The sequence below is a fragment of the Actinoplanes sp. NPDC026670 genome, from assembly GCF_040638175.1.
Lineage (GTDB): Bacteria > Actinomycetota > Actinomycetes > Mycobacteriales > Micromonosporaceae > Actinoplanes.
This window is the reverse complement of sequence record NZ_JBEZXU010000023.1, coordinates 57,114-114,784: the sequence shown is the minus strand read 5'-3', so window position 1 is coordinate 114,784 and position 57,671 is coordinate 57,114. Positions and strand designations below refer to the sequence as shown.

Annotated in this window: 44 protein-coding genes (2 of these 44 cut by a window edge); 21 read left to right on the top strand and 23 right to left on the bottom strand. The window is 70.6% G+C overall.

Features of this window, described 5'->3' with window-relative positions:
- Nucleotides 1-1,020, bottom strand: partial view of a glycosyltransferase family 1 protein gene (locus AB0E94_RS23310; RefSeq protein WP_360329341.1) — the 5' portion only. The gene continues 126 nt to the left of window position 1, outside the view; the window shows 1,020 of its 1,146 coding nt (coding positions 1-1,020); the start codon lies at nt 1,018-1,020; its stop codon lies off the left edge, out of view.
- A 183-nt stretch (nt 1,021-1,203) separates the two neighbouring features.
- Between AB0E94_RS23310 and AB0E94_RS23305 the strand changes: the two genes are divergently transcribed.
- Entirely contained in the window at nt 1,204-1,929 is a 726-nt protein-coding gene (locus AB0E94_RS23305) for a TIGR03089 family protein (RefSeq protein ID WP_360329339.1), read from the top strand.
- Here AB0E94_RS23305 and AB0E94_RS23300 read toward each other — a convergent pair.
- Together AB0E94_RS23300 and AB0E94_RS23295 are read right to left on the bottom strand one after the other, a co-directional pair.
- Nucleotides 1,910-3,868, bottom strand: a complete 1,959-nt coding sequence (locus AB0E94_RS23300; RefSeq protein ID WP_360329337.1) for an acetoacetate--CoA ligase — start codon at nt 3,866-3,868, stop codon at nt 1,910-1,912. The two genes, AB0E94_RS23305 and AB0E94_RS23300, sit on opposite strands and share 20 nt — an antisense overlap.
- 20 nt (nt 3,869-3,888) lie before the next feature.
- Nucleotides 3,889-4,413: an acyl-CoA thioesterase gene (locus AB0E94_RS23295; RefSeq protein WP_360329336.1), complete on the bottom strand. Its 525-nt coding sequence runs from the start codon at nt 4,411-4,413 to the stop codon at nt 3,889-3,891.
- 45 nt (nt 4,414-4,458) lie between these two features.
- On the opposite strand from AB0E94_RS23295, the gene AB0E94_RS23290 reads away from it, so the two are divergent.
- The gene (locus AB0E94_RS23290; RefSeq protein WP_360329334.1) at nt 4,459-6,132 is read left to right on the top strand and encodes a hypothetical protein; all 1,674 of its coding nucleotides are present in this window, start codon (nt 4,459-4,461) and stop codon (nt 6,130-6,132) included.
- A gap of 74 nt (nt 6,133-6,206) precedes the next feature.
- Here the strand turns inward: AB0E94_RS23290 and AB0E94_RS23285 are convergent, their stop codons facing one another.
- Together AB0E94_RS23285 and AB0E94_RS23280 are read right to left on the bottom strand one after the other, a co-directional pair.
- Complete coding sequence (locus AB0E94_RS23285; RefSeq protein ID WP_360329332.1) at nt 6,207-7,586, bottom strand: MFS transporter; 1,380 nt, start codon at nt 7,584-7,586, stop codon at nt 6,207-6,209.
- Entirely contained in the window at nt 7,583-8,782 is a 1,200-nt protein-coding gene (locus AB0E94_RS23280) for a M20 family metallopeptidase (RefSeq protein ID WP_360329330.1), read from the bottom strand. The genes AB0E94_RS23285 and AB0E94_RS23280 overlap by 4 nt, the downstream gene beginning before the upstream one ends.
- 55 nt (nt 8,783-8,837) lie before the next feature.
- Here AB0E94_RS23280 and AB0E94_RS23275 point away from each other — a divergent pair, with 55 nt between their 5' ends.
- Nucleotides 8,838-9,920: an Lrp/AsnC family transcriptional regulator gene (locus tag AB0E94_RS23275; RefSeq protein WP_360329328.1), complete on the top strand. Its 1,083-nt coding sequence runs from the start codon at nt 8,838-8,840 to the stop codon at nt 9,918-9,920.
- Between the two features lie 18 nt (nt 9,921-9,938).
- On the opposite strand, the gene AB0E94_RS23270 is transcribed toward AB0E94_RS23275, so the two are convergent.
- From AB0E94_RS23270 to AB0E94_RS23255, 4 genes are all read right to left on the bottom strand, one after another.
- Nucleotides 9,939-11,780 (bottom strand): RICIN domain-containing protein, encoded by a 1,842-nt coding sequence (locus tag AB0E94_RS23270; protein WP_360329326.1) that lies wholly within the window; start codon nt 11,778-11,780, stop codon nt 9,939-9,941.
- Between the two features lie 61 nt (nt 11,781-11,841).
- Nucleotides 11,842-12,909: a LacI family DNA-binding transcriptional regulator gene (locus AB0E94_RS23265; protein WP_360329324.1), complete on the bottom strand. Its 1,068-nt coding sequence runs from the start codon at nt 12,907-12,909 to the stop codon at nt 11,842-11,844.
- On the bottom strand, nt 12,906-13,154 hold the full coding sequence (locus AB0E94_RS23260; protein ID WP_360329322.1) for a hypothetical protein: 249 nt from the start codon (nt 13,152-13,154) through the stop codon (nt 12,906-12,908). The genes AB0E94_RS23265 and AB0E94_RS23260 overlap by 4 nt, the downstream gene beginning before the upstream one ends.
- Nucleotides 13,155-13,223: 69 nt before the next feature.
- Nucleotides 13,224-13,448, bottom strand: a complete 225-nt coding sequence (locus tag AB0E94_RS23255; protein WP_360329320.1) for a hypothetical protein — start codon at nt 13,446-13,448, stop codon at nt 13,224-13,226.
- Between the two features lie 250 nt (nt 13,449-13,698).
- Between AB0E94_RS23255 and AB0E94_RS23250 the strand changes: the two genes are divergently transcribed.
- Complete coding sequence (locus tag AB0E94_RS23250; protein WP_360329318.1) at nt 13,699-13,914, top strand: hypothetical protein; 216 nt, start codon at nt 13,699-13,701, stop codon at nt 13,912-13,914.
- Between the two features lie 613 nt (nt 13,915-14,527).
- Nucleotides 14,528-14,815, top strand: a complete 288-nt coding sequence (locus AB0E94_RS23245; protein ID WP_317788468.1) for a hypothetical protein — start codon at nt 14,528-14,530, stop codon at nt 14,813-14,815.
- Nucleotides 14,816-14,846: 31 nt separating this feature from the next.
- Here AB0E94_RS23245 and AB0E94_RS23240 read toward each other — a convergent pair whose 3' ends face one another.
- Entirely contained in the window at nt 14,847-15,377 is a 531-nt protein-coding gene (locus AB0E94_RS23240) for a hypothetical protein (RefSeq protein ID WP_360329316.1), read from the bottom strand.
- 583 nt (nt 15,378-15,960) lie between these two features.
- Between AB0E94_RS23240 and AB0E94_RS23235 the strand changes: the two genes are divergently transcribed.
- Nucleotides 15,961-16,269, top strand: a complete 309-nt coding sequence (locus AB0E94_RS23235; protein ID WP_360329314.1) for a hypothetical protein — start codon at nt 15,961-15,963, stop codon at nt 16,267-16,269.
- A 6-nt stretch (nt 16,270-16,275) separates the two neighbouring features.
- Here AB0E94_RS23235 and AB0E94_RS23230 read toward each other — a convergent pair whose 3' ends face one another.
- The gene (locus AB0E94_RS23230) at nt 16,276-17,187 is read right to left on the bottom strand and encodes a polysaccharide deacetylase family protein (protein WP_360329312.1); all 912 of its coding nucleotides are present in this window, start codon (nt 17,185-17,187) and stop codon (nt 16,276-16,278) included.
- 139 nt (nt 17,188-17,326) lie between these two features.
- Here AB0E94_RS23230 and AB0E94_RS23225 point away from each other — a divergent pair, with 139 nt between their 5' ends.
- On the top strand, nt 17,327-17,716 hold the full coding sequence (locus AB0E94_RS23225; protein WP_360329310.1) for a DUF2809 domain-containing protein: 390 nt from the start codon (nt 17,327-17,329) through the stop codon (nt 17,714-17,716).
- An 83-nt stretch (nt 17,717-17,799) separates the two neighbouring features.
- Here the strand turns inward: AB0E94_RS23225 and AB0E94_RS23220 are convergent, their stop codons facing one another.
- The gene (locus AB0E94_RS23220; RefSeq protein WP_360329309.1) at nt 17,800-19,371 is read right to left on the bottom strand and encodes an MFS transporter; all 1,572 of its coding nucleotides are present in this window, start codon (nt 19,369-19,371) and stop codon (nt 17,800-17,802) included.
- Nucleotides 19,372-19,616: 245 nt separating this feature from the next.
- On the opposite strand from AB0E94_RS23220, the gene AB0E94_RS23215 reads away from it, so the two are divergent.
- The 5 genes from AB0E94_RS23215 to AB0E94_RS23195 are packed head-to-tail and all read left to right on the top strand — an operon-like array spanning nt 19,617 to nt 24,231.
- On the top strand, nt 19,617-21,185 hold the full coding sequence (locus tag AB0E94_RS23215) for an FAD-dependent monooxygenase (RefSeq protein WP_360329307.1): 1,569 nt from the start codon (nt 19,617-19,619) through the stop codon (nt 21,183-21,185).
- Nucleotides 21,182-22,135: an aldo/keto reductase gene (locus tag AB0E94_RS23210; protein ID WP_360329305.1), complete on the top strand. Its 954-nt coding sequence runs from the start codon at nt 21,182-21,184 to the stop codon at nt 22,133-22,135. The genes AB0E94_RS23215 and AB0E94_RS23210 overlap by 4 nt, the downstream gene beginning before the upstream one ends.
- 11 nt (nt 22,136-22,146) lie before the next feature.
- The gene (locus tag AB0E94_RS23205; protein ID WP_360329303.1) at nt 22,147-22,671 is read left to right on the top strand and encodes an isochorismatase family cysteine hydrolase; all 525 of its coding nucleotides are present in this window, start codon (nt 22,147-22,149) and stop codon (nt 22,669-22,671) included.
- A 45-nt stretch (nt 22,672-22,716) separates the two neighbouring features.
- Nucleotides 22,717-23,166, top strand: a complete 450-nt coding sequence (locus AB0E94_RS23200) for a MarR family transcriptional regulator (RefSeq protein WP_360329302.1) — start codon at nt 22,717-22,719, stop codon at nt 23,164-23,166.
- A 42-nt stretch (nt 23,167-23,208) separates the two neighbouring features.
- The gene (locus AB0E94_RS23195) at nt 23,209-24,231 is read left to right on the top strand and encodes a hypothetical protein (RefSeq protein ID WP_360329300.1); all 1,023 of its coding nucleotides are present in this window, start codon (nt 23,209-23,211) and stop codon (nt 24,229-24,231) included.
- A gap of 150 nt (nt 24,232-24,381) precedes the next feature.
- Here the strand turns inward: AB0E94_RS23195 and AB0E94_RS23190 are convergent, their stop codons facing one another.
- Nucleotides 24,382-25,131: an AfsA-related hotdog domain-containing protein gene (locus AB0E94_RS23190; protein ID WP_360329298.1), complete on the bottom strand. Its 750-nt coding sequence runs from the start codon at nt 25,129-25,131 to the stop codon at nt 24,382-24,384.
- 419 nt (nt 25,132-25,550) lie between these two features.
- On the opposite strand from AB0E94_RS23190, the gene AB0E94_RS23185 reads away from it, so the two are divergent.
- Together AB0E94_RS23185 and AB0E94_RS23180 are read left to right on the top strand one after the other, a co-directional pair.
- A complete protein-coding gene (locus AB0E94_RS23185) occupies nt 25,551-26,564 on the top strand; it encodes a ketoacyl-ACP synthase III (protein ID WP_360329296.1) in 1,014 nt (337 codons plus the stop codon).
- Nucleotides 26,558-27,238: an HAD-IB family hydrolase gene (locus tag AB0E94_RS23180; protein WP_360329294.1), complete on the top strand. Its 681-nt coding sequence runs from the start codon at nt 26,558-26,560 to the stop codon at nt 27,236-27,238. The genes AB0E94_RS23185 and AB0E94_RS23180 overlap by 7 nt, the downstream gene beginning before the upstream one ends.
- A 98-nt stretch (nt 27,239-27,336) precedes the next feature.
- Here the strand turns inward: AB0E94_RS23180 and AB0E94_RS23175 are convergent, their stop codons facing one another.
- A complete protein-coding gene (locus AB0E94_RS23175; protein WP_360329292.1) occupies nt 27,337-30,699 on the bottom strand; it encodes a CARDB domain-containing protein in 3,363 nt (1,120 codons plus the stop codon).
- Nucleotides 30,700-30,944: 245 nt separating this feature from the next.
- On the opposite strand from AB0E94_RS23175, the gene AB0E94_RS23170 reads away from it, so the two are divergent.
- Nucleotides 30,945-31,667, top strand: coding sequence for a hypothetical protein (locus tag AB0E94_RS23170; RefSeq protein ID WP_360329290.1), 723 nt, complete (start codon nt 30,945-30,947; stop codon nt 31,665-31,667).
- A 12-nt stretch (nt 31,668-31,679) separates the two neighbouring features.
- Here the strand turns inward: AB0E94_RS23170 and AB0E94_RS23165 are convergent, their stop codons facing one another.
- Genes AB0E94_RS23165 through AB0E94_RS23155 form a run of 3 tightly spaced genes read right to left on the bottom strand, consistent with a single transcriptional unit; the run spans nt 31,680 to nt 34,729 of the window.
- The gene (locus AB0E94_RS23165; protein ID WP_360329288.1) at nt 31,680-32,909 is read right to left on the bottom strand and encodes a BREX system ATP-binding domain-containing protein; all 1,230 of its coding nucleotides are present in this window, start codon (nt 32,907-32,909) and stop codon (nt 31,680-31,682) included.
- Entirely contained in the window at nt 32,909-33,886 is a 978-nt protein-coding gene (locus AB0E94_RS23160) for a BREX system ATP-binding domain-containing protein (RefSeq protein WP_360329286.1), read from the bottom strand. The genes AB0E94_RS23165 and AB0E94_RS23160 overlap by 1 nt, the downstream gene beginning before the upstream one ends.
- Nucleotides 33,887-33,892: 6 nt before the next feature.
- Nucleotides 33,893-34,729, bottom strand: coding sequence for a hypothetical protein (locus tag AB0E94_RS23155; RefSeq protein WP_360329284.1), 837 nt, complete (start codon nt 34,727-34,729; stop codon nt 33,893-33,895).
- A gap of 43 nt (nt 34,730-34,772) precedes the next feature.
- Between AB0E94_RS23155 and AB0E94_RS23150 the strand changes: the two genes are divergently transcribed.
- The 3 genes from AB0E94_RS23150 to AB0E94_RS23140 are packed head-to-tail and all read left to right on the top strand — an operon-like array spanning nt 34,773 to nt 40,380.
- The gene (locus tag AB0E94_RS23150) at nt 34,773-36,899 is read left to right on the top strand and encodes a TerB N-terminal domain-containing protein (protein ID WP_360329282.1); all 2,127 of its coding nucleotides are present in this window, start codon (nt 34,773-34,775) and stop codon (nt 36,897-36,899) included.
- Nucleotides 36,896-38,191 carry an ATP-binding protein gene (locus AB0E94_RS23145; protein ID WP_360329280.1) on the top strand — a complete coding sequence of 432 codons (1,296 nt, stop codon included), beginning with the start codon at nt 36,896-36,898 and terminating at the stop codon, nt 38,189-38,191. Before AB0E94_RS23150 ends, AB0E94_RS23145 begins: the two co-directional genes overlap by 4 nt.
- Entirely contained in the window at nt 38,188-40,380 is a 2,193-nt protein-coding gene (locus tag AB0E94_RS23140) for a DEAD/DEAH box helicase (RefSeq protein WP_360329278.1), read from the top strand. The genes AB0E94_RS23145 and AB0E94_RS23140 overlap by 4 nt, the downstream gene beginning before the upstream one ends.
- Here the strand turns inward: AB0E94_RS23140 and AB0E94_RS23135 are convergent.
- Nucleotides 40,367-41,509: a hypothetical protein gene (locus AB0E94_RS23135; protein WP_360329277.1), complete on the bottom strand. Its 1,143-nt coding sequence runs from the start codon at nt 41,507-41,509 to the stop codon at nt 40,367-40,369. The genes AB0E94_RS23140 and AB0E94_RS23135 overlap by 14 nt on opposite strands.
- 389 nt (nt 41,510-41,898) lie before the next feature.
- On the opposite strand from AB0E94_RS23135, the gene AB0E94_RS23130 reads away from it, so the two are divergent.
- The gene (locus AB0E94_RS23130) at nt 41,899-43,383 is read left to right on the top strand and encodes an ATP-binding protein (RefSeq protein ID WP_360329275.1); all 1,485 of its coding nucleotides are present in this window, start codon (nt 41,899-41,901) and stop codon (nt 43,381-43,383) included.
- Nucleotides 43,384-43,458: 75 nt separating this feature from the next.
- On the opposite strand, the gene AB0E94_RS23125 is transcribed toward AB0E94_RS23130, so the two are convergent.
- A complete protein-coding gene (locus AB0E94_RS23125) occupies nt 43,459-44,613 on the bottom strand; it encodes an acyl-CoA dehydrogenase family protein (RefSeq protein WP_360329274.1) in 1,155 nt (384 codons plus the stop codon).
- 228 nt (nt 44,614-44,841) lie between these two features.
- On the opposite strand from AB0E94_RS23125, the gene AB0E94_RS23120 reads away from it, so the two are divergent.
- Entirely contained in the window at nt 44,842-49,959 is a 5,118-nt protein-coding gene (locus AB0E94_RS23120) for a hypothetical protein (protein ID WP_360329272.1), read from the top strand.
- Between the two features lies 1 nt (nt 49,960).
- Here AB0E94_RS23120 and purE read toward each other — a convergent pair whose 3' ends face one another.
- The 3 genes from purE to AB0E94_RS23105 form a co-directional block, all read right to left on the bottom strand.
- Entirely contained in the window at nt 49,961-50,458 is a 498-nt protein-coding gene (gene purE, locus AB0E94_RS23115) for a 5-(carboxyamino)imidazole ribonucleotide mutase (protein ID WP_317788487.1), read from the bottom strand.
- A complete protein-coding gene (locus AB0E94_RS23110) occupies nt 50,459-51,601 on the bottom strand; it encodes a 5-(carboxyamino)imidazole ribonucleotide synthase (RefSeq protein WP_360329270.1) in 1,143 nt (380 codons plus the stop codon).
- A gap of 234 nt (nt 51,602-51,835) precedes the next feature.
- Entirely contained in the window at nt 51,836-53,812 is a 1,977-nt protein-coding gene (locus tag AB0E94_RS23105; protein WP_360329268.1) for a thioredoxin domain-containing protein, read from the bottom strand.
- Between the two features lie 205 nt (nt 53,813-54,017).
- On the opposite strand from AB0E94_RS23105, the gene AB0E94_RS23100 reads away from it, so the two are divergent.
- A complete protein-coding gene (locus AB0E94_RS23100) occupies nt 54,018-55,298 on the top strand; it encodes an ATP-binding protein (RefSeq protein WP_360329266.1) in 1,281 nt (426 codons plus the stop codon).
- A gap of 28 nt (nt 55,299-55,326) precedes the next feature.
- On the opposite strand, the gene AB0E94_RS23095 is transcribed toward AB0E94_RS23100, so the two are convergent.
- Nucleotides 55,327-57,671 carry the 3' portion of a bifunctional diguanylate cyclase/phosphodiesterase gene (locus AB0E94_RS23095; protein WP_360329264.1) on the bottom strand. Its footprint extends 172 nt past the window's final position, so the window shows 2,345 of its 2,517 coding nt (coding positions 173-2,517); its start codon lies off the right edge, out of view; it ends in the stop codon at nt 55,327-55,329.

The following is a 57,671-nucleotide window of genomic DNA, read 5'->3' as shown; positions in this document are numbered from 1 at the left end:
AGCGAGGTCCTCGGCGATCCGCTCGGGGGTCTCGGTCGTGTATGCGACAGCGTCGCCGCCGACCTCGGGCAGGGACAGCCGCGGCGTGGTGAGCACGGGAGTGCCGCAGGCCATCGCCTCCAGGATTGGCAGGCCGAAACCCTCACCGAAGGACGGGTAGCAGGCGACCAGGGCGCCGCCGAGGAAGCCGGGCAGGTCCGCATACCGCAGATAGCCTGGTCGCAGCAGCCGCAGGTGGGGTGGGACCTCGGCCACCGCACGGTCGATGTCGTCGTCGTGACCCTGGCCGCCGGCGATCACCAGGGCCGGCGGGTGCGGCCAGTCGGCGACCGCACGGGCCCAGCCGCGGATCAGGTTGGGCACGTTCTTGCGGGGCTCCTTGGCGCCGAGGAACGCCACATAGCCGGAGTCGCCCAGGCCGAGCCGGGCCCGGACCCGTGCCTTCTCGTCCTCGGCGGGGGCGTGGAAGGCCGAGTGGTCGACGCCGTGGTACGCCACGTCGATCTTGGTCGGGTCGGCGTCGAGGAGCCGGATCAGCTCGTCGCGGGTCGCCTTGCTGGGCACGATCACCCGGGCCGCCCGGCGCAGCGACGTCTTGATGGCGCTGCGGAAGAAGGTCCGCTTCGTGTTGTCGTAGTGCTCCGGCTCGGTGAAGAAGGTCGCGTCGTGCACGGTGACTGTGACCGGGCATCCCACCCGAAGCGGGCAGGTGTAGAACGGCGAGTGCAGCACATCCGCCCCGACCTGCTGGGCGAGCAGCGGCAACCCGGTCTGCTCCCAGGCCAGCCGGGCCGGCCGGTGCACGATCGCCGCCGGGCCGGGGATCACCTCGGCACTGGGAAGCATGCGGCGGTAACGCTCCGCATCCGACCGTTGGGACACGACGGCTAGCTCGACGCGGCCGGGGCTCTCCTGCCCCAGGGCTCCGAGAAGCCCGTCGACGTATCTGCCGACACCACCTCGGTCAGCGGGGACGCTTGTGGCGTCGACGAGCACTCGCGGGGGGCGACCGGGGGTCACGAGGCATCTCCTTGGCAGCTCTGACGTACCGATGCGGTGGTTCTGCCATACCTGTACGGCAGTGGGACCACCGACGGTTCGAGGGTACGCCGGGAAGGCTTCGCGGAGGTGTCCCCGACACTGCCGATCGTTGCGGTCCTTCCAAGGCCATTACTGTCCGTGATCCGCCTACGCTGTGAAGCGATGAACACGACGATCCCGCAGGTTTTCGCGAAGGCGGTCGGCCGCGACCCCGCCGCCCCGCTGCTGACCTGGTATGACGATGCCACAGGTGACCGGACCGAGCTGTCCGGGACAACCCTGGACAACTGGGTGGCGAAAACCGCGAACCTGCTGGTCGACGGGGTCGGCCTGGGGCACGGCGACACCGTGGCCCTGGTGCTGCCGCCGCACTGGCAGACCGCGGCGCTGCTGCTCGGGGTGTCGGCCGCCGGGCTGGCCGCCGATCTGGGCGGCGACCCGCAGCCGGTGGAGGCGCTCTTCACCACACCTGAGCTGGTGGAGAAGGCGGCCGGCTGGGCCACCCTGGACCGGTATGCGACCGGGCTGCTCCCGCTGGCCATGCCGCTGCGCACCCCGCCCGAGGGCTATGCCGACTACGTCACCGAGGTCCGCAACTACGGCGACCACTTCCGCGGCGAGCCGGTCGGGGCCGCCGACCGGGCGCTGTCCGGTTATGTCGAGCTGAGCCACCAGGACGTCGTCGAGGCGGCCGCCGAGCGCGCCGCCGAGCTGGGCATCAGGGCCGGCGCCCGGGTGCTGATCGACACTGCCTTCTACCCGGACGCGAACGACTGGCTGCTGGCCCCGCTCGTGGCCGGCGCCTCGGTCGTGCTCTGCGCCAACCTGGACACGTCGAAGACCGAGGCACGGGCGGCCACCGAGAAGGTCACGCTGACGCTGATCTGACCCGCTCCTGGTAAAGGAGAGCGAACGCGTTGAGGGATTCCGGGTTGGCCAGGGCGCCCTTGGCCGCCGCCGACTCGACGGGAGTGCCGGTGAGGATCCGCTTCACCGGCACCTCCAGTTTCTTGCCGGACAGGGTGCGCGGCACTGCCCGTACCGGATAGGCGGCGTCGGGCACGTGGCGGGGCGAGAGCGACCCGCGAAGCTCTCTGGCGATGCGCGCGCGCAGCGCGTCGTCGAGTTCGGCGCCCTCGGTGAGAACCACGAAGAGCAACAGCTCGCCGTTGGGATCGTCCGGTTTGTCGAGATGTACGACGAGCGAGTCGGCGACCTCGGGCAGCCCCTCGACCACCGAGTAGAACTCGGCCGTGCCGAGCCGCACACCGCCCCGGTTGAGGGTGGCGTCCGAGCGGCCGGTGATCACGCAACTGCCGTCATGACCGATCGTGATCCAGTCGCCGTGCCGCCAGACGCCGGGGAAGACGTCGAAGTAGGCCTCCCGGTAACGGGCGCCGTCGTGGTCGTTCCAGAAGCCGACCGGCATGCTCGGCATCGGCGCGGTGATCACGAGTTCGCCCAGTTCACCGACGACCGGCTGACCGACCGGGTCGTACGCCTCGACTCGCGCACCCAGGACCCGGCAGGTGATCACCCCGGCCCGGACCGGCAGCAGCGGCACTCCCCCGACGAACCCGGTGCACACGTCGGTGCCGCCGGACAGCGAGACCAGCTGCACGTCGGGGCTGACCGCGTCGTACACCCAGGCCCAGCCCTCGGGCGGCAGCGGCGCGCCGGTCGAGCCGAGGCCGCGGAGGGGTTTGCCGGGTTTGAGGCCGGCCTTGCGGCAGGCCAGCAGGAACGGCGCCGACGTGCCGAAATAGGTGATGCCCGCGGTGTCGACGAGATCCCACAGCGTGTCCAGCGACGGCCAGCCCGGGTTGCCGTCGAAGAGCACGATCGCCGCGCCCACGGCCGGCCCGCTGACCAGGTAGTTCCACATCATCCAGCCGGTGGTGGTGAACCAGAAGAACCTGTCGCCGGGCCCCAGGTCGTGGTGCAGCGCCAGGATCTTCAGGTGCTCCAGCAGGATGCCGCCGTGACCGTGAACGATCGGTTTCGGCAGGCCCGTGGTGCCGGAGCTGTAGAGCACGTAGAGCGGTTGGTCGAACGGCACCGGCTCGAACTCGAGCGGATCGTCGCCGGCCAGGGAATCCCAGTCGCCACCCTCGTTGAGGTAACCGATGGTGATCACGTGCTCGATCGACGGGATCGCCTCCCGGATCGCCGCGATCTCGGCGCGCCGGTCGATGTCCTTGTCGCCGTACCGGTAACCGTCGGTGGCGACCAGCACCTTCGGCTCGATCTGGATCCACCTGTCGATCACGCTGCGTGCGCCGAACTCGGGCGCGCACGACGAGAAGACCGCGCCGAGGCTCGCCGAGGCGAGCATCAGCACGTAGGTTTCCGGGATGTTCGGCGCATAGGCGGCAATCCGGTCACCCTTGCCGACCCCGCGGGCTTTCAGCCCGGCACGGACCCGCCGGACCTCTTCCCGAAGGCTGCGGGCGGTCAGAACGACAGGTTCACGACTTTGGCTGTACGCGTGAACGACCGTCTCGTCGTCCGCGATGCCCGGCATCCGCAACACGTTCTCGGCGTAGTTGAGCGTGGCGCCGGGGAACCAGCGCGCCCCCGGCATGCCCGCCTGCTCCAGCACGGCGGTCGGCAGCGTGTGCGACACCACCCCCGACCAGTCCCAGATGGACTGCCAGAAGGCCGGCAGATCGGTGACCGACCACTGCCACAGGGCCGCGTAGTCGGCGAAGATCAGGCCCCGCTCCGACTCCAGCCAGGCGAGATAGTGCCCGATCCGGGAGGTCTGCCGGATGTCCGCCGGCGGCTCCCAGAGGACTGTGCCCGGCGTCACCACACCTGTCGTCATCACCACACCTTAACGGTGGGTCAGCCGGCCGCCGTGTGATGTTCCGCTCGGGCCTTCTGGATCGCGGCGCGCCTGGACAACCGGTGGTCACGGCGGATCATCGCCTCGGTGAACCGGCGCTTGTCCTCGTCCCCGTCGGGCAGCACCGGGGGCACCCGGCGCGGGTTGCCGGCCGCGTCCACGGCCACGAACACCAGGTACGCGGTGGCCACCGGCAGCGGCTCCGGGCCGACCTCGTCCCAGCGCTCGGCGGCCAGCTTCACACCCACCTCCATCGAGGTGCTGCCGGTCCAGTTGATCTGCGCGTACGCGTGCACCAGGTCGCCCACCCGGACCGGCTCCAGGAAGACGATCTCGTCGATCGCCGCGGTGACCGCGGTGCCGCCACTGTGCCGGGCCGCGGCGGCGCCGGCCACGTCGTCCACGAATTTCATCAGCACACCGCCGTGCACGGTGCCGTAGAGGTTCACGTCGACCGCGGTCATGATCCGGCTCAGAGTGACCCGGGACAGGGCGGTCGGCCGGCCGGGATGCTGTTCTTCCATAGCCGGTACGGTAGTTCTTGCCGGTGCCGGGTACCGTGCCGGATCATGCGTCACCTCAGGTCGATCTTCTACGCACTCGTGCTGGCCCCGTGCATCTGGGTGCTGCTAGCCGTCGGCTTCACCGACGACCTGAGCAGTCGCGGCCGGGACTTCTTCGCCGCCGAGTCGGTCAGCGGGCTCCTCCTGCTGATCTTCGCCGGCATCCTCTTCTCGATCCTCGCCGCCGGCCCGGTGTCCCCCGCCGGCCCGGTTCTCGCCGGCGTGCTCTACCTGGGCGTGACCATCTGGGCGTTCAATTCCCCGGAGGCGTACGCGGCGCTGTGGTCCCCGGACGTCTCCAAGGAGGGCTTCGACCTGAGCCGCCCCGGCAACGGCCTGGCCGCGGTGCTGTCGATCCCGCTGATCCTGACCGCATTGAGCGCCCGCCGCTGGGCCCGCTACGAACCGCCGGTGCTCCCGATCATCGGTGAGATCGGCCGGTTCCGGGGCGCGGCGAAGGTGATCGGCACCCCGGTCGCCGCCGAGCAGACGACCGTCATCCGCACCGGCGTCCCGGCCGACCCGACGGTCGCGATCAACCGCCCGCCGGCGGACCAGACCGTCGCGTTCAACGGCGTGCCACGTGCCGACCGCACCGAGGTGGTCGCCAACAACGACCGCACGGTCTTCGTGACCCAGCCGCAGTCCCCGGCCGCCCCGCCCGTCCCGCCCGCCCCTCGGCCCGCCGAGCCGGAGCCGACCACGGTCCTGCCGGTCGGCTCCAACGAGCCGACAGTGGTCCGCGGCGCCGCCCTCACCCCGGCCGACGAGCCGACCGTCGTCAGCGGCCTGGGCCTGGCCGCCACTCCGGCAACCGCCTCGGCCGCCGCCGCCGTCAAGCCCGCCGCAGCCACGGCCGCAGTGAAGCCCGCCGCCACCGCGTCGGCCGCCGTACCCAGCGCCTCCGCCACAGTCAAGCCTGCCGCCACCGCCTCGGCCACAGTCAAGCCCGCCGCCCCGGCCGCGCCAGCCGCCGCAGGCACCACAAGCGCCACGGCCGCTGCCAAGCCCGCGACGGCTTCCGCCTCGGTCGTGCCCGCGCAGCCCAAGCCCGCCGCCACACCGGCCTCGGCCTCGGCGTCGGTCCCGGCCGCGCCCACCAGCGGGTCGCCCTCGGTTGCCGCCAAGCCCGTGAGCGGATCGGCGTCCGTCGCGGCCACACCCGCAAGCGGTTCAGCCTCGGTTGCCACGACACCGGCAAGCGGTTCAGCCTCGGTTGCCACGACGCCGGCGAGCGGGTCGGCCTCGGTAGCCAAGCCCACCAGCGGGTCGGCGTCCGTTGCCAAGCCCGCGCCGGCCTCGGCCGCCGCCAAACCCGCCGCCGCTTCAGCAGCCGTCGCCCCCGCCAAGCCCGCCTCAGCAGCCGTCGCCGCGAGCAAGCCCGCCACGCCGGCGAAGCCCGCCACCGCTGCTGTACCGGTCACCGCGACGGCCACAACCACGCCGGCCGAACCCTCAGCGACGCCGGACGAGAAGACCGTCACGATCGGCGGGCCTGCTGACGACCGCACCCAGGCGCTGGCGCCCGACCAGGACAAGACCGCCCCGATGTCACTCCCGGCCGAGGAGGCGACCGCACTGGTCACGCCACCGAGCGACGAGACCGAGCCGCTGAAGCTTCCGACCGACCCGACCGCGGTCATCCCGGCGCAACGCCGCCCACCGGCAATCGAATCCTGACCAGGCGTGGTGACCTACGGCGCATATCGCGCCACAGGTCACCACGCTCCCAGCCGAACCCGGTGTCTCGGGCGTCAGGCCGCTTCGGTTCGGTGGGCGAATCGGGCCGCCAAGGCCGCCGCCAGGCACAACCCGCCGCACATCAACCAGACCACCACGTAGGCGCTCTCGGTGGGCGTGTCACCGCCGGCTCGGACCAGTGCGGCCAGGATCGCCGCGACCACCGCGCCGGCCACCGCGCCGCCGAGGGTCTTGACGTTGTTGTAGAGGGCGGTGGTGATGCCGGTCCGCGACGGTTCGGCGGTTTCCGCGATCACCGTCGGCATCGCACCGAGCGCCACCCCGGCGGCCAGCCCGACCGGCACCTTGAAGAGCAGCAACTGCCACACCTCGTCGTGCAGGAACGCCATGGCCACGAACGTCACCGCGATGGTCAGGAACGCCGCGATCAGGGTGCGCCGGTACCCGAACCGCCCCGCGATCACCGCGGTGAGGCTGGATCCGACGACCGCACCGACGGCGGCCGGCAGTGCCACCAGCGAGATCTGGAGAGCGGTGAACCCGAACCCGTATCCGGCGACGGCCCGGTCGGCGGCGAGAAACGTGGAGTCCGGCGCCTGACTTCCGAAGTAGACGACACCGAAGACGAAGGAACAGAAGAAGAACGGCGATACGGTACGCCCGGCGAGCGCCCGAAGATCGACGAGCGGCTCCGGGGTACGCAGCTCGAGGATCACCCAGCCGCCGAGCCCGACGGCCCCACAGATGAGCAGCCCGATCCCCACCGACGTGCCGATCAGCGAGATCCCGCCGAGCAGCGCGACCATCGACACACTGAGCACGAGAACCCCGGGAAGGTCCAGCTTCCCGGTGGCCAGCGTTTCGCTCTCCGGTACGGCCACGAACGACACCGGCACACAGAGCAGGGCGAGCACCGCCGGCACCAGGAGCGTGAGCCGCGCGTCGCCGATGATCTGGTGCAGCCCGGCGGTGAGCACCGCCCCGAGCAGGGTGCCGAGGGCGAGCGCGCCGACGAGCCGGGCGATGGCCCGGCGGGCGAGGTCGGCCGGAAGCCGGTCCCGGACGAGTGCGATCTCCAGTGGCAGCAGCGCGGCGAGCGGCCCGAGCAGCACCCGCCCGAGCAGCAGGACCGCGAGGTTGGGGGCGACGACGACGAGCAGGCTCCCGGCCGCGACGCAGACGAGCGCGATCCGCAGCATCCGCCGATGGCCGTGGAGGTCGCCGAGCCGCCCGAACGCCGGCACCGAGACCGCGGCGGCCAGCAGTTGCACCGAGATGACCCAGTTGAGGTCCGCATCCGAGATGTTCATCTCGGCGCCCAGGTCGGGCAGCAGCGGTGCGACTCCACCTTGGATGAATCCGCTGGTGATCTCGAAGAGCACGAGCAGCCCGACGACCGCGGACACCCGGCTCCGGTCGAGGACGGCGGTCATCGGGCGACTTCCCGGAGCCGGGCTGCGGCCAGGGAGGCGAGCAGGACCGCTGTTTCTCCCACCGCCCGGTCGTCGAAGACGGCTTGCGGGGAATGGTTCATGGGCGCGGTTCCCGGGTCGGTTCCGGGTGGGACGGCGCCGAGCATCAGGTAGGCCCCGGGCACCTCGTCGAGCACGAAGGAGAAGTCCTCGGAGCCGGCCATCGGCCGGGGTGCCACGAACACCCGCTGTTCCCCGAAGGATTCCCGCGCGACCCGCAGCGCGAAGTCGGCTTCCACCGAATCGTTGGCGGTGACCGGGTAGTTCTCCTGGTAGTCGATGTCGACCCGGACCCCGTGGGCGTCGGCGATCCCGCGCAGGGCGCGTTCGATCCCGGCCCGGACGGCCCGATGGGTGGCGGTGGAGAAACTACGAACCGTCACCTGGAGGGTGCCGCTCTCCGGAATCACGTTGGCCGCCGAGCCGGCGTGGATCGATCCGACAGTGACGACGGCCGGGTCAAAGGCGTCGATGGTACGGGTGACGACGCTCTGCAGAGTGGTGACCATCTCGGCGAGCGCCGGAACCGGGTCGGCCGCCAGGTGCGGGGACGATCCGTGGCCGCCGCGGCCGGTGACGGTCACGGTGACCGTGTCGGAGGCGGCGAGCACGGTGCCGGGCCGGGTGGCGACCAGGCCGAGCGGCAGTGCGGTGGCGGCGACGTGGACGGCGTACGCGGCGACGACCCGTTCCCCGGCGGCGTCCAGCACCCCTTCGTCGATCATCAGCTTGGCGCCGCCCTGTCCTTCCTCGCCGGGCTGGAACATGAACACGACGTCCCCGGCGAGTTCGGCCCGGCGGGCGGCCAGCAGGTGCGCGGCGCCGACGAGTCCGGCCGTGTGGATGTCGTGTCCACAGGCGTGCATCCGGCCGGCGATCTCGGAGGCGTACCCGATCCCGCTCTCCTCCTGCACCGGCAGCGCGTCCATGTCGCCGCGCAGCAGCACCGCCGGGCCGGGCCGTCCGCCGCGCAGCACCGCGGTGACCGAGGTCAGGGACGTCCCGATGCCGACCTCCAGCGGCAGCCCGTCCAGCGCGGCCAGCACCTTGGCCTGGGTGCGGGGCAGGTCCAGGCCGAGCTCGGGTTCGCGGTGCAGCGCGTGGCGCAGACTGATCAGTCGTTCGGCCAGCGGAAGGGCGTCCAGCGAGGAGAACATGGCGGTATGGTCGCCAGAATGATCTCGATCGGGGCCGGATTGCAGGGATCCGCCGATGACCGCCGTTGACGCGCCGGAATCGGTCACGCTCGACGAGCTGGACTATCAGCTGGTGACCGCGTTGCAGCTGGCGCCGCGGGCCGATTGGCAGCGGATCGGCGCTGCTCTCGGAGTAGACGGGTCGACCGTGGCCAGGCGCTGGAACCGGCTGTACCGTTCCGGTCACGCCTGGATCAGCTGCCTGCCGGCCCAGTTGGCCATTCCGTCGGTGGTGATGGCGATCATCGAGGTGGACTGTGTGGCCGGGCGGTTGCCGGAGGTCGCCGCCGATCTGGCCGACGACGTCAACATCGTGACCCTGGAACACGTGACGGGCGCGCGTGACCTGCTGGTCCAGGCCGCGTTCACGGATCACGTACAACTCGGCCGTTATCTCAGCCTGCGGCTGGGGAGGCTGCCCGGGGTGGCGTCGTCGCGGACCCAGATCGCGGTGACCGTGCACACCGAGGGCAGCCGGTGGCGGCTGGACCGGCTGAGTGATCCGGCCCGGCAGGCGCTCACCGGCGACCGGGCGCAGACCTGGTCCGGGCGGGTGTTCACGGACGAGGACATCAGGTTGTTCCAGGCGCTCAGCGAGGATCCACGGCAGCCCGCGGTGCAGCTCGCCGAGAAGACCGCGCTGAGCCCCACGACGGTCCGGCGACGGCTGGACCGACTGGACGCGGAGCGGAGTATCACGTACCGCTGCGAGGTGGCCCGTTATGTCTCCGGCTATCCGATCTCGGTGTCGTTGTGGTGCACGCTGCCGCCCGCCGAGACACAGCGGACGGTCAGCAGGTTGAGTGGAATGCGCGAGACCCGGTTCTGTGCCACCCTGTCCGGCTCGGCGAACCTGCTGGTCGTGGTCTGGTTGCGCGCGGTGCAGGACATCGCGGCGTTCGAGACGCGACTGGCCGTGCAGGTTCCGGAGCTGACCATCACCGACCGAGCGGTGGCGCTGTGGGTGCTGAAACTGGGCGGCCACCTGCTCGATCCGCACGGACGTAACCTCAGGTCCGTACCGCTGGGATTCTGGTCGGACCCCGCGTCCGACGCGGCCGAAGGCGAACTGCTCGCCCGCCTCCGGAAGCGTCGTTGATCTTCAGTTTGTGGGTCTTTAGTTGAGGGTCCACTTCTGGTTGGCGCCGGTGGTGCAGGTCCAGATCTGCAGGCGGGCGCCGTCGGCGGAACTGTTGCCGGTCACGTCGAGGCACTTGCCGGAGTACGTGTTGACCAGGCGCTGCGAGCTGTCCAGCGTCCACTTCTGGGAGGTGCCGGTGTGGCAGTCCCAGAGGTGCGCGACGGTGCCGTCGGCGTTGCTCGGGCCGCTGATGTCGAGGCACTTGCCGAGCGAGCGCAGCGTGCCGTCGCCGGGGCGGCTCCACTGCTGGGCGGTGGTGCCGTTGCAGCCGTACAACTGGATGGCCGTTCCGTTGGCGCTGTTGGCGCCGGCGACGTCGACGCATTTGCCGCCGAGGCCGGTGATGGTCCCGCCAGGTGTCGGGCTTCCGGTTCCGGACCAGGTGAAGGTCGCGGTGGTACGGGCCGGCAGCGTGTAGACGAACGACTGCGAACCCCAGTTGACCCGCACCGACTGGCTGCCGGTGCCGCCGTTGTGGGCGATCAGGGCCTTGCTGCCGTCCGGGTTGCGCCAGGCGACGTTCTGCACCGCGGTGTTGTTGGAGGCGATCCGCACCGCGCCCGGCTTGACGAACTTGGTGAGGTGGCCGGTCGTGTAGTACTCGATGGTGTAGTCGACCTGGCCGGCCCGCGAGCCGCCCTCCTGCACGGTGATCAGGCCGGTGCAGGTGCCGCAGCCGCCGTTGTGCGGGCCCATGCTCTGGTTGAGAGCGAGGCTCCACTTGACGACACTGCTGCTCCAGTTCCGGGTGTAGTTGACGATGTCGGCCATGTCCTCGTTGTGCTGGTTCGAGATCCAGGTGCCGCCGGAGTGCTCGGTGCTGAACTGCTTCACCGCCGGGAACGCGTCGTGGACCTGCGAGCCGACGACCGGGTCACCGAAGTAGCCGTGCCAGGCGATGCCACCGAACAGCGGGTCGTTGCGCACGCCGGCGTCGGCGAGGATGGCCGCCCCGAAGTTGGCGTAGTCGCCGTAGTTCCAGTCGTGGATCAGCACCTTGGTGTTGATGCCGGCCGCGCGGAACGCTGGGTAGACGAAGTTCTTGGTGAACTCGACGAGCCCGGCCGGGTTCCAGCTCATGCCGGGGTAGTTCATCGCGGTCGGGTTCGAGGCCTGGCAGCAGTTCGGCTCGTTCTGCACCGAGATGTAGTTGATCGGCACGCCCGCGGCCTGGTAGCTCTGGATGTACTTGACCAGGTACTGGGCGTAGGTGGGGTAGTGCTCCCACTTGAGCCAGCCCATCTGGTCCATCCGGCCGTTGTCCTTCATCCAGCCGGGCGCGCTCCACGGCACCCCCTTCAGCCGCAGCGCCGGGTTGAGCTGCCGGGCCTGCTGGGTGAGCAGGCGGACGTTGGTGTCGTACCCATTGGTGTTGAAGTCGTTGAGGTCGCAGCAGGTGTCGTCGAGCGAGACGTTGCCGGGCCGCGAGAGGTCGGAGGCGCCGATCGGGTTGCGGACGAACGACAGGCCGATGCCGTCGGTCGGGCTGAACAGCTTCGACATCACCTGGTCGCGGGTCGCGGCGCTGATCGGGCCGCCGCGCAGCAGGTAGGCGGTGGTGTCGGTGATCGACGCGCCGGCGCCCTCGAAGACCTGGTAGGTGGTGCCCTCGTCGACGGTGATGGTCTGGTTGGCGCTGCCGCCGGCCGGGCCGAAGGCGATCGATGCCTGCTGTTGCAGGCCCCGGGTCACGGTCCGGCCGCCACTGTCCGATGTGGTGGTGAGGTAGACGCTGACGGTCTCTCCGGCGGCGTAGGCCGGTGCGCTCAGCGAGGCGGCGCCTATCACGGCCGCCGCGAGCAACGCGGTCTTTCTCATGAGGACTCCTGCTACACGGGGGACAGGTAACAGGAAGGAAACCTTTAATAATTTGTACGGGTCAATGCATCCGAGTTGCGGAATGACGTGTGCCGGTTCCGGAACCATGAAACACGTCAGGAACCGGTCCGGTGGACTCCCGAACCACCAGCTCGGTCGCCAGCTCCACGTGCAGCGCGTCGAGGCGGTGCCCGCCCAGCATCCGCAACAGCAGGTGCACCGCCATCCGCCCCATCTCCTCCAGCGGCTGGCGGACCGTGGTGAGCCGTGGCCGGCACGCCTGGCCCAGCTCGATGTCGTCGAATCCGGCCACCGACAGGTCCGCCGGCACCCGCAGCCCCCGCTCGGCGGCCGCGTGCAGCGCCCCGATCGCCATCTTGTCGTTGAACGCGACCAGCGCGGTCGGCCGGTCGGGCAGGTCGAGCAGCTCGGCGGCGGCCCGGTGGCCCAGCTCGACGGTGGGCTCGGCGACGAACCGGATCAGCTCCGGCGCCGGCAGCACCCCGGCGTCGGCCAGCGGCGCGAGATAGCCGGCGAACCGGTTCTCGCCGGCCAGCCAGTCGCGCGGCCCGCCGGCGATACCGATCCGGCGATGACCGAGTTCGATCAGATGGGCGGTGAGCTGCCGGGCGCCGGAGAAGTGCGCCGCGGACACCGCGGCCAGATTCCGGGGCGGCGGGGTACGCGGATCGAGCACCACGAACGGAAAGCCCCGGTCCCGCAGCCGGGCCAGCTCGGCCCCCGGCTCCGGGGGCAGGATCAGGATCGCCCCGGCCACGTCACGGCGGCCGGTCAGGGCGGTCAGCACGTGGTCGCGCTGGGCGGCCACCCCGGCGTTCAGGATCACCTGGAGCCCGTGCGGCTCCAGGGCCTCGGTGACCGCCGAGACGATCAGTCCGAAGTAGTCGGTGAGCAGGTAGGGGCAGCGCAGGTAGATCCCGGTGGCTCGTTCGCCACGTCGGCGCGGCGCTTTCTGGCCCAGCTCGCCCATCGCGGCGAGCACCCGCTCCCGGGTGTCCGGCGCGACGTTGGCCCGCCCGTTGAGCACCCGGGAGACGGTCGCGATGGACAGGCCGGTCCGGGCAGCCACGTCCCGCACGGTGGCCCTTGTTTCATCGCTCTGTTTCATCGATCGGACGATACGGGCTCTCGCTTGCGACCGTTACGCCAGCGGACCACCGAACCGTAGAGGAACATCGCGGCCAGCACGCCCGGCCCGCAGTGAACCGCCAGCACGCCGGCCAGGCTCGGGCCACCCCAGTCGTTCGCATAGGTGGACGCATCGGTCACGTCGATCACGAACGGTTCGGCCACCGCCCGCGCGACGAAGAACAGCGCAACGACGACGCTGAACACTCTGAGCAGCAGGTTCATGTCTTCGACGTTAGGAACCATGACTCCGGGCCGCATCGGGTGGATCCCCCATGCGGCCCGTAATCAGGTTCAGTTAGTGGCGTCGGCCAGGCTCGTGATCGAGACTGCGGCCTTGATGTAGGGGTTACGACCCAGGTCGCCGATGGTCTTCACGTTGAACGCCTTGGCCAGCGCCTCGGCATCGGCCTTGCTCACCCCGGCGAGCGCGTCGACGGGCGCGTTCGGCAGGGCGTGCAGGTCCAGGTCCTCGAACTTCTTGTCGAGGAGCTTGTCGAGATTCGCGGTGACGGTCATGCGGATATCCCCTTCGTCGCATCGTTGCGTCGTGTGGGGCCCGGCCCTGACCCGGCCGGGCCTTCTGACGTCACCTTCGGCCGTCCCGCCGCCGGCCTGAGCCGGTTTCCCGTTCCGGCATGTGCGCGCACGTCAGGACGCAGGTCCCCGGAATTACTCGGATGATCGGCGGAACGGTTTGCACGAAAAGCCATGCCGGCTGGCACGGACGGCATTTCGCCACGGCGTATCCAATAACTAAGGTAGTCGAATGCCGACCGACACCAGCACTTTTCAGATCATCGGTTGCATCGTGATCTCGGCCTTGGCCTCCTACGCCGGAGGCCGTTTCCATCAGTGGTACAAACTAGGCCTGGACCGTGACCGATCTTTCCGGGAAGGCTACCGACACGGCTATCAGACGCTGTTTCCACTCGTTTCCCGGACCAGCCCCGAGGATCTCTCCCCGGAAAGCGCCCGCGACTGATCCGAAATTGCGTGACGGCAGGGCCGGGGAGGATTCCTGCCCTGCCGTGTTCACACACACCGCAGGATCACGCGAAACAAGCCGTCGAGAATTCCCCCCTCTCCAGTGCCGAGCACCCGCCCCGCCCACGTCCGATCCTGGCGATCCGACCACTCAAGATCTCCGGGAGCCGACGGGGTCTTCGTGATGAAGAACCTGATTTCCGCCACGCCGGTCGTCGATCGGGCGGATATCGCCGGACGCCTGACCGACCGCCCGCCGATGACCGTTCAGTGGACCCCGGGAAGGGGCGCTGAATCCGAGAAACGCTCACGGCCGCCAGCGGATATCGCAGCCAGTGACCCCCTGGTCACCTCAATGGCTTAGTGCGGCCGGGCGGTACCTGTGGCCCCATTGCCGAACCCGTCTCATCCGTCCGGGCACCCGGCAGCGCCCGAAATCCCGACGCGCAATTGACGCAAGTCGGCTGACCGGGGTCGACAATCCCTCGAAATAGTTCGCACAAGGGTATTTCGGCACCTTGCACAACGGCGGGTCCATCTGGTAGCCGGGCACCACACGCCGAAAATAGACGATCCTGATGCAGGCCGACATTTCTGGCAAGTTATTCCTTGTGGAACAGATGGACACCAACCTGCCGACCCGCTGGCGGGCGGCCTACAAGGCGGCGCTCGCGCTGCTGGAGAGCGACCAGCCGTACAGCGACCCCTCCGACCCCGTGGCGCGTGCCCGGGTGCAGCGAGCCCGGACCGACACCCGCAGATGGATCCGCATGCAGAAGCTGCTCGCGGCGACCGGCGGGCTCTCCCCGGTGCAGCGCTTCTTCGTCGCCCAGATCCCGGACAACTGGCGCGAGATCGACCTCCAGCGTCAGCGACGGGTGCGTACCCGCCGCGAATGACCGCGGCCCGGTGACGCCGCCCGGGGCGTGCTCACCCCGGCGCCTCGACCGGTCCGCCCGGCCCCGGTGGCACGGCGTCCAGCACGTCGGCGGCCTGCGGGTGTTCAGCCCAGAGCGCCCGCAACTGGCCCTGCAGGAACAGGGTGATCCGGTGCCGGTAGTCGTGGTCGAAGGCGGCCAGGTTCTCGACCTGGCGCTGCAACGCCTCCCGCTGGATCGACAGTCCACCGACGGCGTCCTCGTAACGCTGCTGAGCCTGCACCCTCAACTGCTCGGCGTAGGCGCCTCCGGCGGACACGATGTGTTCGGCCTCGGCCCGCGCGTCGGACAGCAGCCGGTCCGCCTCGACCCGGATCCCGTCGGCGTACGAACGCGCCTCGGCGACGATCCGTTCGGCGTGCGCCCGCGCTTCGGCGACGTGGTCGTCGGCCGTGCGCTGGGCCAGGGCCAGGATCGCGATCGCCCGGTCCGGCGGGGCCGGCTGTGGGGGCGGCGGCGGCTGGTGGACCGGCATGCCGTCGACGTCGCGCTGGAGGGGCATCACCCCGGCGTCCGTGATCACGACCGGCACCCACCGCACAGGTGGCCGCCGTGGTGCGCCGGGCCGCAGCCGGCCGGGTCGGTGTGCAGAGACATCCGCGGGAACCTTTCTCGGATCAGGAGGCCGTGGACGGTGTCCTGACGGCCGCGACCGGGTGATTCCCTTTAAATCGTTCGGAAACGGTCAAAGGAAGCAAATCCCCAGCCTCCCGTTCGCATGAAAAAGGGCCGATTCTCACTCGTTCGGTCTCCACCGCACGGGCCGTTGCCGCGATTTGATCTCGCTCACCCGGCCGAACGGGATGATCCAATCAGCACGATCACCAGGAAAGGCGAAAGAGATCATCGGGACACCGCGGGATCACGACACCACGGGGCGACTGGTCCGATCGGGCACTCACCGGCGTGCCTTCTGACGGCAACGGTGCACCCACGGCTGACGTCCACCGTCGTCGAACGTCAGTTTCCAGTCCTGACGAGACGAATTTCCCGAAGCTGTCGCGGCGATCTCCGGGAAAGCGCCGACGGCGCATTCCGACGTCGAGAATCCGCTATCCGGAAAACGTTCCGCCAAGGACGGAAGGCATGAAAGAAGGTAATGCGGCATGACAGCACCCGGCAACTACCTCCTGTACTTCCTCCTCACGCTCGCCATCGTCATGTCCACCGGCTATGCGGTCGGCCGGATCCACCAATGGCACCGGCACGGGGTGGAGCGGGACAAGGCGTACCGCACCGGATACGACGAGGCCTCGCGGTCGATCATGCGGTTGATGGGTGATCCGAAACAGACCGGCCGACCGCTGAGCGCCGCGACCGCCCGGCTCGCCGCCGGCCCGTACCACCATCCCGAGGCGGACGGCCCACGGAATCCGCTCAATCAGCGCCGGGTCTATCCGGCCCACCGGAGCTGAGACCGGTCAGCGCAGGGCGATCAGCCGGTACCGCGCCTTCAGCCAGGGGATGAGCTGCTCGTAGGCGGTGATCGTGTCCGGCTGCTGGTAGTCGTGGGACAGCACGATCGCGCCCTTGCTCACCTGCTGCCGTACCGTATCGACGATCTTTGCGACGTGCTGCTCGCCGGTCTCCCCGGCCGGGTGGTCCCAGTCCCGCGGGTCGACCTGCCAGTAGATCGAGGTCATGCCGAGCTCGGCCGCCACCGAGACGAACGGCTTGGTGAAGTTGCCGCCGGGCGCCCGCATGTACTTGATCTCCGCCCCCGGAACCGCCTGCCGGATCGCGTCGTTGGTGCGCTCCAGGTCGGCCCGGATCACCTCGGGACGCTCCTTGCCGAGCGTCAGGCTGTGCCGCCAGGTGTGGTTGCACAGCGTGTGGCCCTCGTCGACGATCCGCCGGACCAGGTCCGGGTGCGCCGCCACGTTCTCCCCGACCACACAGAACGTGGCCTTGACGTGCTGTTCGGCGAGCAGGTCGAGCAGCCGGGGCGTCTGCACCGGGTCCGGGCCGTCGTCGAAGGTCAGCGCGACCCCGGCCTTCCCGGTCTTCCGCAGGCTCTCCGCCGGACCGTCGCCGCGGCGGCCGGGACGCACGGACGGCGCCGGCGTGGCCGGTGTGGGCCGCACCGACTCGGACGGCGTGACGTCGGGCGTCTCCGTCGGCCCCGCGGACGGCTCCTCGGAGGGTTCCTCGGACGGCTCTGCGGAGGGCTCGGTGGGTTCCTCGGACGGCTCGGCCGACGGTGACGGCTCGATCGACGGCGACTCGCTGGCCGGAACCCGGGCTCCCGACGAGATCTCCCCAGCCGTGGCCGTGCCACAACCGGCCAGGCCGGCCACGAACAGGCCGACCAGAAACACCTTGGGGGTACGCATCCGGAAACTCCGTCCGAGGGGTGTGAACGAGGACGGGAGAAATATCGCGGAGTTCCGGTCGCCGATGATCGCTCTCGATCGAGCGTGGCACTGACCCGGGAGAACCGGGTGGGTGCGGCCGCCGCCTACGATCGCCGCCATGCCGATCAGCCACGGGCGACTACGCCTCGCCATGCTCGGGGCCGCGTTCGTCTTCCTGGCCACGGCGCTGACGATCCGAGCGGTGGCGCCCCTCGGCAGCTGGCCGGAGCAGTCCTCCGGCACCGCCCTCTACGCCTCGATGACCTGGGCCGGCGTGCGTTTCCTGGGCCCCCGCCTGAGCCCGCTCGCGGCCGGTGGGATCGCGCTGGCCTGGTGCTGGGGCGCCGAGCTGTGCCAGCTCACCGGGATCCCCGCGGCGCTGTCCGCGGACAGCCTGGTTGCGCGCCTCGTGCTCGGCGCCTCCTTCGACCCGATCGACCTGATCTGGTACCCGCTCGGCATCGTCCCGCTGGTGATCTGGCACCACCGGCGCACCGCCCGCCGCTGAGACGACCGCGCCGCCCGCCACCGGGACAACGGTGCCCGGGCGCCCCTGAGGAGCACCCGGGCACCGCCACGGGGTGAGGAACGTCAGGCGACCGGGTCGAGCCGGCGGCTGGGCTGCTCGGCCGGCCGGGCCGCGGGCTTGCGGTCACGCAGCAGGATGCCGATCACCGGAGCGGCCAGCACGGTGGCGATCGCCAGCACCCAGAGCGCGGTGTGGAAGCCGTCCGAGTAGGCGCCCGCCGCGAAGTCGACGAACGCCGCCCGGGACGGCTCGGCCACCTGCCCGGCCACCGCCGCGAGGTCACCGGAGACGATCTGACCGGCCGCCTCGGACGCCGGCGGCGCGCCCGCCGGCTGGTAGGCGCCGATGCCCTCGGCCAGCCGGGACGTGGTGAGCCCGGCGAGCACCGAACCCATCGTGGCGATCGCGACGACCTCGCCGGACAGCCGCATGGTGTTGAACATGCCGGCCGCCATCCCGGCCCGCTCCGGCTCGACGCTGCCGACCGCGGTGGCGTCCAGGATCGCCAGCGAGATGCCCATGCCGGCGCCGATGGTGAGCAGCGGGCCGGCGATGGCCAGCACGCCCACCCCGCGGTCGATCACGGTGAGCCAGGCCGCGCCGCCGCCGACCAGCAGCAGCGTCACCACCAGCAGCACCCGGGCCGAGACCCAGCGGGACAGGTATCCGGCGACCGACGGCATCACCAGGGTCGGCGCGGTCAGCAGGAGCAGGGTGATGCCGGCCCGCTGGGCGCTCACCCCGTCCACCGAGATCAGGTAGGACGGGAGCAGCACGAGCAGGGTCACGAAGCCGAAGGCCAGGGCGACCGGGACCAGGCAGGCCGCCACGTACTTGGACTGACGGAACAGCGACAGGTCGAACATCGGGGCCGGCTGACGGCGCTCGGCCACCACGAACGCCACCATGAGCAGCGCGCACACTCCGAAGAGGACCAGCGTGACCGGGTCGGTCCAGCCGATCTGCGGGGCCTGCACGACGGCGAGCACGAAGGCGAGCAGGCTGCCGGAGAAGGTGATCGTGCCGAGCCAGTCGACCCGGGACGCGACCGCCGACCGGGACTCCGGCAGCAGTCGGCTGACCAGCAGGACCAGCACCGAGACACCGGCGTGGACGGCGAACACGGCCCGCCAGCCGCCGACCGAGACCAGCAGGCCGGACAGGAACGGCCCGAAGGCCAGACCGAACCCGAACGACGTGCCGAGCGCGCCGAACGCCTTGCCCAGGGCCGGGCCCTGGAAGGTCTGCGCCAGGATCGCGCTGCCGCTGGTCAGGACGGCCGCGGCGCCGACGCCGGCGAGAGCGCGGGCGATGTCGATCACGATGATCTGGCCGGCCGCCGCGCTGACCGCCGAGGCAGTGGCGAACAACACTGAGCCGATCACGAACATCCGGCGGCGGCCGAGCCGGTCGGCGAGCGACCCGGCGGCCAGCATCAGGCTCGCGAACAGCAGGTTGTAGGCGTTGACCACCCACTGGAGGGCGGCCAGCGAGGGCTCCAGATCGGCGTTAATGCCGGGCAGCGCCATCGACGACCCGGTGAGGGAGAGCGGCAGCAGACCACCTGCCACGCAGACCGTGATCAGGGTGAGGGTGGGGCGCGATGCGGACGCGCCGGATCCCTTGTCAGACATGGGATGCGAGCTCCTTGCTCTGCGGGAATGCGCTGTCCGGCCCGCCCGACCGGCGGCTCAGAACATGGACGCATATTCGAACTCTGATACTCAGTCGAATCCTGACGCTTCCGGAGCGGGCTGTCAAATGTCCGGCATGCCGTGCAGGTACCCGCCGCGGGCGGCTCTGAATTAGGATGCGCATCAGAGTCCTGATGCTCATGCGAGAGCAGGGATCCGACAGAGATCACAGAGGGGTGGGAACGATGCCGGAGAACCATCCGGTCCTGGTGGTGGGGGCCGGCCCGGTCGGCCTCACGGCTGCCGCGATCCTTCTCGGGCGCGGTGTCGACGTCCGGGTGATCGACCGCGCCACCGCCCCCAGCGAGTTCAGCAAGGCACTGCTGGTGTGGCCGCGCACGCTCGAGGTGCTGCGCCGGCTGGGCGGCGGGCGGCACATCGCCGAGCACGGGCAGGACGTCGCCGACTTCCGCTACTGGTCGGACGGGCGCCCGGTCTGCCGGATCCCGTTCGGCGCCGCCACCCGCCCGAAGATCATCATTCAGCCGGACGTGGAGGCGATGCTGCACGCCGCCCTCGCCGACCGCGGCGGCAAGCCGGAGTGGCAGACCACGCTCACCGGGCTGAGTCAGGACGACGACGGGGTGACGGCCACCCTGCGCGAGCCGGACGGCGGCACGCGCACCCACCGGTTCAGCCACGTGATCGGGGCCGACGGCGCCGGCAGCACGGTCCGCGGCCTGCTCGGGCTGGAGTTCGAGGGCGCCACCTATCCGCAGACCTTCGTGCTCGGCGACACCTCGGTCGAGGGCGCCGCCGAGCCCGGCTCGGTGCACTACTACCTCTCCCCACGCGGCGTCCTGGTCCTGGTGCCGCTGCCTAACGGGCGGCACCGGGTGTTCACCGCCGCGCCCGGCGACCTCACCTCCGACGACGTCAGCCTGGAGCTGCTCCAGGAGCTGGTCGACGACCGCGGGCCGGGTGGCCTGCGGCTGCACGACCTGTCCTGGAGCGCCGCCTTCCGGATCCACGCGCGGCACGTGGAACGGCCCCGGGACGGGCGGGTCTTCCTGACCGGCGACGCCGCGCACATCCACAGCCCGGCCGGCGGGCAGGGGCTGAACACCGGGGTCACCGACGCGCACAACCTGGCCTGGAAACTGGCCGCGGTGTGGCACGGCGAGCTGCCGGCGGAGGTCCTCGACTCGTATGAGCCGGAGCGCTCCGCGGTGGCCCGGTCGGTGGTCCGGCAGGCCGAGGCACAGACCCGGGCCTGGCTGCTCAAGAAGCCGTGGCAGGTGGCGGCCCGTGACCTGACGGCGAGCCTGGCCGCCCGGACCGGGGTCTTCGGCAGGCACTACGTGCCCTGGCTGACCGGCACCCGCCACGAGTACCCGTCCGGCCGCACGATCGCCCCGCAGGCACGCGGTGTGCGCCGGCCGGTCCGGCACGGGGCGCTGATCCCGAACGTCGCGGTCTCCACCGACGGCGAGATCTGGCGGCCGATCCGCGACGTGCTGCCGGACGATCGTTACACCCTGCTGGTGACCGTCGCCGACGGAGTGGACCCGCGCCCCGGGCCGGCCTACTTCGGGCTGCTCCGGGCGTACCCCCGATTGATCTCCGGATGGGCCCGCGCCGGGACGCTGCTGCAACCCGCCGGAGACCAGCCGGGCGGAACGGCCGGAGGCCGGGTCGCGGTGACCCTGATCCGCCCGGACCACTACGTCGCCGTGCACGAGACCGACCCCGCACTGCCCGCCATCACCCGCCACCTGGCCGCACTGACCCGGCCCGGAAAGGAAGCACAGTGATCGACACCACCACGCTCGGCACGGACGGACCCGCGGTGGGCCGCGTCGGCCTCGGGTGCATGGGCATGTCCTGGGTCTACGACGAGCAGGGCCGGGACGAGACGACCTCGATCAAGGTCATCCACGAGGCGCTCGACTCCGGCGCGACGCTGATCGACACCGCCGACATGTACGGGCCGTTCGACAACGAGTACCTGGTCGGCCGGGCGCTGGCCGGGCGGCGTGACGACGCGGTGCTGGCCACCAAGGGCGGCCTGATCGTCGACGGCGCCCGCAATCTGCACCGCAACGGCCGTCCCGAGCACCTGCGCGCCGCTCTGGACGCCAGCCTGCTGCGGCTGCGCACCGACCGCGTCGACCTCTACCAGCTGCACCGGGTCGACCCGGCGGTGCCGCTGGCCGAGACCTGGGGCGCGATGGCCGAGATGGTCGCGGCCGGCAAGGCGCGGGCGATCGGGCTCTCCGAGGCGGACCCGGCGCAGATCCGTGCGGCGCACGCCATCCACCCGGTCACCAGCGTCCAGTCCGAGTTGTCGCTGTGGACGCCCGACGTGCTGGCCGGGGTGCTGCCGCTGACCGAGGAGCTGGGCATCGCGCTGATCCCGTTCTCGCCGCTCGGCCGTGGCTTCCTGGCCGGCCGGTTCACCTCGCCGGACGATCTGCCGGCCGGTGACTGGCGGCACGGCAACCCGCGGTTCCAGTCCGACACGATGGCGCAGAACCGGAGGATCGCCGAGGTGGTACGCGAGCAGGCCGCCCTGCTCGGTGTGACGCCGGCGCAGCTCGCTCTGGCCTGGGTGCTCGCGCAGGGCCGGTTCGTGGTGCCGATCCCCGGCACGAAGAACCCGGTCTACCTGCGTGACAACCTGGCCGCCGCGTCGGTCGAGATCCCGGCCGAGGTGCTGGCCGTCCTCGACGGGCTGCCCGCCGCCGCCGGCCACCGCTACTGAGGAGGGGCCGGATGGACGCGCTGATCCTCATCGACCTCCAGACCTGGATCACCCGGATGCCGCTGTCGCCACGGCCCGGGGCCGAGGTCGTCGAGCGGTGCGCCACGCTCGCCGCGGACTGCCGGGCAGCCGGCGTCCCGGTCTGGCACGTGCGCTACCTCGACGGCGCCGGACCCGGCGCGGACCCGGCGGCCCCGCGCAACCGGATCGTGCCCGGCCTGGCGGTACGCCCGGACGAGCCGGTGATCACCAAGTACGGGCTCGGCGCGTTCGGCGGCACCCCGCTGGCCGGAGAGCTGCGCGCCGCCGGGGTGACCGGTGTGGTGCTCGCCGGCATCGCCCTCTCGCACGGTGTCGGTGTCACGGCCCGGGAGGCGGCCGCCCTCGGCTTCCGGGTCACAGTGCTCGAAGACGCCACCACCAGCCTGTCCGCGGAGGGACATCGGCAGGCCGTCCAGGTGCTGAACGGCCTGGTCACCGTCGTTCCATCGGCCTCCTGGGGAGTATCGGAGGTAGAACACATATCAGGACACTGATAGAGTGGCCGCATTCTTCGACCATCCTCGCCAGGGAGGCCAAGCGTGCCGACGACGACGCGACTGCCGATCGACCAGCGACTCGGCAACCTGGTCAAGCGGGCCGAGCAGGTGGTCATCGCGGGCAAGACCGCCGTCCTGCGCGATCTCGACCTGACCGTCCCGCAGTACAGCGCGTTGCTGGTGCTCGGCGAGCATCCCGGGATCTCCGGGGCCAATCTGGCCCGTCGCTGCATGGTCACCCCGCAGACGATGGCGACGATGCTGGCCAACCTGGAGACGCGCGGGCTCGTCGAGCGGCGCCGCTCGGAGGACCACGGTCAGGTCCTGGTCTCCCGGCTCACCCGGGCCGGCCAGACCTTGCTTCGCAAGGCCGACGAGCGGGCCGTCGAGCTCGAGCTGCGCATGGCCGAGGCCTTCACCGTCACCGAGCAAAAGCAATTCCAGGAGTACGTGGAACGACTCATCACCGCGGTCGAGTCCGCCGGGCGGTAACCCGGGCGGCGACGGCCGCCCACTTCACGGGGGATCCGCACCATGACCACGCATCGGCTCCGGCTGCACGCCGCGACATTGGAACTGCCCGTCACCACCGACGCCCTGTCCACCGCGATCGCCGAGGACCGGTTGCGCGGCCGGCATCCCGACGTCGACCCGGCGACCACCCTGCCGGTGACCGCCGGCAGCCCGGTCGACCTGGCCGCCGCCGCGGCCCGGACCGTCCTGGAGCGCACCGGCCATCCAGGCGCCGAGGTCGAGGACCTGTACTACGCCTGGACCTACTTCCAGGGCGCCCACTTCTGGTCGCCGGCCCACGCGCTCGCCGACCGGACCGGGCTCACCTCGGCCAATCCGATCGGCCTCCAGCAGATGTGCAACGGCGCCGGGGCCGCGGTGCACCTCGCCGACCGGGCGGCCCGGGCCGGCGCCCCGTTCACCGCGATGATCTGCACGGGTGACGCGTTCCGGGGGCCGGGCTTCGACCGCTGGTCAGGTGACTACGGTGTGCTCTACGGCGACGCCGGGACCGCGGTGCTCGCCGTCTCCTCGGCGCATCCGGCCCCGGTCGCCGGTCCGTCGAGCACCCTGTTGAGCCTGCACACCGGCGCCCTGCCACATCTGGAGAGCATGCACCGGCCGGTCGGCACGCCGGTCGACGCCGCCCCGGCCGGCGCGTGGCCGATCGACGTGCAGGCGACCAAGCGGCGCTATCTCCAGGAGCACGGCGGTGATTCGCTGGCCGAGGCGATGCGCGGCATGGTCGGCAAACTGCTCGCCAAGGTCTTCGCCGACCTCGCCGAGCAGGGCCGGGCCGCGGACGGCGTGATTTATCTGCCCCGGCTCATGAATGCGACGCTGGATTCGCTCTACGCCCCGGCGGTGGCCGCGCTCACCGATCTTCCACAGCGGCGTCTCGGCGATCTGACCGGACATCTCGGCGCGGGCGATCTGATCGCTAATCTGGCGGACGCCCAGGCGACCGCCGAAAAGCCACGGACCGACATTTTCATCAGCGCCGGCGCCGGATTCACGATCAGCATCGCGGCGCTCTCCTCCTGATCTCCCATTTCTGGGCGGTAAATAGTCGGTGACTGTTTACCGCCCGCCATTCTCGAATCGATTCGACAATACCGCCGAACCAAACGGCGCCGCCGGGCGGAACCGGTCTCGGCCGATTCCACCCGGCGGCGCCGGACGTTGCGTGAATGGTCAGGCGGTGACCAGTCGCCGGTCGAGCACGATGTCGACGGCGGCCGCCGCGCGCCTGGTCTCCTTGCTCTCCACCACCGAGGATTCGAAGGCGGTGTACTCGATCGCGACCGACGCGCAGCGCCGGCCCGCCTGCGAGACGTCGACCCGCACGGTCATCGACAGCCGCTCGGGCCGGGCCACGTCAGCCTGCTCGACGTGCAGGTCGAGGGTCGCCCCGATCGGGAACAGGAAGTTCTCGAAGGTGACGTTCATCGAGTTCAGCACGTAGTAGTAGTGGTTCTGCGGCCAGGCGCTGGCGTAGAACCGCTCGGTCACGGCCAGGAACATCTGCCGCGCCGCCTCGACCGACACCATGCCCTGAGTGTGCTGGCCGGTCTGGTGGTCGAGCAGCAGCTCGTTGTCGTTGTGCACCCGCAGCGTCGCCGCGAAGTGCCCCTCGGCGACCCGGTGCAGGCCCGCCACCAGGATGTTCGTCTCCCTGTGCTTGTGCGCCTCGCCCCGGCGAACCAGCGGCTCGTCACGTGCCTCGATGGTGATCCGGTCCTCCAGGCCGCGCCGGGCCAGCGCCTCGGCCAGGTGGTCCCACTCGTAGCGGCCGACACCATCCCCGGCCACCAGCACCAGGTGTTCGTCCAGCGAGTCCAGGGCGCCGCTGCCGAGCGAGCGGGTGAAGCCGCTCAGCGTGCTGACGCGCTCGTGCTGCTCGAGGCCACGGAACCGGTCGCCGACGATACAGATTTTTCGCACAATGACTCCTAGTTGAAATAAACAGGCTCGTCTTCGCGCAGCCGGAATCGACTCGGCGCGCGCGGAAGCATGACAGGAAACCGGTCGGCCACCTGGCCGCCGGCTGACTAGGACTGCTTGTCCACTAGGACGAAACGACTCGCATGAGATATCCCCCGATTTCCGCCGGGCCGTCCCCCAAGATGTCGGCCACAGTCGCGTTCGGACCGAACGTATCGGCTCTTCTCTTTGAGTGTCAACAGACTTGAGCGGTCGCGGAGGTGACACATCCTACAATGGCATGTGCGCCCGGTCACAATCGCTTTCCGGACATCGGGATTGACCCTCACCGACGCCACTGGATACTTTCGATCGGACAATGCAGAAATAGATCCGGGTATTTGCAGCCGGAAGCAAATTGATCAATTCGGGGGAACGCCATGCGCACCGTTATCACCGGCCGCCGCGCCGGGCCCGCACCGTCCGGCATCCTGGGCACCGGCTCCTACCTGCCGGAACGCGAGGTCGGCAACGACGACGTCGGCCGCCCGGCCGGGGTCGACCACGAGTGGATCCTCGGCAAGACCGGCATCCGGACCCGCCGGTGGGCGGCCCCCACCGAGGCCACCTCCGACCTGGCCGCGATCGCCGGGCGGCGGGCGCTGGAGCAGGCCGGGCTGACCGCCGCCGACATCGACCTGATCGTGGTCGCCACCTCCACGCCGGACCACCCGCAACCACCGACCGCCACCCTGGTGCAGGCGAAACTCGGGGCCACCGAGGCCACCGCCTTCGACCTCAACGCGGTGTGCAGCGGCTTCGTCTTCGCGCTGGGCACCGCGGAGCGCTTCCTGGCCGGGCGGGAGGGTTCCCGGGCTCTGGTGATCGGGGCCGACGTCTACTCCCGCATCCTCAACCCGGCCGATCGGCGCACCACGATCCTGTTCGGTGACGGCGCCGGCGCGGTGATCGTGGGCGCGGTGCCGCACGGCTCCGGGGTGCTCGCTCACCGGCTGATCAGCAACGGTGACCACGCGGACCTGATCAGCGTGCCCGGCGGCGGCAGCCGCGCCCCGCTGACCGTCGACGCGATCAACGCCGGCGACCAGTTCTTCACCATGAAGGGCCGGGCCGTCCGCGATTTCGTCGCCAGCCACGTCCCCGGGCTGGTCCGGCGGTTTCTGGCCGACAGCGGGGTGGATCCGGCGCAGGTCAGGCACGTGGTGCCGCATCAGGCGAACGGCCGCATGCTCGACGATCTGGCCGCCGACCTCGGTCTCCCGCACGCGTCGGTGCACCGCACCGTGGACCGTTACGGCAACACCGGCGCCGCCTCGGTGCCGGTCACCCTGGACGCCGCGGTCCGGGCCGGCCATGTCGAGCGCGGCGAGCTGGTGCTGCTCGTGGCGTTCGGCGGCGGCATGGCGGTCGGCATGAGCCTGGTCCGGTGGTGACCGCCGTGCCGATCGCCTTCTTCGACGTCGACGAGACCCTGGTCGACACCAAGAGCATGTTCGACTTTCTGCGGTTCCACCTGGCCGCGCAGGGCGACGACGGCACCCGGTACGCCGAGCAGGCCGGTGGGTTGCGGCGGGCGGCGGCGTCCGGGGTACCGCGCAGCGAGATCAACCGGGCCTATTACCGGCTCTTCGCCGGGGAGAGCTGGAGCGGGCTGCTGGCCGAGGGCGCGCGCTGGTATGCCGAGTTGCTCACCCGCCCCGAGCCGTTCCTCGCCGAGGGCCTCGCGGCACTTCGGTTGCATCAGGCCGCCGGGCACCTGATCGTGCTGGTCTCCGGGTCGTTCCGGCCCTGCCTCGATCCGGTGGCCGCGCACCTGGGCGCGGACGTGGTGCTCTGCACCGAGCCGTTGACCGACGGCTCGGGCCGGCTGACCGGTGAGGTCGCCGCCCCCATGATCGGCGACAACAAGCGGGACGCGGTCCTCGGCCTGATCGCCGAGCGGCGAGCGGACCCGGCACGCTGCTTCGGGTACGGCGACCACTCCAGCGACCTGGCGTTCCTCGCCGAGGTCGGCCACCCCACGGTGATCGGGCGCGATCCCGACCTGACCGCGGTGGCCGAGCGCGAGGGCTGGCCGATCCTCACCGCCACGACCTGCGCCGCTTGAACCGCGTGGTGACTTACGGCTCGAATCGGACCACACATCACCACGCCCCGGGGATGGTGGGTGTGCGGGGACCGGATGGCCCCCGCACACCGGGTCGGTCAGCTGCCGGAGATGGTGAACTGTGAGCCCGGCTGGATGACGATGTTGCCGTCGGCCGAGTTGGTGATCTGGACGTTGGACAGGACCGCGTTACCGCGTGCCCCGCTCATCGCCAGGATTCCGGCGCCGTTGTTCGACCTGTCGATGCGTACGTTCGTGATGGCGACGTTGGGCATGTTGCCGCCACCGTTCTTGAACTGGATGCCGTCGTAGGTCGAGTCGATGATGTCGGTGTCCCGGATCGTGACGCCGGTGATGTCCTTCGTGGACGGGAACAGGGTGATCGCGCCGAACTCCTGGTCCTCGTTCCAGAACGCCCCGCCGGTCCGGTACAGCCCGTTGTTGGCCAGCAGCGTCGTGCCGGAGAACGGCAGCGGGCTGTGATCGGTGGCGAGCATGATGCCCGGGTAGTTCGCGGTGTCGTACACCAGGTTGTTCTGTGCGCTGTTGTTGTAACCCCCGTAGATCGCGATGCCGTTGGCGCGCCACGGCAGCTGGACGGTGTTGTTCAGGAAGTGGTCGTCGTGGTTGATGTCCACGTTCTGGTCCTTGACGTACGGGTTGGCCCAGATCGCCAGCGCGTCGTCACCCGTGGTCCGGAACGAGGAGTTGAAGACCCGCGAGTTCCGGGTGCCGTTGGAGAAGTTGATGCCGTCGGCGAAGGTGTTGCGGATCCGCATGCCGGTGAACTCGAGACCGTCACCCGGGTTCCAGTAGGCGGGCGTGTCCGAGTAGTCGCGGCCGACCCAGGCGCCCACGTTGACGTGCTCGATCCACACGTTGCTGATCTTGGTGTTCTTGCCGAACCGGCCGTTGAGGCCGTGGCCGCGGTTGGCCCGGTTCTGCGTGTTGCCGAAGATCGCCAGGTCGGAGATCTGGGTGTTGTCGTCGATGTCGAAGCCGACGTTGCCCTCGTGCGGGTGGTTGATGTTGCCGGTCACCTGGTGCGGCTGGGTGTTCGAGTAGAGCTGGGTGTGCCACATCCCGGCGCCGCGGATCACGACGTTGCGGATGCCCTTCTGATTCCATTGGCCACGGGTCGGGTCCGGGGACAGGATCTTCTGCTCCTGGCGCCACTGGCCGGCCGGGATCCAGACGCAGGGGATCACGCCGTTCTCGTCGTCGGTCACGGCCCGCTGGATGGCGGACGTGTCGTCGAGCCCGTCGTTGGCGACCGCGCCGTAGTTGGTGATCGAGACGCAGCCGGACGGCTGGCTCAGCGCCGGGGCCACCTGCTCCAGGTCGATCATGTCGATGACGTAGAAGCTCGCCGTGTCACCCGAGTCGCGTTGCAGCTTGAACCGGGTGCCCACCGGGTACGACTGGCCCAGCAGCGCGTTCGACTCGTCGAACAGTCGGCGGGCGTCGGCGCTCGGGCTGTTGGACAGCGACTCGGTGTCGTCCGTGGTGCCGTACAGCCAGCTGTTGCGTGAGCTGAGCGTCAGCTTCCGGTTGAACACGTCGTTGATGTAGAGGCTGATCGTCCAGTCCTGGCCGCCGCCGCTCGACGCGTCCGGCACCGAGTTGCGGACCACGATCGAGTTGGCCTGGTTGGTCGAGGTGAACTCGACGAACTGGCCGGCGCTGCTCAGGCGTACCGACTGGCGGCCACTGGACTCGGTGGCGAAGTTGGTGTGCCCGAACGTGCGCAGCGGGTCGGCCTGGAGCAGGGTGCCCTGGTAGCGGGCGGCCTCCGCCTCGTAGGAGGTGTACGGCACGGCGGCGCCCCGTCCGACCACGATGGAGCGGGACAGCGTGTTGTTGTTCTCGTTCGTCTCGGTGACCACACCCGCCGAGTCGGCCGTCGCGACCGCGGTGGCGCCGCCGCTGGTGGCCGTCCACGTGCCGCCGATCGTCACCGTGACGGTGGCGCCGGCCGCGATCGCCGGAGTGGCCCCGGTGAGGGTGGACGAGCCGACCGTCACCCGGGTGGTGCTGGCGCCCGCGGCGTCGATCCCACGGTTCTGCACGGCGACGGTGAAGCTGACCGCCGCGCCGACCGCCGGGTTGGCCGGGTTCATGTTGATCGCGGTGACCTGGAGGTCCGGACCGGGCGCTTGTCCGACCACCAGCTGCGAAGCCGCCGTGAAGGTGTTGTTGTCGTTGTTCGTCTCGGCCACGGTGTTCGCCGGGTCGACGGTCGCCGACACGGTGTAACTGCCCTGCGGCCGGGTTCCGGCGCTGCCGCTGACCGTCGCCGTGGCACCGGCGGCGAGCGCGGGCACGTCAGCGCTGGCCACGACCGTACCGCCGAGCTTGAAGTCGATCTTGGTGGCTGCCGCGGCGACCGTGCCCGCGTTACGGACGGTGGCGGTCAGGGTGATCGCGGAGGTCTCGTTCGGGTTCGCCGGGCTCCAGGTGGCCGAGGTGACGACCAGATCCGGCGCCGGCGCCCAGGCGCCGATCACCTGCAGCTCGGCGACCTGGCCGCCGGGCGCGCCGGTGTTGCTGAAGAACTGGAGGCGTACGTCCGAGGCCCGGCCGGTGACCGGGATGGTGACCGTGTTCTGGTTGCCCGACGGGTTGAACCCGTAGTCGGCACGGGCCTTCAGCTCGGTGAACGTGGTCGCGGTGCCGGCTCGGCCCTGCACCTGGATGCTCTGCGTGCGCGCGCCCCAGGCGGTGTCCGGGTTGAGTTTGACGACCAGGCCGGTGACGTCGGCGTCGGCGCCGAGCTTCACGGTCAGCGTGGACGGGAACCCGGCCGACTCCCAGTAGGTGCCGGTGTTGCCGTCGTTGGCGTTGGTCGCCACGAAGTTGAAGACCGCCGAGGACGCCTCGATCGCCTTGCCTCCGGCCAGGTTGCCGCCGGCCGGCGGATCCGGGTCGGGGTCGACCGGACCGGCCACACCGTAGATCTCCAGCTCGGCGAGCTGACCGGCCGGCCAGCCGGTGTTCGCGGTGATGTGCACACGTACGTACCGGATGGTCGTCGCAGTGAAGTTGATCGTGACGGTGTTGCCGGTGGACGGGTTGAACACCCGGCCCGCGGACGCCGACAGCGTGCTGAACGAGGAGCCGTCGGTGCTGCCCTGCACGCTCAGGGTCTGCGTGCGGGTGGCCCACGCAGACGCCGGCGGCAGTTTCAGCACCACCTGGTCGACCGCGGCGCTGCTGCCGAGATCGACCTGGATCCACTGTGGGAAGACGTTGTTGGGGCTCTCCCAGTAGGAGTTCGGGTTGCCGTCGTTGACGGCCGAGGCGGGCTGTGCTCCGAGCGAGCCGCTGGCGCTGGCCGCCTTGCCGAGCGCGAGGTTGGGCCCGCCCGCCGCGTGCGCGGCCACCGGGGTGAGACCGAGGACGGCCAGTGCGGCCGCGAGGGCCGCGCTGACCAGCCGTCGGCTGAGGTTTATCGGCTTCATGAGGTCCGTCCTGTCGGACCGGCGCAGGGGCCACCCAGGAGAGGGGCGCCGCCACGCCGAGGGGGGAAGGGACTCAGCAGTGCAAAAATTTCGTCTCTCTGCCGACTTTTTGCATGCCAAGGCATTCAATGTTTCAGATGTGTCATCTGTTCGTCAACGTTGTGCGTCCAGAACGTGCAGAACGATGGTGGTGGCTGATGCCCGGCCATACAGTCGGCCGCAGTGGCGGGAGGTGCCTTATGTCGGTGGGCGACTACTTCGAGGTGCTGGCCTGGGGCACCGCACTGGTGTTCACCGGGTTCGCCGTCTGCTGGCTGGCGCGCGACCAGACCGACCGCCGGGCAGCCGCGGCCCGGGTCGCGGCGGTGGAGATCGACCCGTACCACGCGATGGCCAGAATCGGTCGGCCGGCCGACATGGAGCGGGCCGCCGCGGCGGCGCTGCTACTCGACGGCCGGGTGCGGATCGACGCGGCGGGACTGCTGTCGCCACCGGCGGACGGCGGACCGGACGTGCCGCCGGATCATCCGGTCGAGGTCGCCTTGCTGGACACCCTGAGCCGGCGGGCGGCGCCGGCCGCACTCAACCAGCTGACGGTGCCGCACGCCGGATTCCTGGCCGGCCAGGATGTCCGGGTCGGCGTGCCGAAGTGGTTACGGAGCCGGTGGGCGCACCACAACCCGGCCGACCACCTGCAGATGGCGGCGGCGACGGTCGCCCTGCTGCTGCCGTTCCCCTGGGCGGCGCCGATGCTGCGGGGCACACACCCGGACGGGACCTTCGTAGACGTCTTCGACTTCGTGTTCCTGTCCCTGTTCCTGGGCGTGCTCCTGCTGAGCATCGTGGTGATGACCTGGCCCGAAAGGCGCGATCACTTCCGGCCACACCTCGCCCGGACCCCGGCCCCACAGGCACTGGACTCCCTGACCGAGGAACAGACCCGAAATCTCCGGGCCAGCGCGCTCTGACGGTGTCAAACGTCACTCGGGTTCGGTGCGCTCCAGGTCCGGATCCTCCCGGTAGTCGCTGGTCACCGTCACCGCCTCGGTCTCCGGCCGGTACCCGGGATCGAGCCGCACCAGGTCCCACTCGTTGATCCAGGCACGCACGTACTGCCGCATCCGGTTGGCGCCGAGGCGTTCCAGCCCGGTCACGTCGGGTGGGTGCCAGCCGAACGCCTGTCCGTGCAGGTCACGCAGCCGTGCGTACACCTGCTTGAGTTCGGTGTCGTCCGGCGGGGTGAGCAGGTGCATCTCCCGGTCGATGATCCGCATGCCGAGCTCGGCCGAAACAGCGAGTTCGGCGGCGTCCGGCGTGCCCTTCGTGCGCAGCCGCTCCGGCACGACGTGACGATCGTTGCGACCGGTGATGACGGCCGCCTCGAAGTCGTCGGTCATCGCGAGCACCGCAGCCGTCGGCGTGCCCCGCCCCTGCTCGCCACGCATCCAGCGAGCCAGTTCCGCGTACGACTTGGCGCGCTGGAGCAGGGAGTACCGTCCGATGAGTTCGACCTCGTCGAAGAGGACGAGCCAGCCGGGCGCTCCCGCCGCGGCGAGCAGGCGCGCCGCGAACCGCAACCGTTGCCGGGCGAGTTCGGCTGCCGCGACCGGCGAGAAGACCGGTCGTTGCTCGCCGATCTCCCGCATCCGTTTACGCAACTCCGGGATCGCGATCGTGTCTCCCGACCAGAACCGCAGGATGGTCTCGGCGAACGCGGGGTCGCGTTCCCGCAAGTGAGCGTAGAGCGTCAGGGTGGCGGGGAATCGTTCGTTCAGTTCCGAGCCGCTCGACGACGCCCAGCGCAGCAACTCGGCATAGGAGCGGCCGTCCAGGTCGAGCCCGGCCGCCGCCTCGATGATCGCGGGACGGGCCTGCCCGTCCCGCAACGCGGAGTCGGCCGCCGCCCGGAAGACCTTGGCCGGGTCGTGCAGCGGTGTCTCCTTGCTGATGACGACCCGGCTGACGGTCCACCCGTTGTTCAGCGCCAGCCGGGCGAGATGCTCCAGCAGGTGGCTCTTGCCGGCGCCGAAGCCACCGCCGATCAGCATGCTCGCGGGCGAACCCGCCGCGGCCGAGGAGCACATCGTCTCGAAGCGGTCCTCGATCGCCGACTGTCCACTGCCGAGCGCCGCCACCGCGTCCCGGCTTGGCACTCCCGCCCGCAACGCCTCGATCGCGCGCCTGGCGATCACGTCGGTCGTGCCGGTCATCAGATCACCTCCGAGGGCTCGGAACCGATACGGACCAGCGAGGCGTACGGGTTCGGGCGGCGCCGGTCACGCACCTCGTCAGCGACCCGCATCTGCAGAGCCGTGTACGCCGGCAGCCCCCGTGCCTCGTCATGGACCAGGGTGGGCGGAACCTGCACCGCGACGAAGAGCCCTTCGATCTCGTCGACTGCATCGATCAACTGCCGGACCAGCTCGTACGCGTCGAGCGTCGCGGCTTTCGCGTAGTAGAACCCGTCCCGCAGGCCGGCCGGTGGGCGCCGGGTCACGGCGAGCCGGTCCAGGTCGAGACGCAGCACCAGCCCGGACCGGCCGGCGATCCGCAGCCAGCGGGTGAGCGAGAGCAGCAGCGGCCGGGCGTTGTAGCGGTTCACCTTCGTGTTCAGTCCGACCCGGCGCAGATCCGCGGCGGGCAGCCGCTCGCCGTGCAGCCAGCCGACCACCGTCTCCCGTTCATCGGCGCTGACGTCACCGCGGCCCAGGCGTTCCTGGCAGAGCCGCAACATCGCGGTCCGGAACTCATGGCTCATCTCGGTGTCCCGCAGTACCAGCTGTTCGACGGCGCGGCGAACGCTCCGGTACAACTCGGCGGCGTCCACGTCGTGGTGCCGGGCGGTCGCGGCAAGGTCGATGCCGTCCAGATCAGCGGGCGCGGGGAAGCCGGCGTGGTCCAGGGCGGCCTGCACGACCGAAGCGGCCAGCCCGATCCAGTCCACCTGGCGGGCGACGGCGGTGAACACCTGATCGATCAGATGTACGCGTGTGGTCACGGCGTCCACCTCGGCGTACACGAAACCGTCGCCGATCGTGGCGAGACCGCCGGCCAGCCGGTCCCGGGTGGTGTCGTCCGCCGGGCACAGCAGCTTGACCGAGGTGCCGCCACGCGCGATGTATCCGGCCAGGTAGTCCCGTTCGACGAAGGTCAGGTACTCGTCGACCCCGATCTCGGCAGTGCTCACGCCCGCCTACTCCGGCTCGGTGTCTTCGGAACTGAACGACACTCCCCAGTACCGCTGCTCCTGGCCGTTCCGGGCCACCGTGGTCAGCACCCCGGAACCCTTCGTGCCGGTGCTGGCTGACCAGCGCAGCGTCCGAGGGCTCCGCTCGGTGCTGGTGACACCGCTCTGGTCCAGCAGGTAGAGGTCGCGGGCGAACTCCTGCCGGGAGTACTGGGTGCGCTGGCCCGGCATCATGGTCAGCACCGTCCAGAGGTCGACGAGCCGGACCACGGTGTCGGCCCGTTTGCCGTCGGCGGCGACTCGCAGCTCGTAAGCCGCCCGGAGGCTGTCCAGGAACTGTTCGGCCTTGAACCGGACGCCCCGTTCCTGCGCCTGTGCCAGCACGCTGACCAGCACCGAGGGACGTAGCCGCCGGTCCCGGACCTTGTCGATCTCCATCGCCGCGTCGTTGGGGAGTACCCGCAGCAGCGACGGGTAGCACAGCAGCCGGTCGTCGTCGCCCTCGACGATCGAGAGCCCGCGGGCCTCGGCCTCGGCCAGGAGTTCTTTGACGTACCCGCCGGAGGAGAGGTACGCCCGCTCGTCGAAGGTGAACTCGCTCTGCAGGGCACCGGTGTCCACCGCGAGTCGGCCGGCCGTCGCCTGAGCGGTCGCCAGCGCCTTGCGCAGGTCGCGGACGTGACCCGTCCGGGCTGCGCCGAGCGCCCGCTTGAGCTCACGCACGGCGATGTTGGCGCCGCGCAACGCTTCTTCCAGTCCTCGCTCGGTGGCGGCGAGAGCGTCCTCGATGCTCTCGGCGGCCTCTACCTGATCGGGTTCTGACACGAGGTCCGGTTCTCCCATCTTGCGGAGCGTAGCGGCTGCCCCAGAGCTGTGACATCGCCCGGTGGATACAGTGTCGTGCGTGGTCACACCGCTGCAATCCAGGTCCGGGCGCTGGGTTCCGCCCGGGGAGCCCACAGCGGTCGGCGGCCATGTTATATCGAGCGGCTTGTTCTACCTAGGCAGGCATCTACCAGGCCCGGCCGAGCCCTCACTGGTCAATCCCGGCCTGCCGGTCGCTCCCTCCCCTGGCCGTCCGCCGATCCCGGGAGACAACCGGAATCTGGCATACCACCTGCTCTCTCCTTTCACCCGCAAGGAGTACCTCGATTGGATGGCCGACGGCCGGCGGTCGGACATCGCGGCCGGCCTGGTCCTGTTGTTCTGCTCCGGCCTCGAACGACGGGTTCTCGTCGACATCGACGAGGATCCCTCGGTGCAGCGGGAACTGCCGCTGATCGCCACCGAGGCGCGGCGGCTACGAGCCCGGTACGGCGGCATCGCCGCGCTGCGGGAACCGCTGGATCACCTGCTCGATCTGCTCGACCTGCTGACCGCCCCACGCACGGCTCCCGGGTCGGTGCCTGGCCGGGAGACCCCGGTGGCCGTGGGGATCGCGCTGGCCGGGTTCGCGGTCACCGCGACTCCCCTGCCTACCGCCTGGGCACGCGCCTGGATGCGGCATCATCCGTCGCTCGGGCCGCGCCGAAGCGAGACCGACTGTCCGGTCGAGTTCGAACGCCTCTTCACCGTCCGTTACCGGGAACGGCACGGTCACGGGTTGATTCTGCCCACCGAGGGATCCGGCATCCGGCTGCGATACCGCCCCGCCAACCCCGCCCTGCCCGGCACCCTCGTCTGGCGCGCGGATCTACCGGACCTGCTGTCGGACCGGCAGAGCATCCGGGCGCTCAGCGCGTTGCGGGACGAGATCATCGCGGATCTCGACCCGTACCGCCGATGGCTTGCCCGATTCCCGCAGGGCCGGGACTCGCTCGCCGCCGTGCCGCTGTTGCCTGCCGAGTTGGTGGACGCCCGGCATGGGCGGCTCGGCGCGCTGCGGGTCTGGGCTGAGGAGAGACTCGACGGGCAAGCCCGCGCAATGATCGACGCCGGCGAATTCTGGGGCGTCTGGCCGTCCGCCGACACCAGGCGAATGGCCGCTGACGAAGCCGCTGCGTTGTGTTCCGTGCTGGCCAGGATCGATCTCGGCGTCGAACCGGACGTCCGCTTCGGCGGGCCACCGCTGGCCCGGGGGCCAGCGGTCCTGTTCCGTCCCGGTCGTCCGGCAGCCGACCGGCCGGGACCTCGTTTCGCCTCGGCCGCAGCGATCATGCGGTGTGCCGCGGCGGTGGCGTCGGCGACCGGGCCGGTCGATCCGCGGGGACCGGCGGCGGTCGCCTTGCTCGGCACCGTCGGCGGGCTGGCGGCCGCCCTCCGTCTGGAGCCGGGCGAGGATGTCCGGTTGACAGCCCGCCTGAGCTGGCTCCTGACCACCCGGGTGGACGTCGACCGGCTGACCCGGCAGATCACCGCGACGACGTCGGCCGCGCGCGAGATCGCCGGACATTACCTGGCCATGGTGGCGGTGACGGCCGACCCGGCGGTCAGCCCGGCGACCGTCACCGCGCTCACCCGGGTGTACCGGATCCTCGGCTTGCCGGTGGACCTCGTCTTCACGCGACTCCATGCCCGGAGCACCGGCGGGGTGACTCCCCTGCCGCAGATCGGTGCCGAGCGGCCGGTCCCGGCCGTGAGCGTCGAACGATCCGACGACCCGGTGGTGGTCCAGTCCGGTCACGACCATCCGACCGGATTCGCTCTTCCGTGGGCGCCGCCCGAGGATCTCCGGCTCGACCACGGGCTGATCAAGAAGCGGGTCGCGGAGAGCGACACTGCCGCGACACTCCTGAGCACGATCTTCGTGGCTGACGACGAGGTAACGCCCCCGGACCCGTCGCCGGTCCCGGGCCTCGACCGGGCACACGGCGTCCTGCTGCGTGCCCTCGGGGAGCGTCCCACCTGGACTCGCGCGGAGTTCGAGACCCTGACCGCAGAACACGGCCTGCTACCCGATGGTGCGCTCGACGTGCTGAACGAGGCAGCGATCGACACCACCGGCGCTCCGGTCATCGAGGGTGACACCATCCTCACCGTAGCCACCGATGTCCTCCTGGAGCTTTACGCATGACACCTCCCGGCACGCCGGCCGCAGCCGGACGCATCCGGCCACGCGAACGGGACGCGATCGTCGCGTCTCTGCGGGCCGGCATGGTTCCGCGCCTCGGACAGCAGCACATCCAGGTCGGCCGCGCGGACGAGGTCCGGGCGGCGGTCCACGACATCGAGCGGATCGCCGACGGTGGCGCCGGATGCCGGTTCGTGATCGGCGAGTACGGCTCGGGCAAGACCTTCTTTCTGCACCTGGTCCGCTCGATCGCCCTGGAGAAGCGGCTGGTCACCGTGCATGCCGACCTGTCACCGGACCGGCGCCTGCACGCCGCCTCGGGACAGGCCCGTGGCCTCTACGCCGAATTGATGAGCAACCTGGCCACCAAGGCCCGGCCGGACGGAGCGGCCCTGGCCTCCGTGGTGGAACGGTTCGTCACCGGGGCGGTGCGGGAGGCGGCCGAGACCGGCACCGACCCGGCCGACGCCATTCAGGCACGGTTGACCTCATTGACCGAGATGACCGGTGGTTACGACTTCGCGACGGTGGTCGGCGCCTACTGGCGGGGCTACGACAGCGGCGACGAGCGGTTGCGTGCCGAGGCCGTACGGTGGCTGCGCGGGGAGTTCACCAGCCGAGTCGACGCCCGTGCCGCGCTCGGCGTGCGGACCATCGTCGACGACGGCAGCTTCTACGACCATCTGCGGCTGATGGCACGCTTCGTGCGTCTTGCCGGATTCGACGGTCTCCTGATCTGCCTCGACGAGATGGTCAACCTCTACAAGATCACGGCAGCGGCGGCACGCAACGCCAACTACGAGCAACTGCTGCGTATCGTCAACGACACGGCCCAGGGTGGCGCCGCGCATCTGGGCTTCCTGTTCGGTGGGACACCCGAGTTCCTGCTCGATACCCGGCGGGGCCTGTTCTCGTACCCCGCTCTGGCCTCCCGTCTCGCGCCGAACCGTTTCGCCGCACCCGACCGGATCGATCACTCGGGTCCGGTGATCCGGCTCGGCAACCTGACCCCGGAGGACGTCTACGTCCTGCTGACCAGGCTCAGGCACGTGTTCGCCGCCGGCGATCCGTCCCGGTACCTGATTCCGGACGACGCAATCACCGCGTACATGAGGCATTGTTCCGCCCGGCTCGGGGACGCGTACTTCCGTACCCCCCGGGAGACGATCCGCGGCTTCCTGGACCTGCTCGCCCTGCTGGAGCAACACCCTGAGCTGCACTGGTCCGCCCTCATCGGCGACGTCGAGCTCACGCCGGCGGACGAGGACGACGAACTCACCTCCTTCCAGCTGTGAATCCGCCCTCGCAGGCCTACGCCCTCTACCATCCGGCCGTCCAGCAGTGGATGTACCGGCAGGGCTGGGACCGGCTGCGCGACGTCCAGGAACAGGCCGCCGCGCTGATCAGCGCCGGTCAACGAGACGTGATCATCGCGTCCGCCACCGCGAGTGGGAAGACCGAGGCGGCGTTGCTGCCGATCTGCTCGGTCCTCGCCCGCCGGCAGGAGCAAGGACTCGGCGCCGGGGTGGCGGCGCTCCTGGTGAGCCCGCTGAAAGCGCTGATCAACGACCAGTACGACCGGATCGCCGGCCTGACCGAACCACTCGGCCTCCGCCTGCATCGATGGCACGGCGACGCACCGGCGTCCGGCAAGGCCCGAGTCCTGCGATCTCCGGAAGGCTTGCTGCTGATCACCCCGGAATCGCTGGAGGCGATCTTCGTCCGGCACGGTGATCGGGTCGGCCGGATCTTCGCCGGCCTGCGTTACGTCGTCGTCGACGAGTTGCACTCGTTCACCGGCACCGAACGCGGCGCCCAACTCCAGGCCCTGTTGCACCGGGTCGAGGAGGCCGCCGGACGACGGGTTCCCCGGGTGGCGCTCTCCGCGACGCTGGGTGACTTCGCCGGCGCCGCGGAATTCCTCCGGCCCCGCGACGGCACCCAGGTCGCGGTCGTCGCCTCCACCAAGCCCGGCGGCGAGATCCGCCTCCAGGTCCGCGGTCACGTCAATCCGGCACGACCGCCGAACCCCGATGAGGAGCCCGCTGACCGGGCCGCGATCGCCGACCATCTGTTCCGGGTCCTGCGGGACGGCGACAACCTGGTCTTCGCGAACTCACGCGCAGCTGTCGAGGTCTACACCGACATGCTCACCCAGCGGGCCGTCCACGCCGGGGTTCCGGCCCGGTTCCTCGCCCACCATGGCAGCCTGTCCAAAGAAGTGCGCGAACACGTCGAGGAACGGCTCAAGGACCCGGCTACTCCGGTGACCGCGATCTGCACCTCCACGTTGGAGCTCGGTATCGACGTGGGTTCGGTGGACTCGGTCGCCCAGGTCGGCGCCCCGCCGACGGTCGCCGGTCTCCGGCAACGGCTCGGACGCTCCGGACGACGGCCCGGTCAACCGGCTGTCATGCGGGTCTACGTGTCCGAGCCGGAACTCACCGCCGGCATCACCCCGGCCGACGCGCTGCGCCCGGAACTGTTCCAGACCGTCGCCATGATCGAACTGCTGACCGCCGCGTGGTACGAGCCGCCCGGCGACGCCGGTCTGCACCTGTCCGCGCTGATTCAGCAGATCCTGTCGATCAGCGCCCAGCACGGTGGCGCGCCGGCCAGCCGCCTGTACACCACGCTCTGCGACAACGGCCCGTTCCGCCGTATCGACCGGACCGTATTCGCCGAGCTCCTGCGTGACATGGGCCGGAATCAGCTCCTCGAACAAGCGCCCGACGGCGCATTGCTTCCCGGCCGGGAGGGCGAACGGCTACTGGGCCACTACAGCTTCTACGCTTCGTTCCACACCTCGCTCGACTACCGTCTCGTCGCCGACGGATACACCCTCGGGTCGCTCCCGGTGGATCGGCCGATCCTGCCCGGCACGATGCTCATCTTCAGCGGCGCTCGATGGCGTGTCGTCTCGATCGACACCACACAACGGGTGATCGAACTGACCGCGGCCGAATCCGGCAGACCACCCGTCTTCCCGGGCACCGGCGGCGAGATCGCCGACGAGGTCCGCCGGGCGATGTTCGGGCTGTACCGCTCCGCCGACGTTCCCCGGTACCTCGATGCCACCGCACGGACGCTGCTGGCCGAGGGCCGGGCAGCCTTCCACGCTTACGGCCATGCGACGCGCCGCGTCTTCCCGGACGGCCCGGACACCCTGCTGTTCCCGTGGCACGGCGACCGGATCATGAACACCCTCGCTGCCGTACTTTCCATGCACGGCCTGACCGTGAGTCAGGACGGCCTGGTGATCACCGTTGGCGGCTGCACCCCGGCCCGGCTCCTCGCGGTGATCGGAGACCTCGCCTCCGGCCCGGCGCCCGATCCGATCGCCATCGCAGCCGCGGTCCGCGCGAAACAGCACGACAAATACGACCGATACCTGAGCGAAGACCTACTGAACCGGGGGTACGCCGCGCGTGCGCTCGACGTGCCCGGCGCCTGGTCCTGCCTCGCCGAACTCAGTCACCGATGAGACGCCGTGCGAGGTTCTCGGCATTGAGGCCCCGCACCGCCTGAGCGACCGCGTCCTCATCGGACATGTCGATGCCACGTGCGGCCAGCTCGGCCACGACCTGTTTGGCCGGCCCCCACGCCGAGGTGTCCTCGAACGCTTCGGCGAACGCCGGCATGAATTGGTCGACGGCCTCCGTCACGGGATCGATCCACTCGGCGTCGACACTACGCCGGGTGAGAGCGAACCGGATCCACCGGCGCAACACGTCCGGCAGCTCGGCCCGCTGATCGGCATCCAGAATCCCCTTCCGGGGCAGCCAGTCGGTCATGAACATGCCGACCCATTCCGGACTCCAGGACAGCGGCCCGTTGGTCATGTAGCCGTCACCGTAATCCAGGAACATCTCGGCCAGCGACCGCGCGACCGTGTCGTCCTCCGGCGCGAATTCGGCAAGCAGGCGCTCCCGCTCCGCCTCCGTCATCGGCTGGTGATCCGGCCAGCCGGGCAGCCGAGAACGGCACCGCGACCAGGCGAGCGCCCGCAGTTCGACATAGTCGTCATCATCGTGACGCGGGAAGTACATGTCGGTGGTCCGCATCGCATCGGCCATCTCGGCGAGCACCTCCTCGACCGGGTGTCCGGCCAGCGGCATCGGCGCTTCGCCCTCCCCGTGCAGCGTGGGCCACAAGTCGATCGCCCCCGTGTCGAGCACCGCCAGTTTGTCGACCATCACCCCGCCCGCGAACAGGACCCGGGCCATCAGGATGTGCGGAGCCGAGCCGCCGTACTCGACGAACAACACGTGCTCGCTGTCCCAGACGTCCACCGCCCGCCACGCCCGCACCGGCTCGAAGCCCGGCTCCGCAGACCAGGCCGGCATCGGCTGACTCTCCGAGAGGATCTCGACAGTCTCGTCGAGCATCGACCACTCGGCCGGAGCGACAACCCGCCGCAGAGCCGCCACCGCCGCCAAACCCTGCGGCGACGGCCGGGTCGACGCCCGGCCGACCACCTCCAGAACGAGCATCCGCTCCGGCTCCCGCTCGCCCAGTTCCGCGGCCGCCCAGGCTTCACCGAACCAGACACTGGCCCACTGCTCGATCTCGAGCGCACTCTCCTCGCCCACGATCGAGACCGCGCCACGCATCAGTCGATCCGACAGCCTCAACTCCCGCGCGGGACGCTGCGGACGCTTCGGCTTACCACGACCGGCAGGACGACCACGACTCTTCGGCATTGCCCGATTCGACCACGGCAGCACATCGCCGGCCACTCACCGCCGCGGTGACATGCCGACAGATCCGCTGAGGTACGGCCCAGTGCCACCGCTGGCGCATTCGGGCCCCAGCAGGAAGTCCGCGACGGTCACGAGGCGTGACCACCCTCAGGCAGCACTGTCGTCGTCGCGTCCGCACCCCAGCTTCGCACTTACTTCGCACCGCATCGCATTTACTTCGCACTCAGCTTGTCAGAGTGCGAAGTCAGGTGGTGGGATGAAGCTGACGGACCCCGGCACTTCGCGACGCGCTGGTGCAGATGTCACGGGATGACATCACGCCGTCGCTGCAGATCAGTGTTGACGTCGTCGAGGTTGAGGACCGATGGCTGGTCGTCGCCGAAGTGCCTCCGGCGCCGGCGGATCGGCGCCCTGTGTACGTCACAGCACAGGGAGTCTCCGGAGGCTCCTACCTGCGCGGTGGCGATGGTGATCGTCACATGACCGAAGCCGAGATCGCGCTGGTCATGGCCGCGCGGACCCAGCCCCTGTACGACCGGGAAGTCGTCGATGGGACGACCGTGCAGGATCTGGATGACGAGGCGTTACGGCGCACGCTGCGCAGGATCCGATCCGGGTTTCCCAAGCTCGCCCAGTCAGACGACCCGACCGTCCTTTTCCGGCTCGGGATCACCGCTGAACGCTCGGCCGACGCTCCGTTGACGCTTGCCGGGCTTCTGGCCTTTGGGCAGTTTCCGCAGCAGTACTTTCCTCAGCTGATGGTCTCGGTCGTCGTGCACAGCCCGGATCGCGCCTCCGGCACGAGATTCCTGGACAACCAGACCGTACGAGGCTCAATCCCCGAAATGATCGAGACGACACTGTCCATGCTCCGGCGAAACCTCGCCGTCCGCGCAGTCATCAGCGATCGAGGCTCACGTATCGACGAGGTCGAGTATCCGCTGGAGGCCGTTCGTGAGGCGCTCGTCAATGCGCTGATGCACCGCGACTACAGCCCCGTGACTCGCGGCACGCAGGTGCAGGTCGAGCTGTTCCCCGACCGTCTCGTCGTTCGCAGCCCAGGCGGCCTTTACGGCGGAATCACCATCGACGAACTCGGCGAAGCAGGGATCTCGTCCTCCCGCAATGCGGTGCTGGCCAGCCTTCTCGCCGACACATACCTCCCCTCGTCGAACGAGCTCGTCGCCGAGAACCGGTCCTCCGGCATCCCCGCGATGCTCGCTGTAGCGCGCAGCCGCGGCCTGCCCCGGCCCAGCTTCCGCAGCTCCATCGCCAGCTTCATGGTCACCATGGCGCGATCGGAACTTCTCAGCCACGAAACGCGACACTGGATGGCGGGGCTCGGCGCGCATCTGCCCACGCCGGCGCATCAAATCGCCGTGGCCATGTTGCGTGAGGACTACCTGACCAACGAGATGCTCAGGCAATGGGGCGTGGACCGTGTCACCGCCGGCCAGGTTCTGCGAGATCTCGTCGATCAGGGCTTGGCCCTCAAGGAAGGCGGCCGCCGCTACGCACGGTACGTTCTCGACCCCGCGGTCTTCGGACGGACAGGGGCACCAGACCTCTTCTCCGCCCTACCGGGCGAACCGACACCCGACGTGGGACAGGCGCTCGAGGTACGTGGCGAGGCGACCGCCAGCGAGCTAGCCGAAGTGACGGGGCTGTCTCGACGGGCAGTCCAGAACCACCTGCGCAGCATGATGGAAGCCGGAACCATCGATGCCGTCGGACCCACCAGGAGCCCGAAGCGCCGGTACCGATGGATCGGGAACGCCGACTGATCTTGGTACGCGTAGATGGCAAACGGGGCTGACCGCCTGAGCCAACCCCGTTCTGACCTGCTGAAACTTACTCGATCAGCCCTTCAGGAGCTGGCGGGCCATCACGATGCGCTGGACCTGGTTGGTGCCCTCGTAGATCTGGGTGATCTTGGCGTCTCGCATCATCCGCTCGACCGGGTAGTCGCGGGTGTAGCCGTAACCGCCGAGGATCTGGACCGCGTCCGTGGTGATCTCCATGGCCACGTCCGAGGCGAAGCACTTCGCGGCCGCGCCGAAGTAGGTCAGGTCGGCGTCGCCGCGCTCGCTCTTGCCGGCCGCCGCGTACGTGAGCTGGCGAGCCGCCTCCAGCTTCATCCCCATGTCGGCGAGCATGAACTGGAGGCCCTGGAAGTCGGCGATCGCCTTGCCGAACTGCTTGCGCTCCTTGGCGTACCCCAGAGCGAAGTCGAGCGCGCCCTGCGCGATGCCGATGGCCTGCGCGGCGATGGTGACCCGGGTGTGATCGAGGGTCTTCATGGCGGTGGCGAAGCCGGTGCCCTCTTCGCCGATCATCCGGTCGGCCGGGATGCGCACGTTGTCGAAGTAGACCTCGCGGGTCGGGGAGCCCTTGATGCCGAGCTTCTTCTCCGGCGCGCCGAAGCTGACGCCCTCGTCCGACTTCTCCACCACGAAGGCGGAGATGCCGCGGGAGCGGGCGGACGGGTCGGTGACCGCGAAGACCGTGTAGTACTCGGAGACGCCGGCGTTGGTGATCCAGCGCTTCACGCCGTTGAGCACCCAGTGGTCGCCGTCGCGGACCGCGCGGGTGGTCATCGAGGCGGCGTCGGAGCCGGCCTCGGGCTCGGAGAGGCAGTACGAGAACATGCCCTCACCGGCGGCGACCTTGCTCAGGTAGCGCTGCTTGAGGTCCTCCGAGGCCGCGATGATCAGCGGCATCGTGCCGAGTTTGTTGACCGCGGGGATCAGCGACGACGAGGCGCAGGCCCGGGCCACCTCCTCGATCACGATCGCGGTGGCGAGTGCGTCCGCGCCGGCCCCGCCATACTCCACCGGGATGTGCGGGGCGTGGAAGTCCGAGGAGCGCAGGGCGTCATACGACGCCTTGGGGAACTCACCCGTCTCGTCGGCCTCGGCGGCGTGCGGGGCGACCCGCGCGTCACAGACCTCGCGCACGGCGGCGCGGATCGTCTCGTGGTCTTCCGGAAGCCGGTAGACGTCGAAATCAGCCATGCCCTTAACCTTCCCTAAGGTCGTCCCGGGGCAATGTTACCGGTGCGTAGCGTGGGCTGGGCAACAGTCCGGAGTGTGCCGAATATCGCGGCCTGACCTGGGGCCCCGGGGAAACCGCCGGGTTCGGGGCCGTTTCCACAGATCTCCACCCGGTTGAGACTGTTCTAATGAGGTGCCGGAAAGGCATGCTCTAACTACAGACAGCGGCCGGACGGTCGAGGAGGTCCTGTGGCGCAGGCTGACGAGCCCGATCACGTTGACGAACAACTGGCTCGCATCGACGCCTCCATATCCGACCTGAAGATTCGCGACATGCAGGCCGCCGCCGAGCGGACCAAGATCGCGAGCAAGCTCCAGGCCGCGTTGTTCCAGCGCGACATCCTCGCGCACGCGCAGAAACAGCAGCGTGCGAAAGGCACCAAGACGAGGCGCACCGCCGCCCGTCGCAAGCCGGTCGACTTCCCACCACCACCGCGGCCCGGTGAGCCGGCGCCGGTCCAGGCCGAAGAGGCGCCACGACCGGCCCGCCGGCCGGGCCCGCCGCCGGACTGGGCCGAGCCGGGCACCGCACACACCGGGCCGCCCGGGGTCGCCACCGACGGCGCCGCCCTGCTGGTCGACGATCCACCACCGACCGAGCGGCCCGAGCCGCGACCCGAGCCACGGCCGAAACCGCCGCCGCGACGCCCGCCACTGGCCACCATGGAGCACCCACCCGAGGCGTCCACCCAGTCGGTGCAGAACATCCTGCTGGTCCTGGGCGCGCTGCTGCTCGGGGTGGCGGCCGTCGTCTTCGCCTCCGTGGCGGACTCGCAGTTCACCCGGGCGCTGATCCTCGCGCTGTCCACCGGGATCGCCCTGTCGGTGGCGCCGGGCGTGGCCAAGCGCGGCCTCACCTCGACCGGTGAGGCGATCGCCGCGATCGGGCTGATCCTGCTCCCGATGACGCTGTACGCGTTGCACGACAGCCCACTCACCGGCGAGAACGTGCCGACCGCGCTCTACCTGGGCATCACCTTCGCGATCACCGCGGTGGCCGCGTTCCTCTACGCCGGGGCCACGCGGCTCGCCGCCCCCCGGTACGCCACGGTGATCGCCACACAACCGGTCGCGCCGCTCCTCGCGTACCCGATGATCCAGAGCCCGGCCGGCTGGGGCCTCGCGCTGACCGCCGTGGCCCTCCTCGACCTGCTGCTCCTGACCCGGGTAATCAAGGCCGGGCGGCTCGTGCCGCGCTGGCCGCTGGGGCGGCCGGTGGCCGCCGACCGGGAGTCGCTCGCCGACGCCGACACCGGCCGCGCCGCCGATCCGGCCGACCCGTCGACGTACGCCGCGGACGCCCCGCCCCGCCCGGAGTCCCGCCAGGAGGAGCCGGACCTGATCATCGCCGGCTTCAACCGGCCCCGCCGCCGCTGGCTGCCGACCCGGATCTTCCCCGGTCCGCGGCCGGAGGGCGCGCCGCCCGCCGGTTCGATGCCGCTGGCCCCGCCGGCCGTCCCGCCGTCCGCCGACTGGCTGCGGGAGCTGACGTTCGCGCTGCTCTGCATCGCGTCCGCGGGCGCGCTGCTCTACTCGTCGGTGGCGCTGCTCCAGGCCCAGGTGCTCGGTGACGCGCTGCGGTCCGGCCTGATCCTGATCGCCGCCGCGCTCACCGCGGTGGCCGCCGCCCGCCTGCTCCGGCAGCCGACCGCGATCAACGTGGCGGGCGCGGTGCTCACCCTCGCGGTGATCGGCGCGATGGCCCGGATCGCCGGCGTGGTGGCGCCGAACTGGAGTGTGGTGGCCGCCGCCGCGACCGTCGCGATCGCCGGCGCGGTGATCGGCATACTGCCCGAGGCGACCCGGCCCGGCCCGCAGTACGCGTCGACCGGCGCGCTGATCCTTCTCGGTCTGGTCGTCGGGGTGGACGTGCTGCGCGCGGCGGTCGCCCCGGTCGCCGCGGCCCGCCCGATCTGGGACGCGGACACCGCGGCGTACGCCCAGAGGCTCTCCGAGGCGGTCGGCCCGTCAGGCTGGCTGCTGGCTTTCAGCGCGCTGCTCATGACGATCGCCGCGGCCCTGGCGCTGCCCACCACGATCCGGCACGAGGGCGCGGTGATCGGCATCGCCCTGACCGCACTGTCGGTGCCCGCCTCGCTGGGTCTGCCCTGGTCGGAGGCCCCGTGGCCGCTGGTCCTGGCATCGATCGGCCTGGGCGCGGCCGGCCTGTGGGCGAACACGCTGCGGACCGCCGCGACCCACGTGGCCGCGGCCGGCGTGGTCGGCCTGTTCGGCGCGTGTGCCGCATTGAGCGCGTCCTGGCTGACCGCGGCGGTGCTGACCGCGCTGGCCGGGGCCGGGGTGATGGTCGCGATCGCGGCCCGGCAGATCCCGGTGCGGCTGTTCGCGTGGGTGATCGGTGACTGGGCGTCGGGCGCCGCCGCGCTGGCGATCCCCGGCGCCGCGGTGACCGCTGCGCTGGCCGTCTCCGACCCCGGTGGCGGTCCTCCGCCGACCGCCGGCTCGACGGTTCCGGCGCTGGCCGCCGGTTTCCTCGCGGTCGCCGGGACGCTCAGCTACGCCGCCGTGTTCCAGGTGGCGCGGCGGGAGATCAGCCTGCCGATGACGGTCGGGACCGGGCTCGGCGCGATGGCGATGGCGCTGGCCGCGCTTTTCGCCCCGGGCGCCACCGCACCGGACATCTGGGTGGGCGCGCTGCTGCTCGGCGCGGCTCTGCTGCTCTTCTTCGCCAAGTCGATCGACAACCGGGGCCGTACCGACCGGATGCTGGACGGCCCGGACATCGCCGCTGCGGCCGCCACCGTGGCGATCTGCGGCGCGCTGGCCCGGGTCTCCGCCCTGGCCTTCCCGGACGCGCCGCTCGCCGTCGCCGGAGTGATGGTGCTGCTGGTCGGCATGGGTGTGACCGTCCTGCCCGATGACTGGCGGCCCGGCCCGGCCCGTGGCCTCGGCATCGCCGCCCTGGTGGTGGGCGCGATCGCCGGCTGGCAGGCGGTGGTCGGCGGGCTGAAGGTGCTGTCGCTGCCCGGGCCACTGTGGGACGCCGACCTGTCCGCCTATCCGGCCGCGGCGCCGCCCGGTGCCTGGCAGGCCCCGTTCGCCCTGGTCGCGATCGCGATCACGGCCGCCATGGCGATGCCGAAACCGTGGTCGCCGTACGCGTCCGGGCTGGCCGCCGCCCTGGCCACGATCAGCACGCCGTACGCGCTCGGCCTGCCCTGGTGGTCACCGCTGCTGGTGGGCACCGCGGTCGCCGTCGCCTACGCGCTGGCCGCCGTGGCCGCAACCGATCCGCATTCGGCTCGTGCCCGGGCCGGGGTGGCCGCCGTGGTGCTGCTGCACGCCACCTCGGCCGGTCTGGCCCAGCCCTGGTCGACCGCGCTGGCGCTGCTGGCGATCGTGCTGCTCGGGGTGCTGGTGGCAGCGGCCGCCCGGATCCCGATGAAGGCGCCGCCCACCACGTTCGACGACACCGCCGAGATGGACGCGGCCCCCGACCAGGCCCCGGAACGGGTGCTGCCGCACCATCGGGCGCAGATCGGCGGCGCGGCCACCGGTTCGGTGCTGCTGGCACTGCCCGGCCTGCTGGCCGCGCTCGCCGCCGACCAGGGGCACGGCATCGAGGTGGTGCTGACCGCCGCGCTGGCCGGTTCCACGCTGGGCCTGGCCATCCTGGCCGCGCTCGGCCGGTTCCTTCCGCAGTATCTGCCGTGGGCCACCATCGGCGTGGTGCTCGGCGCCACGGTGACTGCGGTGGCCTGCATCCCGACCGACTATCCGACGGCCCTCTACGCGGCGGCGGCCGCCCTGGTCGGGGTGCTCGCCGAGATGCTGCGGGCGGCGGTTCCGCCACCGCCGTCGGATCTGCCGCGGATCGCGCCGTTCGACGACAGCCCGGCCGCCAGCCGGTCCATGCGGCTGCGGCGGTCCAGCTGGGGTGAGCGCTGGCTCGCCGACCCGGCCACCGGCGCGGTGATGCTGGCTCTGCTGCCCACCGTGCTGGCGCTGTTCTCGCTGGCCCCGGCCCTGCGGGCGGCGCTGTTCGATCCGCTGGGCCAGTTGCGGGCGATCTGGGAGGGCCCGATCCCGGCGCTGACCGACCCGGCCGCCGGCACCGTGGACGGCACCAGCGCCCTGGCCGCGATCCTGCTCACCGGCGCTGCCGCGCTCGCCGCCGTCGGTTTCGGCGGCAAGGTGTCCGAGGCGGTTCCGGTGATCCTGCCGGGGCTGGCCCTGACCCTGCTGATCACCCCGATCGCGATGGGCGCCGGTTTCCCCGCGGCCACCGGTGCGGCGCTCGTGGTGTTCACCATCTCGATGCTCGGGCTGGCGCTGACCCCGCCACCCGTCGCGCACCGGGCGCCCCTGTTGCGTACCACCCGGGCCGTGGTCTTCGTGATCGGCCTGCTGGCCGGTGGCGCGGGCCTGGCCGGAAGCCTCGCGCTGGAGTCGCTGACGGTGTTCACGCTGGGCAGCGCGGTCGGTGTCGGGCTGGTCGCGGCGCTCGCCGGGCGCAACCAGTCGGCCCGTCTGCTGGGCTGGCTGTTCGCCGCGGTGATGGGCCAGATGTTCGTGATGGCGGTGGCGATCTCGGCCGGGCTGGAACGGCACTGGGCGGCGTTCGGGGTGCTCGCGGTCGGTGCCGGGTTGCTGTCGCTGGAGGCGGCGCTGCCCCGGCTGGGGCTGCCGCAGTACCGGGCCGAGGCGATCACCGTGGAGTGGAGCGGGTACGCGTCGGCGGCGGTCGCCGGCGCGCTGGCCCTGCACTCCCCCGTCCATCTGGCGGCGCTGCTCGCGGCCTGGGGCGCCGTGCTCGGCCTGACCGCGTCACGGCCGGACCGCACCGCGAGCCAGCGGCGCACGCTGTTCTGGGTGGCGGTCGGGTTCGAGATCGCCGGCTGGTGGCTGTTCATCTCGCTCAACGAGGTGGGGCTGCCGGAGGCGTACACGCTGCCGTTCGCGGCCCTGGCTCTGGCGGTCGGCATCGTCGAGGCTCATCACCGGCCGGACCTGAGCAGCTGGGCGGCGTACGGCCCGGCGCTGCTGGCCGCGTTCGTGCCGACGATGGGCATCGTGATCGCCGGTAACAGCGGCGACCTGCGGGCGGTGCTCCTGCTGCTCGGGGCGGTGGCGACGCTGATCATCGGCTCCCGGACCCGTCAGCAGGCGCCGGTGGTGGTCGGCACGGTCGCGACCGTGGTCGCGGCACTGGCCTTCGCGTTCAACGTCGGCGGCCCGTGGCTGATGCTGATCCCGGTCGGTGTGGTCCTGCTGTTCCTGGGCGCGTCGAGCGAGAATCGCCGGCGCACCCAGGAGTTCCGCGAGGTGCTGTCGAAGATGCGCTGAGTCAGCCCATCAGGCGGTCGCGCAGCGCCGCGTCCTTCTCTGCGACCAGCTTCTCGAGCCCGGCCTGGAAATCCACCATCCGCTGGCGGATCTCCGGGTGCGAGGCCCCGAGAATGCGGACCGCGAGCAGGCCGGCGTTGCGCGCGCCACCGATCGACACGGTCGCCACCGGCACCCCGGCCGGCATCTGCACGATCGAGAGCAGCGAATCCATCCCGTCCAGGTGCTTGAGCGGCACCGGGACACCGATCACCGGCAGCGGGGTCAGCGCGGCCACCATGCCCGGCAGGTGCGCGGCCCCGCCGGCCCCGGCGATGATCGCCCGGATGCCCCGGTCGGCGGCCGACTCGGCGTAGTCCACCATCTTCTTCACGGTCCGGTGCGCGGAGACCACACCGACCTCGAACGGAACGTCGAACTCGGCCAGAGCGACCGCGGCCGCCTCCATGGTCGGCCAGTCCGAGTCGCTGCCCATGATGATGCCGACGACGGGATTCATCTACACACCCTCCTGAAGCCACTTCGCGGCGCGAACCGCCCGCGCCCGCACCTCCTGCAGATCGTCGCCGAGCACGGTCACATGACCGATCTTGCGGCCCGGACGGACCTGCTTGCCGTAGAGGTGCACCCGGGCACCCGGGTCGGTGGCGAACAGGTGGTGCAACCGCTCGTCGATGGAGATGCCACCGGGCTCGCCACCCAGCACGTTCGCCATCACCACGAACGGGGCGGCCAGCGCGGTCGAACCCATCGGATAGTCCAGAACGGCCCGCAGATGCTGCTCGAACTGCGACGTCCGGGCGCCCTCGATGGTCCAGTGGCCGGAGTTGTGCGGGCGCATGGCCAGCTCGTTGACCACGATGCCGGCGTCGGTCTCGAACAGCTCGACGGCGAGCAGGCCGACCACACCGAGCGAGGTGGCCAGGTCGATGGCGAGCTGCTGCGCCTCCAGCGCGCGCTCGTCGGACAGATCGGGCGCGGGCGCGATCACCTCGACACAGATGCCGTCACGCTGCACGGTCTCGACCACCGGGTAGGCCGCGACCTGCCCGAACGGCGACCGCGCCACGAGGGCGGCGAGCTCGCGCCGCAGCGGCACCTTCTCCTCGACGATCAGCGACATCCCGGTCGACACGAGATCGTCGGCGGCCTCACGGGATCCGACCATCCAGACGCCACGACCGTCATAACCCCCGCGGGTCGCCTTGGCCACGACGGGCCAGGACCCGCCCGCGAACGTCTCGATCTCCTCGCCGGTGGCGACCCGGGCCCAGCGCGGCACCGGCGCTCCCAGCGACGCCAGGCGCTCCCGCATCATGCCCTTGTCCTGGGCGAAGACCAGCGCTTTCGACCCCGGGAAGATCTTCACCCCCTCGGCCTCGAGCGCCTCGATGTGCTCGGTCGGCACATGCTCGTGGTCGAAGGTGACGGCGTCGCACCCCTTGGCGAACTCACGCAGCGCAGCGAGATCGGTGTGCGTGCCGATCGGCACGTCGGCCGCGACCAGCGCGGCGCTGTCATCGGGCTTCTCACTGAGCACACGCAGTGACTGGCCGAGAGAAATGGCGGCCTGGTGGGTCATACGGGCCAGCTGCCCGCCCCCCACCATGCCGACTACAGGCAGACCGGTTCGGGTATCCATCGCCAGGCCAGCCTAGCGACGCCGCAGATCAACACCCAAATCGCGGTGGTACGGCCACCCCTCCCCAACCGCACCACCCAGCCCCCGGCCTCCGGCCGCTACCGCCCCACCTCGGCGGCTCTCACCGCTGTCTCAGGCCCACCAAGACAGCGCGCACAACCAGCCGGGCCCCGGCGGCTGGCTCTCAGCGCTGCCGACGCGCGTCCGAGACAGCGCTCGCAGCCGGCCGAAGGTTCACCGACGGAGGCGGGCCAGCAGGTCGGCCGGAGTGGTGACCGGGCGGTCGCAGACGAAACCCCGGCAGACGTAGGCGGTGGCCGCGCCGTCAATCAGCGGGCGGTCGGCCAGTAGCGGCACGCCCGGCTGATCCGGAGCGCCGACGACGATCACCGATCCACCCGGCGCATGCCGGTGAGCGGCGGCCACCAGCGGATCCGCCGGATCGGTGGTGGCCACCGCGATCTCGAACGGCCCGGCCAGCGCAGCCTCGGCGACGGTGGCGGCGTAACCGGCGAAACGCGGGTGCCCTTCGATGAGGGGCCCGAGCGTGGCCAGCGCCGCGTCGGCCGCCTCCCGGTAGGACGTCTCACCGCTCAGCGCCGCATAGGCGACCAGGGCCGCACAGATCGCCGACGCGCCGGACGGGGTGGCGTTGTCGGTCGGGTCGGCCGGACGGGTGAGCAGTTTCTCCGCGTCGTCGGCGGTGTCGTAGAACCCGCCCTGCCCGTTGCCGAACCGGGCCAGCGCCACATCCAGCAGCTGACCGGCCAGGTCCAGCCAGCGCCCGTCCCCGGTCAGCTGGTGCACGGCGAGGAACCCCTCCGCGACACAGCCGTAGTCCTCCAGCACCCCGGCCGGCGCGCCCACCACGCCGTCCCGGGAGACCCGCCGCAGGCGACCGTCGACGATGTGCCGGTCGGCGAGCACCCCGGCGAGCCGGACAGCCGCCGCCCGGGACTCCTCCGCCGGATGCTCGGCCAGCGCGGTGATCGCCAGCCCGTTCCAGGAGGCGACCACCTTGTCGTCCCGTGCCGGCTGCGGCCGCCCGGCCCGGGCCGCGAGCAGACGCCGCCGGACGTCCTGCCAGCGCTCCACCAGGGACGGGTCGGCCTCGTCGATGTCCCGGGCCAGCACCAGCACGCTCCTGCCGTGTTCGAACGTGCCGCGGGTGGTGACCCGGAACAGGTCGGCGGCCCACGTGCCGTCCTCCTCGCCGAGGACCCCGATCAGCTCGGCGGGTGTCCACGCGTATGTCAGACCTTCCACACCGTCGGTGTCGGCGTCGAGAGCCGACGCCAGGCCGCCCTGCGGGGTGCCGAGGTCACGCAGCAGGAACGCGGCGGTCTCGTCAGCGATCCGGCGGGCGTAGACGTCACCGGTGATCCGCCACAGCTGCGTGTACGCCCGGAGCAGCAGCGCGTTGTCGTACAGCATCTTCTCGAAATGCGGCACGGTCCACGTGGCGTCGACCGAGTACCGCGCGAACCCACCGGCCAGCTGGTCGTAGAGCCCGCCCCGGCCCATCTGCTCACACGCGTGCCGGACGATCTCCAGCGCCTCGGCCGACCCGGTCCGCTCGTGGTGGCGCAACAGGAACAGCAGGTTCATGTGGGGCGGGAACTTGGGGGCGCCGCCGAACCCGCCGTACATCTGATCGTGCTCTTTGGCCAGGCCGGAGGCCGAGGCCGCGAGCAGCTCGGCGGAGATCGGTGCGGTCGGGCCGCCGACGAGCTGGGCGCCACCGACTGCCTCGACCACCGCGGCGCCCTGCTGGACGACCGCCTCACGCTGGTCGCGCCAGGCTTCCTCGACCGACGAGATCAGCCGGGCGAACTGGTCTTTCGGGAAGTAGGTGCCGCAGAAGAACGGCTGCCCGTCCGGGGTGGCGAAGACCGTCATCGGCCAGCCGCCCTGCCCGGTCATCGCCTGTGTCGCGGTCATGTAGACGGCGTCGACGTCGGGCCGTTCCTCCCGGTCCACCTTGATCGCCACGAATCCGGCGTTGAGCCGGGCCGCGATCCCGGCGTCCTCGAAGGACTCGTGGGCCATCACGTGACACCAGTGACAGGCCGCATACCCGACCGAGATCAGCACCGGCACGTCCCGCCGCTTGGCCTCCGCAAAAGCATCGTCTCCCCATGGCCACCAGTCAACGGGGTTGGCAGCGTGCTGGAGAAGGTAGGGCGAGGTGGCGCTACCCAGCCGGTTCATGCGACAACCCTCTCACAACCCTGGCCGCGACAGGCGGTACGCCTCGGCGCTGTCACACCGCCCGGACTTCCGACCGGGCAGCCAACTCGCCACGGCATACTCAAGGTTTGGTAGTCCATAGCCACAGATTTTGGTAGTTCACCTACTCCAGTTTTGGTATCTTAGGTATCTGAAATTTTGTACTACACGCCCATCAGGAGGCAACGTGGTCGAGGCGCTCACCGGGATTGCAGAACGGCGCGTCTCTGCACTGCTCGATGACCTGCTCCAAGTGGAGCCGGTCATCGCACTGCACGGCCCGCGCTCCGTCGGTAAGTCCACGGTCCTGAGCACCCTGGCCCGCGCTCAGGGGGTGCCTGTTCTGGATCTGGACGATCCGGGCACTCGAGATGCCGTGGTGGCCAACCCACAGACAGCCACCGCGACGCAGGGTCTGCTGTGCGTGGACGAGTACCAGCACGCGCCGGAGATCCTCGACGCGTTGAAGGCACGACTCAACCGCGAAGGCACCCTGCCCGGCACCGCCGTGCTTACCGGATCAACCCGCCAGGACGCGCTGCCTCGCACGGCGCAGGCACTTACCGGCCGACTGCACACGATGACCATCTGGCCGCTGTCACAGGGGGAGATCGGCGGCGTCCACGAAGACTTCCTAGCTGCGCTCCGAGCAGATCCCGATGCGGCCGTCGCAGCCCAGCCGGCCTCAACGACCAGCCGGACGGAATACGTCGACCGGCTCTGCGCCGGAGGATTCCCGCTGGCCCTGCGTCGCATCGGCACCGCCCGTGATCGGTGGTTCGACGACTACATCCGGCAGTCCTTGGAGCGCGACGCCATCGAGCTTGTCCGGATACGCCAGCGCAACATGCTTCGCGAGCTTCTAAGTCGGCTTGCCGGGCGAACCGGACAGGTACTGAACCTGGCCAACGCATCCCAAGGGCTCACGGCGGAACGCAAGACCATTGAGGACTACGTTCGGCTCCTCGAAGACCTCTTCCTCATCGACCGGCTTCCTGCTTGGGGCAAGACGCTTCGTACACGGTCCGCTGCATCACCGAAAGTACATGTCATCGACACCGGCGTGGCCGCTCGACTCATGCGGATCTCGCCGGCCAAGCTCGCCACCCTCGACCCGACCGCCTTGGCGGAATTCGGCCATCTCCTCGAAACCTTCGTCGTCGGCGAGCTTCGCAAGCAGGTCTCCTGGCTGGACGAGCAGGTTTCCACAGGACACTGGCGCACCTACGACGGCGACGAAGTCGACTACGTTATCGAGTTCGATGACGGCCGAGTCCTCGCCTTCGAAGTCAAGGCGAACGAGCGCGTCTCGGGCACCGACCTCAAAGGCCTCCGTAAGCTACGAGACGCGCTCGGCGACAAGTTCATCGCCGGAGTTGCGCTCAGCACAGGCATGCGGTCATTCACCTACGAGAACCGCATCCACATCATGCCGGTCGACCGCCTTTGGACGCCCATCAGCCGATAGCCGCGAGACGGTTGGCCATGCCCCCACACTATGCCGTGTCGTCGGTCCTGAGCTGGGTGACATTCGGAGGGGCCGACCGGGCGAGCTGGGTCAGCGCCTGGACGATCTTGTCGGCCGGCATCGGCTTGCAGAAGTGGTAGCCCTGCGCGGACGGGCAGCCGAGCGCGATCAGTGCGGCCCGCTGTTCGATCGTCTCGATGCCCTCGGCGACCACCCGGACTCCGAGCCGGACGCCGAGTTCGACGGCGGCCCGGACGACCGCGCCGGCCGCCGCCGAGTCGATCATCTCGTCCACGAACGACCTGTCGATCTTGATCTCGTCGACCGGCATCCGGGTGACCGAGGAGAGCGAGGAGAAGCCGGTGCCGAAGTCGTCGAGGGACACCTGCACGCCTGAGGTCCGCACCCGGGCCAGCACCTCGTCGACGATCTCCTGTTCGCTGATCGCCACCGATTCGGTGATCTCCAGGACCAGGCGGGACGCGGGGGTACGGTGCCGGCGCAACGCCTCGGTGACCTGTGCCGGGAAGGTCGGGTCGGTGAGGCTGCGGGCCGACACGTTCACCGAGACGGGCACGTCGATGCCGGCCGCCGTCCAGTCCGCCGCCGAGGCCAGCGCCAGGTCGAGCACCCGTCTCGTGAAAGGGATGAGGAGTTCGCTGCGTTCGACCGCGGGCAGGAACTCGGCCGGCGACAGGTAGCCCCGGCGCGGGTGCCGCCAGCGGACCAGCGCCTCCACCCCGGTCGGCGCGGCCGTCACCAGGTCCACGGCGGGTTGCAGGTGCAGCATGATCTGGTCGTCGGCGGCGAACGCGTCCTGGAGGTCGGCGAGCAGCGCCAGCTGATCGGTGCTGCTGGCGTCCTGGCCGCTGTCGTACGTCCCGACGGTGACGCCGAGCTCCTTGGCCCGGTCCACCGCGATCGACGCGCGCCGCAGCAGCTCGGCCACCTCGGCCTCACCCGCCGCGGCCACCGCCACGCCGACGGTCACCTCGACGGAGAGCCGGACCCCGGCCGCCTCGATCGGCAGCCGCAGCTGCTCGACCAGCTCCCGGGCTCGGCGCAGGGCGACCGGCAGCGGGCTGGGCCGGGTCTGCTGCCACGCCGGGTCGGCGAGCGCGGTCACCGGCAGGAGCAGCGCGAACTCGTCGTCACCGATCCGCGCGACGAGCTCACCGGGCCCGGTCAGCGCGGTGAGCCGGCCCGCCGCCAGCCGCAGCACCTCGTCACCGCCGCCGTGTCCGAGGGTGCTGTTGACCTGGCGGAAGCCGACGATGTCGAGCAGGAGCAGGGCCACCTGCCGGTCCCGTTCCAGCGAGCGGAGCAGCGGGTCGCCCTCGCCGGCCAGCGCGACCCGGTTGATCAGGCCGGTCAGCGGGTCGTGCAGGCGGTCGTGGGCGGCCCGGGCGTCAAGCTCGGAGATGCGCTGGTGGGCGGCCGCGTCGTGCAGGGCGCCGGCCAGGGCTTCGCCGAACGCGGCGATCGCCGCCTCGTCCCGGGGCCCGGGCAGTCCGGCGTCGCCGAGCCAGACGGTGAGCTCACCGAGCGGGCGGCCGGCCACGACCATGGTCCGGGTGACGGCTGCGCCGGAGCGGGTGCCGACGTCGCCCTCCAGACCGGGGCCGTCCTGTGCGTACCGCCGGCGGCCGTGCCCGGTGTGCACCTCCAGCTCGGCGCGGCTGGCGCCGAAGACCTCGAGGGCGCCGCGCAGACCGGCCCGGGCCACCTCGGCTTCGCTGGCGCCCGGCAGCCGGGCGGTGGCGGCGGCGAAGGCCTCCCACATCCGGCGTTCCTCGGCGGCCCGCAGGTGGAAGCGGTACGTGCGGTGCAGCAGCCAGAGGACCGGGCCGAAGGCGAGCAGCCAGAGCGGTTCCCGGATCAGCGCGTACACGGCGAGGACCCCGACGATGACGTTGCCGATCGACATCGGCAGCTTGGCGTAGAGGACGCGGGCTGCGATCTGCCCCGGATGGGCGTCGCGGTGCAGCATCAGGGTGAGCACGACCAGGCCGAACGTGATGAGCAGGTAGGTGCCGGCGCCGGCCGCCAGGGCCAGCGGGAGCCTGGCGCTGTGCACCGGCACGTCACCGGCCAACAACGACGTGACCAGCGCGGCGCCGGCGACGCCGAGGGTCATCGAGGCGACCAGGTGGACTATCTCGGCGACGTTGCGCAGGCCGGTGAGCCAGGCGAGCAGCAGCCAGGCGGCGCCGGTGCCGGCCAGGGTGGCGGCCGGGAGCCAGCCGGCCGGGGCCACCACGAAGCCGACCACCACCGCGGCTTCGGCCCAGCTCACCGAGACGGCGTCCGGGCCGAGGCGGAACCGGAGGCCGGCGAGCTGCGCGATGGCGGAGAGGACGGCGGCGACGCAGA

Bases quoted from the DNA above. Each gene is read 5' to 3' on its own strand.
- AB0E94_RS23275 (WP_360329328.1), top strand. From the start codon at position 8,838: ATGACCGCCGTTGACGCGCCGGAATCGGTCACGCTCGACGAGCTGGAC.
- AB0E94_RS23155 (WP_360329284.1), bottom strand. From the start codon at position 34,729: ATGGGAGAACCGGACCTCGTGTCAGAACCCGATCAGGTAGAGGCCGCC.
- AB0E94_RS23110 (WP_360329270.1), bottom strand. From the start codon at position 51,601: ATGGATACCCGAACCGGTCTGCCTGTAGTCGGCATGGTGGGGGGCGGG.
- AB0E94_RS23125 (WP_360329274.1), bottom strand. From the start codon at position 44,613: ATGGCTGATTTCGACGTCTACCGGCTTCCGGAAGACCACGAGACGATC.
- AB0E94_RS23135 (WP_360329277.1), bottom strand. From the start codon at position 41,509: ATGCGTGGCGCGGTCTCGATCGTGGGCGAGGAGAGTGCGCTCGAGATC.
- AB0E94_RS23175 (WP_360329292.1), bottom strand. From the start codon at position 30,699: ATGAAGCCGATAAACCTCAGCCGACGGCTGGTCAGCGCGGCCCTCGCG.
- AB0E94_RS23130 (WP_360329275.1), top strand. From the start codon at position 41,899: ATGTCACGGGATGACATCACGCCGTCGCTGCAGATCAGTGTTGACGTC.
- AB0E94_RS23305 (WP_360329339.1), top strand. From the start codon at position 1,204: ATGAACACGACGATCCCGCAGGTTTTCGCGAAGGCGGTCGGCCGCGAC.
- AB0E94_RS23105 (WP_360329268.1), bottom strand. From the start codon at position 53,812: ATGAACCGGCTGGGTAGCGCCACCTCGCCCTACCTTCTCCAGCACGCT.
- AB0E94_RS23270 (WP_360329326.1), bottom strand. From the start codon at position 11,780: ATGAGAAAGACCGCGTTGCTCGCGGCGGCCGTGATAGGCGCCGCCTCG.
- AB0E94_RS23165 (WP_360329288.1), bottom strand. From the start codon at position 32,909: ATGACCGGCACGACCGACGTGATCGCCAGGCGCGCGATCGAGGCGTTG.
- AB0E94_RS23285 (WP_360329332.1), bottom strand. From the start codon at position 7,586: ATGACCGCCGTCCTCGACCGGAGCCGGGTGTCCGCGGTCGTCGGGCTG.
- AB0E94_RS23185 (WP_360329296.1), top strand. From the start codon at position 25,551: ATGCGCACCGTTATCACCGGCCGCCGCGCCGGGCCCGCACCGTCCGGC.
- AB0E94_RS23230 (WP_360329312.1), bottom strand. From the start codon at position 17,187: ATGCGTACCCCCAAGGTGTTTCTGGTCGGCCTGTTCGTGGCCGGCCTG.
- AB0E94_RS23195 (WP_360329300.1), top strand. From the start codon at position 23,209: ATGACCACGCATCGGCTCCGGCTGCACGCCGCGACATTGGAACTGCCC.
- AB0E94_RS23280 (WP_360329330.1), bottom strand. From the start codon at position 8,782: ATGTTCTCCTCGCTGGACGCCCTTCCGCTGGCCGAACGACTGATCAGT.
- AB0E94_RS23250 (WP_360329318.1), top strand. From the start codon at position 13,699: ATGCCGACCGACACCAGCACTTTTCAGATCATCGGTTGCATCGTGATC.
- AB0E94_RS23290 (WP_360329334.1), top strand. From the start codon at position 4,459: ATGCGTCACCTCAGGTCGATCTTCTACGCACTCGTGCTGGCCCCGTGC.
- AB0E94_RS23220 (WP_360329309.1), bottom strand. From the start codon at position 19,371: ATGTCTGACAAGGGATCCGGCGCGTCCGCATCGCGCCCCACCCTCACC.
- AB0E94_RS23295 (WP_360329336.1), bottom strand. From the start codon at position 4,413: ATGGAAGAACAGCATCCCGGCCGGCCGACCGCCCTGTCCCGGGTCACT.
- AB0E94_RS23205 (WP_360329303.1), top strand. From the start codon at position 22,147: ATGGACGCGCTGATCCTCATCGACCTCCAGACCTGGATCACCCGGATG.
- AB0E94_RS23145 (WP_360329280.1), top strand. From the start codon at position 36,896: ATGACACCTCCCGGCACGCCGGCCGCAGCCGGACGCATCCGGCCACGC.
- AB0E94_RS23265 (WP_360329324.1), bottom strand. From the start codon at position 12,909: ATGAAACAGAGCGATGAAACAAGGGCCACCGTGCGGGACGTGGCTGCC.
- AB0E94_RS23255 (WP_360329320.1), bottom strand. From the start codon at position 13,448: ATGACCGTCACCGCGAATCTCGACAAGCTCCTCGACAAGAAGTTCGAG.
- AB0E94_RS23215 (WP_360329307.1), top strand. From the start codon at position 19,617: ATGCCGGAGAACCATCCGGTCCTGGTGGTGGGGGCCGGCCCGGTCGGC.
- AB0E94_RS23260 (WP_360329322.1), bottom strand. From the start codon at position 13,154: ATGAACCTGCTGCTCAGAGTGTTCAGCGTCGTCGTTGCGCTGTTCTTC.
- AB0E94_RS23300 (WP_360329337.1), bottom strand. From the start codon at position 3,868: ATGACGACAGGTGTGGTGACGCCGGGCACAGTCCTCTGGGAGCCGCCG.
- AB0E94_RS23225 (WP_360329310.1), top strand. From the start codon at position 17,327: ATGCCGATCAGCCACGGGCGACTACGCCTCGCCATGCTCGGGGCCGCG.
- purE (WP_317788487.1), bottom strand. From the start codon at position 50,458: ATGAATCCCGTCGTCGGCATCATCATGGGCAGCGACTCGGACTGGCCG.
- AB0E94_RS23235 (WP_360329314.1), top strand. From the start codon at position 15,961: ATGACAGCACCCGGCAACTACCTCCTGTACTTCCTCCTCACGCTCGCC.